We start from the raw sequence: 56,085 nt of genomic DNA on the forward strand, positions 1-56,085 counted from the left end.
CCATACGCTCGCGCGAGGGCCGGGTTCACCACCCGTGCCCCTGTAAGGCCCAGGGGCACGCGCAAGGGGTTCCCAGGTCAAGCCGACCCCACCCACAAACCAGCGAACCCAAGAGCTAAAAAATACGCCCCTCCAAAGCGCCCCAATCCCCACCACGAGGCGAATACCGCACAACCTCCCCACAAGCCACCCCACGCACCCCCAACTGCACCAACGCGTTCCCCGCCGCAGCCCCCTCCACAGGCCCGGCCACCACCGGCAGACCACACGCATCAGCAGTCAACTGGCACAGCAACGCATTCTGCGCCCCACCACCAACCACATGCACAACATCCACATCGACCCCAGAAAGCTCCATCGCTGATCGCAACGCACGACGATGAGCCAAAGCCAAGCTGTCCAAAATGCACCGAACGGTCTCCGCGCGAGACGACGGAATCTTCTGCCCGGTCCGCGCGCAAGCAGCCGCAATTCGCGCAGGCATATCGCCGGGCTCTGAGAACTCCTCGACGTCCACCACGGAACCGAATTCCTTCTCAAAAGAAAGAGAGGACAGCGAAACATCCCAGGACCGCAGGCACTCCTGCAAGATCCACAGGCCGGTCACATTGCGCAGGTACCGAACGGTGCCGTCCACGCCCAGCTCGTTGGAGAAGTTCGCAGCGCGGCTGGCGGCACTCAGTACCGGAGAAGAGAGCGAGAGTCCCACGAGGGACCACGTACCGCACGAGATGTACGCGAAACGAGGCGACGACGCGGGCACACCCACGACGGCGGAGGCAGTGTCATGGGAGCCGACGGCGACGACAGGGATCGGGCCCAACCCGAGGTGCGGGGAGAGCTCGCCGATACGGGTGCCCGGCTCGCGGAGAGCACCGAACAGCGACGGATCGAGGCCCACGCGGCGCATCAGCTCGACGTCCCACTGCCGGCGGCGGACGTCCAGCAAACCGGTGGTGGACGCGTTGGTGACCTCGGCGCCCATCGAACCGGTCAACCAGAACGCGAGCAGATCGGGGATCATCAACAGCTGGGACGCCGACGCCAACAGGGGTTCCACGGCGAGCTGGTAGATGGTGTTGAACGGCAGCACCTGCACTCCGGTGCGCGAGTACAGCTCCTCAGCCGGAACGGGGAACGACGAAGTGACTCCGACAGTCCGGGAATCGCGGTAGTGCACGGGATTCCCGAGGAGCGCGCCGGAGGACGACAGCAGGCCGTAGTCGACGGCCCACGAGTCGATGCCGATGCTGTCGACCGGACCGGCTTCACGCAACCCGGAGAGAATCCCTCGGTACAGAGCCAAAATGTCCCAGTACAGCGAGTCGCCGACGCGCACCGGCCCGTTCCAGAACCGGTGCACCTCGGTCAGTTCCAAGGAACCGTCGACCAGCTCGCCGACCATCACCCGGCCGCTGGAGGCGCCGAGGTCGACCGCGGCGACCCTCACGCGCCGACCCGGACTTCGCGGAACTCCAACCCGATCAGTTCCGCGACGCAGCGCAACGACGCGGCCTCGTGACCGATCCCCAGCGCCCAGTGGTGGTCGACGCCGGAAGCGCTCCACGCGTCGGTCCACTCGCCGGGGTCGCAGCCGAAGTCGACGCGCGAGGTGGTGTTGCCGATCTCCAACAGCGGCCCGGGAACGACGGTGCCCTCAGCCGCCACCATCACGTAGCTGCCGTCGCGCTCCTGACCGAGCCCGAGCAGGGTGACCGGTCCTTGGCGCACGTCGAACTCGACGGACACACCCCAACCGCGCTTGCCGTGGTAGACGCCGAGTCCGCGCAGCAGCGGCCGGCGTGCGCTGATCGCCAGGTGCGCGGGGCCGTCGTGACCCATCTCCACCACGTTGTCGACGAAGTTCAACGCCTGCAACTCGGTGAAGGAGCCGCCAGCGCCCAACCGGTCCATGATCAGCATCGCGAGGGAGTTGCGCAGCTCGTACTCGCCAGCCGCGGGAACGCCACGCGCGGTCAGCAGGGACGCGCCGAGGATCATGCCCGCGCCCAAGCGCTCGTGCTGCTCGCCGTCGAGCCCGCGGTGGTAGTACGCCAGCGAGTCGAGCGCGAAGTCCGAGACCAGTCGGTCCAGGCCGACGGAAACCTGGGCGCCCCACGCGAAATCGTCGTCGACGACCGAGGAGTCAAGCTCGAAGACCGAGCGCGCCAGCTCCATCCGAGCGCCCACCTCCGCGTCGGTCACGGCCGCGACCCGCACGCGCAGGTCGTCCAGCTCCAGCACTTCGACGTGCCCGCCGAGCTGCGCCGACACCGACGTCAGATCCGTTGAGACGTCGAGCATTCCCGGGTAGAGGTGCCCCATCAGCCCGTGCCTGCCGTGCCGCAGCGCGCCGCGCACCCCGGCCGCCCGCACCCACCGCGCGATCCGCATCCACGCGCGCTCGTCCTCGACATAGCCCGACACGCTGCGGAAATCCACGCCCGCGCGCCGGAACGCGTTGGCCATCTCCGGCAGCGGGCACGCGCCGCAGTACGCCAACCACGCGCCGGTGTCGAAGGACGCGTGATCCATCTTCTCCGTGGGCTGGAGGTTGATCAGCAGCACCGGAGCCCCACTGCGTTGCGCGACGGGCACGAGCATCGAGGCCGTCATGTACGTGGTGAGGAAGCCAACGATCAGGTCGCAGCCCGCCACGCGCAGCTTCTCCGCCGCCGAGGCGCCTTCCTGAGCGTCGGAGATGAACCCGACGTCCACCACGTCGATGTCACCGATCGCGCTGAGCCGATCCGACACCCGAGCGGCCGATTTTTGCAGTTGCGGCAACAGGTTCGGGAACTGCGGCCAGTACGCGCCGAGGCCCCCGGCGACCAGTCCGACCCGGGTTCGCCGGGTGCGCACGCGCTCCATCCTCGAAGCTCCTCAGCGTAGGAACGCGGCGGCGACGCCAGCGTCGACGGGAATGTGCAGTCCGGTGGTGTGCGACAGCTCTCCGGCGGTCAGCACGAAAACGGCGGCGGCGACGTGCTCCGGCAGCACCTCGCGCTTGAGCAGGGTCCGCTTGGCGTAGAACGCGCCCAGGTCCTCCTCGGCGACACCGTAAACGGCCGCGCGCTGAGCACCCCAGCCGCCCGCGAAGATCCCCGAACCGCGCACGACGCCGTCCGGGTTGACGCCGTTGACCTTGATGCCGTGCTCGCCCAGCTCGGCCGCGAGGAGCCGGACCTGGTGCGCCTGGTCGGCCTTGGCCGAGCCGTACGCCAGGTTGTTCGGCCCGGCGAAGACTCCGTTCTTCGAGGCGATGTAGACGATGTCGCCGCCCATGCCCTGCGCGATCATCGCCTTGGCCGCCGCGCGCGCGACCAGGAACGAGCCGCGCGCCATGACGCCGTGCTGGACGTCCCAGTCGGCGTCGGTGGTCTCCAGCAGCGGCTTGGAGATCGACAGGCCCGCGTTGTTGACCACCAGGTCGACGCCGCCGAAGGCCAGCACGGCCGCATCCACAGCAGCAGCAACAGCTTCGCTCGACGTGACGTCCACGGTCACCGGAACGGCAACGTCAGTGGAGCCCAGCGACTCCGCGACCGCAGAAGCCGCCGCAGCATCGCGGTCCGCGACGACGACGCACGCGCCTTCAGCGGCCAGCCGCTCCGCGATCGCCCGGCCGATGCCCGAGCCGCCCCCGGTCACGAACGCGACCCGCGCAGCGAGCGGCTTGGGCTTGGGCATGCGGGCGAGCTTGGCCTCTTCGAGCGCCCAGTACTCGATGCGGAACTTCTCCGACTCCGGGATGGGCGCGTAGCTCGACACGGCCTCCGCGCCGCGCATCACGTTGATGGCGTTGACGTAGAACTCGCCCGCCACGCGAGCGGTCTGCTTGTTGGCGCCGAAGGAGAACATGCCGACGCCGGGCACGAGCACGATCGCGGGGTCCGCTCCGCGCATGGCGGGCGAATCCGGCTCAGCGTGCCGCTCGTAGTAGGCGCGGTACTGCTCGCGGTAGTCCGCGTGCAGCTCGCGCAGGCGCGCGACCGCGTCCTCCAGCGGAGCGTCGGCGGGCAGGTCGAGCACGAGCGGAGCGACCTTGGTCCGCAGGAAGTGGTCCGGGCAGGACGTGCCGAGCGCGGCCAACGGCGCCAGCTTCTCGCGCGCGAGGAAGTCCAGCACCTCGTCGGAGTCGGTGAAGTGGCCGACCTGAGCGCGGTCCGTCGACGCGAGCCCACGGATCACCGGGGCGAGCGCCGCTGCCCGTGCGCGCCGATCAAGAACCGGTAGCGGCGCGAATCCTGGCTTCACAGAGCCGAAAGGCTCAGTGACACCCCGGGTGGAGATGTACTCCTGAGCGGTCTGGATGATCTCCAGCGAGCGCGCCTCGCACTCCGCCGAGGTCTCACCCCACGCGGTGATGCCGTGCCCGCCGAGGATCACGCCGATGGCGCGCGGGTTGGCCTCCTTGACCGCCGCGATATCCAGGCCCAACTGGAACCCCGGCCTGCGCCACGGCACCCAGACCACGCGGTCGCCGAAGATCTCCTTGGTGAGCGCTTCACCGTCTGCGGAGCACGCGATCGCGATCCCGGCGTCAGGGTGCAGGTGGTCGACGTGCGCGGAGTCGACGAGCCCGTGCATCGCGGTGTCGATGGACGGTGCCGCGCCGCCCTTGCCGTGCAGGCAGAAGTCGAACGCGGCGACCATCTCGTCCTCGCGCTCGACACCCGGGTAGACGTCGATGAGCGCGCGCAAGCGGTCCAGCCTCAGCGCCGCCAGCCCGGAGGCGGTCAGCGTGCCGAGGTCGCCGCCGGAACCCTTGACCCACAACAGGTCCACAGCCGTGCCGGTGACCGGATCGGTGGCGCTGCCCTTCGCGGAGGTGTTCCCGCCCGCGTAGTTGGTGTAGCGCGGATCGCTGCCGAGGCGGTTGCTGCGCCCGAGAAGCTCCTGAAGGGTGGTCATGCTCCCCAACCTGCCTGTGTGCCGCCGACGCGGTCGGCCTCGATTCGTTCTTGGTAGCCCGAAGCGCGGTACGCCGCAACTGGATCGGGGTCCAGCCCCGCGTCCGCGCGCACCTCCCGCAGCATCGGGCGGACATCAGTGGAGTAGGCGTCCATCAGCACCGCGTTCGCGCCGAGGACGTCCCCGGAGCGCTGCGCGTCGGCAAGTGCTTCGGCGTCGATGATCAGCGCCTTGGCCGTGGCCTCTTGGACGTTGAGCACCGAGCGGATGATCGCGGGGATCTTCGCCTCGATGTTGTGGCACTGGTCGAGCATGAACGCGATCCCCGCCTCGGGCCGCAACGCGTCGGCGGAGACGATCTCGTGCATGATCCGGAACAGCTGGAAGGGGTCGGCCGCGCCCACCATCAGGTCGTCGTCGGCGTAGAACCGCGAGTTGAAGTCGAAGGCGCCGAGCTTGTTGGCGCGCAACAGGAACGCCACGATGAACTCGATGTTGGTGCCCGGCGCGTGGTGGCCGGTGTCGATGCAGACCGTGGCTTTGTCGCCCAGCTCCGTGCAGTGCGCGTACGAGGTGCCCCAATCGGGCACGTCCGTGGTGTAGAACGCGGGCTCGAAGAGCTTGTACTCCAACAGCATCCGCTGATCCGGGCCGAGCCGGTCGTAGACCTCGCGCAGCGCTTCGGCGAGCCGGTCCTGGCGCGCGCGGATCGAGTCCTGGCCGGGGTAGTTGGTGCCGTCGGAGAACCACAGCTTGAGGTCGCGGGAGCCCGTCGCGTCCATGATGTCCACGCACTTCAGCAGGTGGTCGATCGCCTTGCGGCGAATCCGCGGCTCGGGGTTGGTCACCGAACCGAGCTTGAAGTCGGGGTCCTGGAACACGTTGGAGTTGATGGCCCCGAGCGCGACGCCGTGCTCCTCGGCGTGGGCGGCGAGCTTGCCGTAGTCCTCGACCTCGTCCCAGGGGATGTGCAGCGCCACGGTCGGCGCGATCCCGGTCAGCCGGTGCACCACCGCGGCGTCGGCGATCTTCTCCCACGGGTCGCGCGGGACACCGGGCTGCGGGAAGACCTTGAAGCGGGTGCCCGAGTTCGCGTACGCCCAGGACGGCGTCTCGATCCGCTGTCCGGCCAGTGCCGCGCGGACCTCGCTCGTAGCTGGCATGGTTCGCTCCTCCCCCAAGGCGCTTTGAAAGGTTTCATGTCGCGGTTTCACCACCGTAGAGCGGCCCCTCGGCCAGGGTCAAGACGCAGGTAACAAGTCGACCCCCATGCCCTTGTGTGCCCCTGATCGCGTAGTTACAGTGCCGATTAATACGTTTCATTTTGTGAGCGGGGTCGCACGGCAGTGTCGCCGTTGGAAGACGAGGAGTCGCCATGACCGCACCCCAGGACGTCCGCCAGGACGACCACACGATCAGCAGACAGCAGTGGAAGATCTCGGTGCTCGCCGCGATGGCGTCCTACCTGGACGCGGGCTCGATCGTGGCGCTCGGCGCGGGGATGAGCGTGTTCCAGGCGGAGCTGGGGCTGACCAGCACCGGGGTCGGCGTGCTCGCCGCGATCGGGCCGAACGCCATCGGCTGCGCGATCGGCGCGTTCATCGGCGGGCGGCTCGGCGACAAGCTCGGCCGCAAGCGGATCTACAAGTGGGACCTCATGGTCTACGCGCTGGGCATCCTGCTCGTCGCGGGCTCCTTCACCACACCCATGCTGTTCATCGGCACCTTCATCGTCGGCGTCGCGGTCGGCGCGGACGTGCCCACCTCGCTCGCGCTGGTCGGTGAGCTGGCACCGGCCAAGGGCAGGGGCAGACTCATCGGGCTGACCCAGGTCGCCTGGTTCCTCGGCCCGGTCGTGGTCCTCGTCCTCGCGCTCCTGCTGACGCCGATGGGCATCACCGGCACCAGGATCGTGTTCCTGTCGCTGTTCGTGGTCGCCGTGGTGACGTGGGCGCTGCGGCAGGGCATCGCGGAGTCGGCTCGCTGGCAGAGCGCGGCGTCCTCCGGCAAGCCCTCCCCCACCGCCCAGGTCAAGGCGCTGTTCTCCGGCCAGAACCTGCGCGCGCTGGTGTGGACCGGCACGATCTACACGTTCTGGGGCCTGGCAGCGGGTACGGCGGGCATCTTCACCCCCTACATCGTGACGACGCTGAACGCGGGCACGCAGTCCGCGGGCGTGGCGCTGAGCTGTGCGGGCTTCGTCATCGGCATCATCGCCACGGTCACCATCTTCATGCGCCTCAACGACAAGAGCTATCAGCGGCGGCGCACGATGTGGGCGGTCGGCTCGCTGATGCAGGTCACGGCGTATGCGCTGTTCCTGGTGCTGCCGTTCACGGTGCCCACGGTGGTCCTCAACGTCGTGCTGTTCAACATCGGCGGGGCGCTCGCGGGCGAGCCGACGTACAAGGTGTTCAGCCAGGAGCTGTTCCCGACCATGTTGCGCGGCACCGCGCAGGGCTTCACCTTCGGCGTGGCCCGGGTGCTGCTGGGCGTTTGGAGCTTCTTCGTGCCGATGTTGGCCTCCGCTTCGATCGGCCCGGTCGCCGCGCTGCTGGCGGGTTTCCTGTTGGTCAGCGGTGTCGTCGGGTACTTCTTCATGCCGGACACAGTCGGGAAATCGCTTGAACAGATCGAGAAGGAGCGTGGCGTCGCGACATGAACGCCGACGTGATTCTCCCAGCGGAGGCGTCATGGTGAACGAGTTGCTCGCCCGGTTCACCGATCCGGCTCCCGAGTACGGTCCGCTGCCGATCTGGTGGTGGAGCGGCGCCAAGGTGACCAGGGAACGGCTTCGCGAGCAGATGGAGAAGCTCGTGGCGGGCGGGGTCAGGCAGGCCGTGGTGCTGTGCCTCGCCCCGACCGGGCCGATGTTCGGTTCCGTCGCCGACGATCCGGCGTTCCTGACGCCCGAGTGGATCGAGCTCTTCGACGGCGCGTGCGCCGACGCCGAGGAGCTGGGGTTCACGCTGTGGCTCTACGACCAGATCGGCTTCTCCGGGGCGAACTTCCAGGGCAGGCTGATCGCCGCGACCCCGTCCTCCGCCGGACAGGCGCTCTACCGGACCTCCGTGGAGGTTTCCGGCGCACAGGACCTAGCGCCTCCTGAAGGCCACGTCGCCCTTGCGGCGTACGCCGTTCTTCCCTCCGGCGAGCGGCCCGCCGTCCCGCTCGCCGGAGGGTCCGTCCAGTGGCCGGGTGGCCCCGCGCGGGTCGTGATCGTCCACAGTGGAACGAGTGGGTTCGACTACTTCTCCACTGAGGCGTGCGCGGCACTGCTCGACGAGGTGCACGGCACGCTCGAACGCGGTGTGGGCCACTGGTTCGGCCGCAGCATCGGCGGTTTCTTCCAGGACGAGCTGCCCGCGATGCCCACATGGGGAACGGATTTCGCGACGACCTTCGCCTCGGCTTACGGCTACGACCTGCTCCCCGTGCTGTGGGCGCTGTGGGAGGACGACGCCTCGCCGGAGGCCGTGCGCGTCCGTCGCGACTACCACGCGCACCGTGCTTCCCTTGCCCGGCGCGGGTTTTTCGACCAGCACGACGAGTGGTACCGCTCGCGCGGGCTCATCTGCGGCTTCGATCAGGCGACCCCGTCGCGTGAGGGCGATCCGGCGGGCGGCGTGCGGTTGTACGGCGACTACCTCGGCACGCACTCCGGGTACGGCGCGCCCGGCAGCGATCACTGGGGCGATGCCAAGGTGCACAGTTCGCTGGCGCACGCGAACGGCCACGGCCGCACGTGGATCGAGGCGTTCCACTCCTCGGGCTGGGGTGGCACGCTGGAGGAGACCTACGACTGGCTGGCCCCGTTCTTGCGGCGTGGAGCCACTCTCTACGACCCGCACGCCGTTTATTACTCCACTGTGGGCGGTTGGTGGGAGTGGGCGCCGCCGTCGACCTGTTGGCGCCAGCCGTACTGGCCGTCCTACCACGTGTTCTCGACCGCGGTCAGCCGCCTGTGCTCGGTGCTCACGGCAGGGCGGCACGTCTGCGACGTCGTGCTGCTGTCTCCGACTTCGACGGTGCAGGGGCACCTGACGCTGGACGGACCGCTCGCCGCCGCGGCCGAGGCCAACGAGGCCTTCCTGGCGCTCAACGGTGTTGGCACCTGGTTCGCGGAGAAACCCGGAGTGCTGGAGCGAGCCGGGATCGACCACGACGTGTTCGACGAAGCCACCATCGCGCGCGCTTCCGTCCTGCCCGGCGGGCGGCTTCGCGTCGGTGACGAGGAGTTCAGCACCGTCGTCCTGCCCGCCGTGCACGCGTTGCACGCCGACGCGGCGAACCGCCTGCTGGAATTCGTCGCTGAGGGCGGGCGCGTGGTGTGCGTCGGCCGTGTTCCTTCGTTGTTCCTGGACGGCTCGGTGGAGTCGTTCCCGGCCACCGTCGTGTCGTCTGTGGAGGAAGTGCCCGCCGCCGTCCGCCAAGGACAGATCCGAGTCTCAGCTGATACTCCGTACCTGTTGCGGCAGGTCGGCGACGCGTACGTGCTCGCGCTGACCGCGCACGACGACGTCAGCGGGACCGCCGCGCCGATGCTCGACCTCGGCGAGGGCTACTGGTGGTCCAACGGCGTGGAGTTCGACTGGCAGGGCTACAACGAGCAGCTTCGCACGCGCGGCTACGACTTCCGCGCGCCCGGCGATCGGGTGGCGCACGTTCAGCTCTCGGGCATCTCGAACGTCCGCGCGCAGAGTTGGGCTCCTGGACGGGGCACGCGCACCGAGCTGGCGATCGCTTCGGACGGGTCCTTCGAGGTCCCCTTCGACGACGGGTCGGTGGCCCTGGTGGTACTCGCTCCCGACCTGCCACCCGCCCAGCTGCCCCGCGCCGCTGTGTCCTCAATGGACATTCCGGGACCGTGGACCGGCATCGCGGAGTCCACTTTGGACAACTCGCGCGGAGATCTGGCCGCACCATCGCGGACCGGGGTGCTGCCGATCGAGATCTGGCGCCTGTCGCACCACACCGGCTCCGAGTGGTGTGAGGTCACCGCGTCCTATGGCCCCTTCGCCTCGGTCCACGACGGCGACGGCGTGTGGCGCCCGGCCGAGTGGTCGCTGGCGCGCGGCGTCCAGAACGACCCGCTGCACTCGGACACGTTGGGCCCCAAAGGACAGGTGCCCGAGGAGTTCATCGACTGGCGCGAAGTCCCAGAAGGCACCACTGTCGCGATCCGCACGCACATCGACCTTGTCGAGGGAGCCGGCCTCGTGGTCGGCGCGGGGGCTCCGCGTCGCGTGCTGCTCAACGGCGTCGAACTCCCGATCGAGGGTGAGGGACACCAGTCGGTGAGCCCGCTGCCCTCCGGTGGAGAACTCGTCATCGAGCTGACCGCGACGCGGACGGGGCCACTGCGCGCGTCCTTCGCCGTGGTCACCGATGTGGACGCCTACCTCCGTCCAGAGTGGATTCGTCCTGACGGGCCGGTGGTCGTCGGCGCCTCGCACGACATGACCTTCTCGTTCGATCTGAACGAAGTTCCAATCGGTACTTCCGCTCTGATCGGATCTGACGGCGCGTGCAGCGTGCTGGTCAACGGCGTGGAGATCGGCAGGCAGGGCGACTTCAACCCCTACCCGGAGCACCGCGAGATCCGGCTGCACACCTACGAGCTGGCTCCGCACCTGGTCGTCGGCGTGAACACCGTGGTGCTCCGCGTGACCCACCAGAGCCACCACGGCACCGCCGCGACCTTCGACTCCGCTTCGCTCGGAGTTCGCAGCGGGCCGGGCTGGACATCGGCTGTGCTGCAACGGGAACACCGGCGCGACCCGCGCTTCGTCTGCGCGTACCCACGGCCGCATCCTTTGCCCGGAGCCGACTGGCTCGACCCCGCCGTGTCCTCTGCCGGAGTCGTCGTGCCCGTTGTTCCGGACATCGCTCCCACCGTGCCTCGCACTGAGCAGCTGCGTTTCGCGCTTCCTCCCGGCACCGTCTCCGTCCGCGTTCCGTCCACTTTGGACATGATCGCGGTCGTCGGCGATGAGGAGGTCAAGGTCGTCGACGGCGTCCTGCGCCTGCCCTCTCCGGCGCGCGCTGGCGACTTCGCGACGCTTCTCGTGTCCGCTGTGGACGGTCGACGCGGCGGTGCCCTGCTGGACGGGCCGCTCGAAGTGTCCGTTGTCGAGGCGGAGTTTCCCCTGGGCGACTGGGCATCGCTCGGGTTGCACAACCTCGGCGGCCACGTCCGCTACCGGACGACGTTCACCGTTCCCGAGCTGTCCGGACGACAGGTCCTCGATCTCGGCTCGGTGCGCGGCGCCGTGTCGGTCATCGTGAACGGCGAGCACGCCGGAGACCTCGTGTGGGGGCCGTGGCGGCTCGATGTGAGCGATTTCCTTGTCACCGGGGAGAATCACGTCGAAGTCGTTGTGCGCGGAACGCTGGCCGGATACCTGGACGACGCCTCGCCGACGTCCGGGGTCTACGCCGGACAGGTCCGAAGTGGACTCTTCGGCCCCGTCCGGCTGCTGACCACTCAGACGGTCAGCGAACCCCAGTAGGCATCACTTCTCGTGCAAGCCCGCGCAGCCACGTGTGCGCGGGGTCGTTGGCGTAGCGCTGGTGCCACGCGAGGTGGATGGGGATCGCGGGCATGGACAGCGGCAGCGGGCGCACGCGGAGGCCGAAGTCCTCCAGCAGCGGGCGGCTCGTCAGCTCGGGGACGGCCACGACGAGATCGTGCTCGCGGACGAATCGCAGCGCGGCGGCATTGGTCGGGGCCGCCGCGACCACCGTGCGCCGCAGGCCCTGAGCCTCCACGGCGTCGTCGATGGGATCACGCAGCCGCCCTCGGCGGGACACGGTGATGTGCTCCGCCGCCGCGTAGTCCGCGAGCGTCAGTTCTCCTTGGCACAGCGGGTGTTCTGGGCGCACGGCGAGCACGAGCCGGTCGTGGCCCACGACCTCGTGGCGCATCTCCGACGTGGCGGGCGTGCCGGAGTGGGCTTCGAGGTCGACGTCACCGCGCCGAGGGTCGTGGACGTCGCCGCTGGCCTCGGCCAGGAACCGCAGGCGGACGCCGGGCGCCGCGGAACGCACGGCGCGGAGCAGGGCGGGCCCAGCCGCCGCGGCCAGGGCGTCGTGCCATTTCAGGATGAAGGTCCGCTCCAGGGTCGCCGGGTCGACGTCGGTGCGCGGCGCGAGGACCTCTTGGGCTCGCTGCACCAGGTCGTGCACGGTCTCGCGCAGTTCGAGGGCGCGCGGGGTCGCGGTCATGGTCCGGCCGGTGCGCACCAGGATCTGGTCCCCGGTGGCCCGGCGGATGCGGCCGAGCGTGCGGCTCATCGCGGGCGCGGAGACGTGCAGGCGCGCGGCGGCCCCGGTCACGCTGCCCTCTTCCAGCAGGGCGTCGAGCGCGAGCAGCAGGTTCAAGTCCAGTTGCATGTGAGTAAATCCAGTCGTAACTAGATTGCATTTGAAGTTAATGATGCCTGCTCCTAGCGTCGAACGCGACACCGAACAACCCGCGAGGAGCGACCATGAACCTGGTGGAACACACCGTCGAAGTCGTTGTGGCGGCAGGAGAACTCCTGCGCGAGCGCTACGACGTGTCCGCGCGGCCAGGGAGTCTGGACGAGATCGTCCGTGACATCCACGCCAACGACGACGCGGTCCTGGCGCTCATCAAGGAGCCGTTGCTGCGGGCGCGGCCCGGGTCGCGCTGGGCGGAGGACGAGCTGGCCGGAGGCGCCTTGCCGCCGGGCGAGTGGTGGGTGGTGGACACCGCTGAGGGCAACATCAACCACGTCCACGGCATGGCCGAGTGGGCGGTGACCGCCGCTCTGGTGCGCGACAACTCCCCCGTGCTGGCCGTGGTCGTCCTGCCGCTGACCGGCGACGTCCACACCGCTGTGCGGGGCGGCGGGGCTCAGCTGAACGGTCAGCCGCTGCGCGTCTCCGCGAAGTCCGAGCTCGGGGCGGCGCTGGTGGGAACTGGGCAGGCCAAACCCGGCGAGGCCGTTGAGGACCTGCACCGCATGGGCGCCTCGGTGACCGCGATGCTGACCAACGCGCTGGTCGTGCGCGTCTCGGTCCCGGCGACGATGCAGCTGATCCACGTCGCGGCGGGCCGCATGGACGCGTTCTGGCAGTACTCCGACGTGCGCTCGGGCCTGCTGCCCGGGGCGCTGCTCGTCGCGGAGTCCGGCGGCGCGGTCACCGACACGCACGGCGAGCCGTGGAGCCTGTCCAGCAAGGACTTCCTGGCCTCAGCCCCCGGCGTGCACGCGGCGGTCGCCGGTGTCTTGGCGGCTGCGGCATGAAGATCGCCGTACTGGGTGCCACCGGGCGGACGGGGCGGCTCGTGGTCGCACGCGCACTGGAACGCGGGCACGAAGTTGTTGCCCTGGCGAGGAATCCGGCCGATGTCGAGCCCTCAGACCGCCTGCGCGTGGTTCAGGCCGATGTGGCCGAGCCCGGCAGTGCGGCCGCCGCCGTCGAAGGGGTCGATGTCGTGCTGAGCGGTCTGGGCGTCACGCGGAAGCAGGAACCCGCGATCCTCGTCGAAGGAGCCCGCGAGCTCGCTTCGGCCGCACCGCGCGTCATCTGGCTGACCTCGTTGGGGATGGGGAGCACCGAAGGAGCCCTCGGCGCAGTCACTGGCGCTCTGCTCAAGCGCCTCCTGCGGCACGAGTGGGCGGCCAAGGGCGTCGCTGACCGTGTTCTCAGGGACGCCGGTGGCACCACCGTCCACGCCGGCCCGTTGACGGACAAGGCGTATCAGGGCAATGGATTCCTCTTGCACACCAAGGACTTCAAGCCCCGGGCGCTCCCTCCGACGGCCCCGCGCGCCGGGATCGCCGCGCTCATGGTCACCGAGGCCGAGACACCGCGCTTCGCCGACGCGGACACCATCGCCCTGTTCCCGCGCTGAGCGGGAGCGAAGGGCCCTAGGCGGCGGTGGCGCTGCGGTACCCGGCGATGACCGTGCCGGGGATGCGACCGCGGTCGGAGAGCTCGTGGCCGTTGAGCTTGGCCCACTCGCGGACCTCCTTGGCCTCGCGCCTGGTGAGGCCCGGGGAGGCGTCGGTGGCCCGGCGGCGAACCCGGCGCGCGGCGGCGACGTAGTTCTCCAGCGCGGCGTTGAGCCTGGCCGCGTTCTCCTCGTTGAGGTCGATCTCGTAGACCACACCGTCGATGGCGAACTCCGTGCGCGAGACGTCGTCGCCGACCTGACCGGTGAGGTCGTCGATCATGTGGACGACCGTGCGCTGGGCCATGGTGGAACTCCTAGGGAAAGTGCGGGGACAACCGCCACAATTGAACTGTTCTTCGTTTTCGCGCTACCGCACGACAGAAACTATGGAGACCGACCGCGCGCGACAAGGGTTTCATCCACGACGGAAACGTGAATCGCGCCGGGGGCACGCCACCGCGCCCGGCGCGCGCGTGGCCCCAATCCTGCGGGAGCAGGACCGGACGACGGGAAAGCGACTCGCTCGTCCCCTCGGCTCGCCCACCCGCCGTCTCCGGTCACCGGAGGTCGACATATCCGGGCACCATTGCCCACCTCGAGCGCCTGATCACGGCCGACGACTCGATCACGGCCACCGACGAGCCCCGGTGCCGTTACCGTCCGCCCTGCTTCCCGGGCCGGAACACCATTGTTCCAGGGGACGGGCCCCAATTCCCGACGGTGTCGCCCGTGGTGACCGGGCCGGATTCCACAGTTCAGCAGGGTGGGACCGGCGGGTTCGAGCAACCGATTGCTGACTGCGACATCCGCGTCGACCATCGGCACGACGCCACCCGGACGAAACGATTCCCACCGCCCGGCGGGCTCCCTCCCGCAACACCGGGAAGCTGGGTGCATTCCCGGGTCCGATCGCCGTGTTGGGGACTTGCCACCGCAACGCAGCTCCTGACGACAAGTGTCACCAAGACCACTACGAGGACATTTCCGAGCCGGTTCACGACCGGGATCGATTACCGGTTTACAGTGTGCGCCGAGCGAGACAGGTCACTGCACTTCCTGGCCGCCGCCGCCATAGCGCGAGGTCAGCTCCGCGCCGATCCGGCCCAGCTCGGCGCGGACGGACGGCGGGTCCAGCACCTCGATCATCGAGCCCCAGCCCGCGAGGTTGCGGGCGAGGTCCCTCGGCGTGGGCGCGGCGAGCCGAACCCGGGTGCGGCCGTCTGCCAACTCGGCCTCGATCTCGCAGTGGCGGCCGAAGTGGTCCTGGAGCACCCACAGGAACCGCGACTCGACGAGCACCGAGGCCCAGGTGCGCGAGCGCTTCTGTTCCACCTGTCCCACAACGGTTTCCCAGGCCTCCGCGAGCGTGAAGTCGTCGGGGCGCTCCGCAGGCTCGTCGGTGGGATCGGCGGCGATGATGCGATCAACTCGAAACGTTCGCTGACCGCGCTCCGTTCCGGCGATGAGGTACCAGACATCGTCCTTGTCGACCAGGCCCCACGGATCGATCAGGCGCTCGCCGCGGTCGCGGTAGGTCAGGCGGACCTTGAGCCTGCGGACCACGGCGGTCTGCAACAGCTCGACCAGCGGTGAGCGCGGCCGATCCCGCTCGCCCCACCGCGTCGGGTCGATCATGGTCGCGCTCGCGGCGGCCTCGGCCTCGGCGCGGAAGGTCCGCGGCAGTGCGCGAACCAGCTTGCGCAGCGCGGCCTTGGCCTCCCCCGACACGGCGGCGGCCGGGCCCACCAACAGGAACAGGGCCTGCGCCTCGGCGGCCGACAGCCCGGAGAGATCGGTGCGGGCGCCGCCGACGAGCGACCAGCCGCCCCCGCGCCCGGGCTGCGGGTAGACGGGAATGCCCGCGGCAGAGAGGGCTTCCAGGTCTCGGCGGGCGGTGGCGACGGAGACCTCCAGCTCCCGCGCGAGGTCGGCGGCGGTGACGCGGCCCCGCGACTGCATCAGCAGCAGTGCCGCGACCAGGCGATCAGCTCGCATCAGAACTCCCCGATAAAAGTGCTCAGTTGGTGAGCACTTTAAGCCAGAGGATGGGTCTCATGTTGCGAGGACTGACCACCGTGAACCTGTTCGCCGACGACGTCCCGGCCGCCGTTGCCTGGTACTCCGACGTGCTCGGCGTCGCCCCCTACTTCTCCCGCGAGGTCGCCGGCCGCCCCGCCTACGTCGAGTTCCGCATCGGCGACTACCAGCACGAACTGGGCCTGCTCGACCGCCGCTTCGCTCCGCCCGGGTGGGCCGCGGGCGTGGTCGGCTCGATGACCTACTGGTGCGTCGACGACGTCGAGGGCGCGTTCGCGCGGCTGCTGTCGATGGGCGCCACCGAGCACCAGAAGCCGACCGAGCACGGCCCCGGCTTCGTCACCGCCTCGGTCACCGACCCCTTCGGCAACGTGCTCGGCGTGATGGTCAACGTGCACTACCTCTCCGTGCTGGAGCAGCGGTCATGAGCGCCGTCTCCGCGAGCACACCTGCTGAGTGGCGCGCGTGGTTGGAGCGGAACTGCGCCTCCAGCAAGGAGATTTGGCTGATCATCCACCACAAGGGCAGCGCGACGCCGAGCGTGCGCTACCACGAGGCGATCGAGCAGGCGTTGTGCTTCGGCTGGATCGACGGGCTGCACCGCAAGCACGACAAGGACAGTTCCCGGCTCCGATTCACCCCGCGAGGCCCGCGCAGCACGTGGAGCGCGGTGAACCGGGAACGCGCGGCGAGGATGGTCGAGCAGGGCCTGATGACCGAGCGCGGGCAGGCCGTCATCGACCTGGCCCGCGCCAAGGGGACCTGGGAGCTGACCGCCAGCTTCCCGGAGGACCTCCAGCGCGCACTTGCGGCCGACAAGACGGCGGAGGCGAACTTCGCGACGTTCCCGCCGTCGTCCACGCGGCTGATCCTGGAGTGGATCGCGGGCGCGAAGAAGCCCGAGACCAGGCAACGCCGGATCGAACGCACCACAACCCTTGCCGCACAAGGCATCCGCGCCAACCACCCGAACACGAGGACGATTACCTAGAGTGATGAAGCTGAAACGATGGGGCCTGATCTCGCAGGGGCGCCATCAAAGCGCGGAGGTCGCTGCCGCCCTGGCACGAGCCAAGAAGCTCGGGTGCGACGTGACGCCGAGCAGGAACGGTCACCGCTGGGGCTGGGTGATCTGCTGTACGTGCGGGAAGAACATTACGGTGCACTGCACACCCAAGAACCCGGGTGACCAAGCCAAGCGCATCAACGAGTTCGTTCGTAGCCATCAGCATTGAAGGAAGCGCACCTGATGCCCGAGTGGAGCTTCACTCTGCTTGTCAATCAGCCCCTCACTCCCGAGCAGGCCGACGCGTTCGACCACTGTGACGCCTTCGGCGACGGATCGGTGTCCTACATGCTCGGCCCAGCGAAGCCAGAGCAGTACCCGGTCCGAAGCGACCCTGCCGACTTGATACAGCTGTGGTGCGACGTCGAAGCTCCGACGTTGTTGGATGCCGTAGCTCAAACTGCCCGCAACGTCCGGCTCATCCCGGGCCTGCGCGCGGTGGGCGCCGCGCACAAGGACACCGTCACCCTCGGCGACGCGGCGCAGCGCTGCGATCGCGACTACGAATCCCTGGTGCAACTATCTCAAGAGGACGAACGGTTTCCGGAGCCGTTGGAAACTGAAGGAACCGTCTTCTACTCGTGGCTGCACATCGCGGACTACCTGCGCCGCCTCGGCGACGACGTCCCACACACTCCCCGCGAACTCGTCATCGCCGACCGCGCGCTGCGACTCGTCGAAGACCTCCGAGGAACCGACGTACAACCCGGAGCACTGCGCGCCCTCGGCCTACCGTAGAGCCTCGGCCAAGCGCTGGGCGAGTTCCTGGCCGTTGGTGTGTTCGAGGGTGGACACGAGGATCTTCGGCAGGTCCTCGGCGGGGCGGTCGAAGTCGCGGGACAGCGCCCGCCCCAACGCGGGAGCGTCGGCGACGACCTTGAGGTCCACGGCGGTGTCCACGAGTGCGGCCCACACCCTGGGGTCGTCAACGGCGTCGCGGACGGTCCGAATGCTGTGCGGCACAACAGGATCGGGAACCTGCCAGCGGTGGGGTCCAGGGCCGACCCCCTCCGATGTCGCCGAGCCCGGGACGTGGACGGTCGCGGTCGCGCCGTCGGGAACTTCGACCTCCAACGTAAACGTGCCACTTTCTCGTTGCCACGCAACGGAAGCGCGGCCGTAGGGCGTCTCGTGCTGAGCTGAGGCGTGGGTTAGACCGCCGCCGAGCAGCGGGCGCACCAGCAGTGATCGGTACCCGGGCGAGCCGGGGGCGAGACCGGCGACCGTCCGGTGCAACCAGTCGGCGACGGCGCCGAGCGCGTAGTGGTTGAAGGAGGTCATCTCGCCGGGGTTGATCGTGCCGTCCGGGAGCATGCTGTCCCACCGCTCCCAGATCGTGGTCGCCCCCATCGTGACCGGGTACAGCCACGACGGGCAGCCGCGCTCCAGCAGGAGCCGGTACGCCACCTGGGGTTGCCCTGCCAGGCACAGCGCGTCAGCGATGATCGGCGTTCCGACGAAGCCCGTCGCGATGCGGAAACCGTTGGCGCGCACGAGATCTGCCAGCCGAGCGCCCGCTCCGGCGCGCTGCTCCGCGGTGGGCAGGAGATCCCAGACCAGCCCCATCGCGTACGCGGTGGGCGCGTCGCTGACCATCCGACCGGACGGGGTCACGTAGGCGTCGGCGAAGGCTGCTCGGACCGCAGCCGCCAGAGAGCCGTACGAATGCGCTTCGTCCTGGCGGCCAAGGACTTCAGCCGCTCGCGCAACAATCGATGCCGAGTACGCGAAGTGCGCTGTCGCCACGATGTCGTGATCGGTCTTCGCGGCGAACGGGTTCTCCGGCGGAGCGGCCGGGTCGAGCCAGTCACCGAACTGGAAACCGCCGGACCAGATGAAGCCCGGACCGGCGAGCGCGGCCTGGCGGTCGACCCACGCGCGCATGCTGGCGAACTGGTCGGCGAGCACGCGGACGTCGCCGTAGCGCTCGTACAGCGTCCACGGCACGACCGTTGCGGCGTCACCCCACGCAGCGGCGCTCGGCGCGTGCTCGCGCAGCACGTCAGGGATCACGAAGGGAACACAACCGTTGTCGTACTGGTCAGCCGCGAGGTCGCGCAGCCAAGAGGTGAGGAAACCAGCGCTGTCGGCAAGGAAGGACGCGGTCGGGCCGAAGACCTGGATGTCACCAGTCCACCCGAGCCGCTCATCGCGCTGCGGGCAATCCGTTGGCACATCGAGGAAGTTGCCGCGCATCGCCCGGCGAACGTTGTCGTGCAACGCCTCAAGATCGGGCTCCGAGCAGCTGAACCATCCCGTGGCGGGCAGATCCGACGACAGCACAACGGCTTCGAGATCAGCGGCGTCGAGCGAGTCCACGCCGTCGACCTCGGCGTAGCGGAAGCCGTGGAAGGTCAGCGACGGCTCGCACACCGCGTCCGTGTCGCCCGGCAGGAGATAGTGGTCGGTGGCCAGAGCGGAGCGCAGCGGCCTGGTACCGAGTTCGCCGTGTTCGAGCACTTCGGCGTGCCGCACGGTGACCCGCGTAGTCCCCGCGCGGACGTGAAGCCGAACCCAGCCGACAAGGTTCTCGCCGAAGTCCACGAGGAGCTTGCCTGAAGGCGATCTGGTGACCGAGACGGCGGGAACCGTTGCCACGGCGCGCACCGGCGGCCCGAGCGGCACTTCGAGGCGGCTCAGGTCGAAGTCGAGCACGTCCACGGTGTCCACAGTGGACTCTGGCGCGCGCAGATCCGTTGTTTGACCGTCGTAGAGGTCGTCGGCGGTGACGTGGCTCGACCGCGCGGTCCACGTGGCGTCGCTGCCGAAGACGTGCTCCGAGCCGTCTTCGCACGTGACTTCGAGCTGAGCGAGCAGGGCCAGCCGATCGCCGTAGTGGGCGCGCTCGCCCTGCCACCCGAGCCGACCGCGATACCACCCGTTGCCGAGCAGCACCTCGATGTCGTTGTCCCCGCTGGACAACAGCGACGTCACATCGTGCGTGCGGTAGCGGAGGCGGTGCCCGTAGGAGGTCCAGCCCGGGTCGAGCTGGATGTCACCGACGCGCGATCCGTTGATCGAGGCAACGTGCACGCCGAGCGAGGTCATGTGCAGGCGCGCACGAACTGCCTTGCCGGGCAAGGAAATCCGGCCGCTGACCAGTGGAGCGGGGTCGCCGACCCGGCCGATCGCGCTGGGCGAGACGAACCGCGCCGACCAATCCGAAGGGCTCAGCAAGGGAGTCTCGAACTCGACCGGCTCGCCGCCGTCCACGCGCAGGCTGCCCCGGAAGCGCGAGCCCAGTGGCGGGAACGGCCACGGCACCAGCACCCGCTCGGCGCCGTCGAGGCGGTGGCGGCTGACCTGACCGGAGGAGTCGGTCAGCTCCAGCTCAGTCGCGCTCCCCTGCCAGCTCAACCGGGGTTCGGGGGTGCCGACGACCACGGGGCCACGGCGCGGGAGGTGCTCGAAGCGGACGGCACTCGGTTCAGCCATGAACTCGCCTCCGGCGCGTTGGAACGTTTCAAATCGTGGGTGTGACGGTACGATGGCCGAGCGCGACCGTCAAACATCGGCTGGTCCGCACGGTTCAGGGGTTCGAGTCAGGGGGCGGCGTGGCGGGTCCGGGAGCACCGAGCATGAAGGACGTCGCGGCGCGCGCCGGGGTGTCGCTCGGCACCGTGTCCAACGTCCTCAACAAGCCGGACCGGGTCAGTGTGCAGACCCGCGACCGCGTGCGCGCCGCCATCGAGCAGCTCGGCTTCGTCCGCAACGAGACCGCGCGCCAACTGCGCTCCGGGCACAGCAGGACGCTGGCCTACGTGGCACTGGATTCCGGCAACCCGTTCTTCACCGACGTGGCAGAGGGCGTGCAGGACGCCGCCGAGGCCGCCGGGCTCGCGGTGTTCCTGTGCAACAGCCGCGAGGACGGCGGACGGCAGGACTTCTACCTCGACATGCTTGAGCAGCAACGGGTCGAGGGCATCCTGATCACCCCGACCGACAACGCCACCGACCGGCTCGACCGGGTGCGCGGGCGCGGCATCCCGGTCGTGGTGGTCGACCGCGACGCGGGCCCGGACTTCTGCTCGGTGACCGTGGACGACGTCGCTGGCGGGGAGCTGGCCGCGACGCACCTGCTGGAGGCGGGCCACCGCAAGATCGCCTACATCGGCGGCCCGCTCACCATCGGCCAGGCCGCCGACCGCCTGACCGGCGCGCGCAAGGCCGTCGCCGCGGTCCCCGGCGCCGAGCTGGTCGTGCTGGAGACCGCCGCGCTCAACGTCGCCGAGGGCCGCCGTGCCGGCGAGCGCCTGGCCGGGCTCCCCGGCTCGCGCCGCCCCACCGCCGCGTTCTGCGCCAACGACCTGCTCGCGCTCGGGCTGTTGCAGCGCATGGTGCGGCTCGGCCTCGACGTGCCGGGCGACCTGGCGATCGTGGGCTACGACGACATCGAGTTCGCCGGAGCCGCCGCTGTTCCGCTGACCTCCGTCAGCCAGCCCCGCCACCTGCTCGGGCGCACGGCGGCGGAGCTGTTGCTGACCGAGGCCGCGGACTCCGCCGAGGGCCACGAGCACCGCCAGGTCGTCTTCTCTCCCGAACTCGTCGTCCGCGCCTCAACAGCCCTCCGCACCACCCCCTAGAACATGGTGTTGTCGTTGGCGGAGTGCTCGGGGATGTCCTGCACGACGTCCCAGTGCTCAATGATCCGGTCACCCTCGAAGCGCACGATGTCCACGATCGCCGAGCCCCTGCTCTCCGGCGTCAAGCGCATGTGGCCGTGCACGATCACGTAGTCCCCGTCAGCGAGCACGCGCTTGAAGGCCAGGCGCAACAAGGGGAACTGGTCGACGAAATCACGAAGGAAGCGACCGGAGGCGGTGGCCCCGGAGGGTGCGTGCGGGTTGTGCTGGACGTAGTCGGGGTGCAGGTGGACGGCAGCGGCCTCCTCGGGGCGCTTCTCGTTGAACGCCAGGTTGAGGAAGTCCTGGACAGCCTTCTTGTTCGCTTCGCTCATGCGCAGTCCTTCGACAGGGGTCACCACGGGACGACGGCGTCGTCGCCCCAGAACTCGCCGGTGGGACCGTCCGCGCCGAGCAGCGCGAGCCGCAGCGGTGCGACGGCGCCGTCGACGGGGGTCCGCTCGCCACGGGGGAACGGGGACGCGGTGTTGAGGTCGGTCGCGACGAGGCCGGGGTTGGCCGCGTTCACCAGGATTCCGTCCTGCCGCAACGCGTTCGCGTAGAGCAGGGTGATCGAGTTCAGCGCGGCCTTCGACGAGCTGTAGGCGAGCATGCCGCGCGAAGCGATCGGGTTGCCGGGATCGCTGAGCAAGTGAAACGAGCCCAGCGGGCTGGACATGTTGACCACGCGTCCTGTGGGCGCGCGCCGCAGCAGCGGAACGCACGCCCGCGTCACGGTGACGACGCCGAAGACGTTGACCTCGTACGCCTCGCGCAGGAGTTCCGGGCCGAGGTCGGGCACCGAGACGCCCCATTCGACGGCCACGCCCGCGTTGTTGACGAGCACGTCGAGCCGCCCGCACTCCGCCTCGATCACCGCGACCGCACTGTCCACTTCGGACTGATCGGTCACGTCGAGCCGGAGCGCTCTGACGTCGCCGGTCAGCTCGTCGGCGGCGCGTTGCCCCAGTTCGAGGTCGCGCGCCCCCAGGTAGACGGTCATTCCCTCGGCCGCGAGACCGCGCGCGATCTCCTTGCCGATCCCCTTGTTGGCGCCGGTCACCAGCGCGACTTCTCCGCTCATGCGCTCACTCCACCAGCGGCGGGGCGCTCCGGGGAAAGACCACTTCGGTCCTTGCTTATACCCTGGAGGTATGACGGATGTGGAGGTGCGGGAGCTGCGGTACTTCCGCGCGGTCGCCGACGAGCTGAACTTCTCCAGGGCGGCGCTGCGGCTCGGTATCGCCCAACCGCCGTTGTCTCGGGCGATCCGCCAGCTCGAACGCCGCGTGGGCGTGCAGCTGTTCGTCCGCGACACCCGCCAGGTCGCGCTCACTCCGGCGGGGCACGCACTGCTCGCGGAGACCGGGCGGGTGTTCGACGCGGTGTCGGCGGCCGTGCACAGGACGCGCCGCGCGGGTCAGACGACGCCGTCGGTGGTGGTGACCGCGAAGGCCGGAGTAGCGACGGAACTGCTTCGCCGCGTCGTTCGCGCGTACGCGGAAGTGCCTGGCGCGCAAGCGGTCGAGATCGTGGTGAGCGGCTACGGCGAGCAGACGGCGATGCTCCGCGACGGGCGCGCGGACCTGGCCCTCATCGGCTCCCCCGCCGACCACTCGGGCTTCGACACCGAGCACCTGGCGAGCGAGCCGAGGGTGGCCGCGCTGCCGGTCGGGCACGAGCTGGCCGACCGGGAGTCGTTGCGCTGCAAGGACCTCATCGGCCAGCCGATGTCGCAGTGGCCAGAAGCCTCGCACGCCGACCGCGTGTACTGGGCGGGCCGCGACCACGACCTGCCGACGGGCGGCCCGGAGATCCACGACAACTCGCAGCTGCTGGAGAACGTGGCGCTCGGCCAGACCGTCGCGCTCATCCCCCGCTCGCTCGCCGAGCACACACCGCGCCCGGACATCGTCTACCGGCCCGTGCTCGACGCGAGCCCTTACACGACGGTGATCGCGTGGCCCTCGGGCTCGACCGCGCCGTGGATCGCGCGCTTCGTCCAGCTCGCGTGCACTCAGGTCGTGACGACGGTGATCGACGGCCCTTCCTCGCCGTAGCGCGGAACCCAGACCTGGTAGCTCTGCGCGGGAGCTTCGCGCTCGCGCCAGAAACCGCCGATCTTGTGCACGATGTCCCACCGCACGGTGTAGCTCTCGCGCGGGCGGACGCTGACGCCGCCGGGCGTGGAGTCCACCTCGACGGGACCGTTGCGCGCCTCGGTGACGACGTTGTTCCACGAGAACGACCACTGGTGCCCCGACCCGCGCTCCACCACGGTGGTCTGCCCGTCGACCTGCGCGCTCATGAACGCCACCCGCGCGGGCTGCTCGAAGTGCCAGCCGGAGCCGTCGAGGTACTCCGCGGTCAGCACCGTGCTGGCGCGCAGCACGGCGCCGTCGACGCGCACGCACAGCCGCAGGCCGATCCGCGATCTCCCGTCCGGTGAGTGGTGGTGCGTCAGAGCGATGGAATCCGTTGGGGTGCAAGCGGAAACCGGAGCGGTCGGCGCTGGGGTGAGCGCCGTGACCATGAGCATGGCCAGAGCCGTGGCACGCATGAGCACAGGCTCACACGCGAGGGGCGGCGGACGCCCGGCGAACACCCGTCCTGGGTGACCACCGATCGGGACCGCTCCCCCGCCGAGGGGCCATCCTGGTCAGGTGAAGCGTGGACTCGTCGTCAACCTCGTGGCCGCGATCGGTCACCCGCCGCTCGTTCTGTGGCTGGCGCACGGAGCCGGCACAACCGTCTCCGTTGTGCTCGTCTACGCGCTCGTCCTGGCGGGCGTCCTGCTGTCGGCCGAGGCGGGTTGGCTGTTCGCCGGGGTGATCGCGTCGCTGCTCGCGGTCGCGACGACCATCTCCGGCGTCGACGACGACGCCGCGCGCGCACGAGGTGTCCACGCCAGCTGCGTGGTCGTCGGTGTCGAGGAGCGGGACGAGACGCGGTCGCACACGGGGTCGGACGGCTCGGTCTCGATCAGTACCACGACCGTCCACGACCACCGCCTGCGCTGCGACGGGGTGCCGGTCGACCTGCTGAGCTGGCCCTCCCGTCTCGCCGAACCAGGTCAGCGCCTGGAGATCGTCCACGACCCGCTGCGCCCCGGAGAACCGGCTCCAGCGAGCGCGGTGCGCAACCGCGGTGGGTCGCACGGCGTCGCGCTGATCGCCACGGTCCTCGCCGTGGTGTTCCGGGTCGGCGGCGTGCTGCGGCATCGGCGCGCTGAGCTCAGCTGACCCCGGCGAGCGCGAAGAACTCCTGGCGGGAGCGCGGGTCCTCGCGCAGGGCTCCCTGAAGCGCGGAGGTCACGGTCCGCGAGCCGGCGGCGCGGACCCCGCGCATCGACATGCACATGTGCTCGGCCTCGATCACCACGCCGACACCCTTGGGCGCCAGGTGGTCGCGCAGCCAGTCGGCGACCTGCTTGGTCAGGCGCTCCTGCACCTGGAGGTCGCGGGCGAACAGCTCGACCACGCGCGCGAGCTTGGACAGGCCGAGGATGCGCTCGCCGGGCAGGTAGCCGACGTGGGCGACGCCGTGGAAGGGCAGCAGGTGGTGCTCGCACAACGAGTGCACGGGGATCGACCTGGCCAGCACGAGCTCGTCGTAGCCCTCCTCGTTGGGGAAGGTGGTCAGGTCGAACTCGCGCGGGGTGAGCAGTTCGGAGTAGGCGTGCGCGACCCGTCTCGGTGTGTCGGCCAAGTGCTCCGAGTCCGGATCGCGGCCTAACGCGACGAGCAGGTCGGTGACCGCGCGCCGCGCGGCTTCGACGTCGACACCGGTGCGGCCGTGCACCACGCGCAGCTGAGCGGTCATGGGCTCCTCCTTCTATCGCCAACTCACGCTAACATTAGAAGGATGTCCCACCTCTCCGCCATCGCCGCACTTGACGAGCCGACCCGGCGGCGGCTCTACGAGTTCGTCGCACGGCAGAGCGCCCCGGTCGGCCGGGACGAGGCCGCCGACGCGGTGCAGCTGCCGAGGACGACCGCCGCGTTCCACCTCGACAAGCTCGCGGCGGAGGGGTTGCTGGAGGTGGTCTACGAGCGCCGCACCGGCCGCTCCGGACCGGGCGCCGGACGTCCGGCGAAGCTCTACCGCCGCTGCCCCCGGCACATCGCGGTGTCCCTGCCCGAGCGCCAGTACGAGCTGGCCGCGCGGTTGCTCGCCGACGCGGTCGCCGAGGCGCAGGAGACCGGGGAGGCCCCGCGCGCCGTGCTCGACCGGCACGCCCACGCGCTCGGCGCGCGGTGGGGCCGCGAGTCCGCCGGATCGTCCACTGTGGACGAAATGCTGGAGCGGCACGGCTTCGAACCGAGGACCTCGGGCGCGGTGACCTCGCTCGGCAACTGCCCGTTCCACAGCCTCGCCGAGCGGCACGCGGCCATGGTGTGCGGGATGACGCTGCGCCTGCTGGACGGGCTGCTCGAAGGCCTGGCCGCCGAGGACGTCAGCGCGCGCCTGGAGCCGACCCCGGGGCACTGCTGCGTCCGGCTGCACGCATCATGTCGGGGTGACCACGCCCGAACGCCCGATTCCGAACCCGAACGCCGATGAGCGCACGACGCTGGAGAACTGGCTCGACTTCTACCGCGCCACCCTGGTCTTGAAGTGCGAGGGGCTGACCGAGCAGCAGCTGCGCACCGCCTCCGCGCCGCCGTCCTCGCTCACCCTGCTCGGTCTGCTCCAGCACCTGGCCGAGGTCGAGCGCAACTGGTTCCGCCGCGTGCTGGCCGGGGAGGACGCGCCGCCGATCCACCCCAGGACCGGGGAGGCCAACGGTCACGACGGCGGGTTCGAGCTCGCCGAGGACGCCACCTCCGCCACCGCCCGCGCCACCTGGGAGGCGGAGGTGGCCGCCGCGCGGGCGAACTGCGCGGGCCGGGAGCTGGGCGAGACTGGAACCTTCGGCGGCGCGGAGTTCAGCCTGCGCTGGATCTACACGCACATGATCGCCGAGTACGCCAGGCACTGCGGCCACGCCGACCTCCTGCGCGAGCGGGTGGACGGCGCGACCGGGGTCTGATCCGCTCCTGGTCGATGACCGCTACTGGTTGATGAACGAGCCGAACGCCGCGTGCACCTTGTCGTCGGTGGTGATCACGTGCACCTGCGAGGGCGGCCCGATGTCGGCGAGCAGGCGCGGCCGGGAGTAGTTGAGCACCTTCGGACAGGTCGAGCCGTCGATCTCGATCTTGGTGTCGGTGACCAGCTTCCCGGTGCGCAGCTCGTAGGCCTTCACCGGGATGGCGATCTTGTGGAAGGTCACCTGGACCGGGAAGGTCGGGCTGATCTTGCTCTCGTACGGGCAGGTCCGCATGGCCGCGCCGAACTCCGTCGTGCCCGCGCAGACCACCAGCACGGCGTCGGTGGGGTCGTTCGCCTTCCACTCGCCGGGGAGCTTGTTCGCGTACTCGCTGTTGCCGTAGATCAGCGAGCGGTTGGTGCCCTTGCCGTAGGGCGCGGCGCCGCTGTACTGCGCGGGCCGCGAGCAGTACGCGGGCTGCGAACCGGCCGAGCCGCGCAGCAGGTCCCGCACGTTCGCCAGCTCCAGCGCGAGGGTCGCCTGCTTGACGCCCTCCTGCGCCTTGGCGATCAGTTCGTGCCCCGGGTACTGGTCGATCAGCTGCTGGTAGCGCTGCCGGGCCTGCTGCCAGTTCTTGACCCTCATCAGGTCGTCGCCGCACCCGAGCAGCGCCGCGGGCGCCGTTCTGCCGACCACGTCCGACGCTCGGTCCAGCGCGATCCCCGTCGGCTTGCGCTCGCGGAGCCAGTCGGTCACCACGGCTGTGTGGCACGGGTTCTTCGCGGGCAGCCCGGCGAGGAAGCCGTCCAGCACGACCTCGGCCATCTTCTCGTGGCCGCGGAACTGGAGCAGCACCTGCGCGAGGCCGTCGAAGCCCTCCTTCAGCGCGTCCGTGCGCCCGGTCAGCGCCGTCGCGAGCTTGCCCTTGGCCGCGCCCACGAGCTTGCACGCTTCGCGGGTCACCTCGCCTCGGTAGGTCGTCGTCAGGTCCACGACGCGGTGGCCGAACCACAGCTGCTCAACGGAATCCACCGCTCGCGCGCAGTCGCCCTGTGCGCGGGCGTCGGCCAGCGCGACGTCGATCCGGTGCAGGTCGAAGCGCAGCAGGCCGACGACGACCACCACGGGCAGTGTGAAGGCGAGCAGCACCGCCCAGCGCCAGCGCTTCGCCCGGCGCCCGCCCGCGAGGAACCAGCCGTGCCAGATCATGGCGGCCCACCACAGCAGCACGACCACGTCGAACCACCACTCGCGCACCACCGTGGCGAGCAGGGCGACGAGCACGACGGTGACCAGGCTCGTGATCAGGGCGAGGCGGCGCTTGCCGAGCGCGAGGTAGCCCGCGCCGAACAGGGACGCGTTGCCCAGCGCGGCGCCGAGCGGTCCGACTCCGGGCTCGGGCTCGGGCGTCCGGTCCTCGGGCTCGACCTGGGTCGGCTCGTCCATCGGGGTCCCTTCAAGGGCGGTCAGGGCAGGGTTCACCCATTCTGGCCACCCGGGACGGGAGGGGTCCCGAAGCGATCTCAATCCGTGACCGGGTTCTCCATGCTTCTCGACCGTCCACAGTGGACTCACTGAGGCACTGATCGGCGGATTGACGTGCCGCCGAACGGGCGCCTAGGTTCCCAGAGATCGTTTTCTCGGTCGGGAGGCGGCACGATGTCCTACGGCAACCACGGGAGCAGTCTGCGCGATCTCGCCCGCCTGCGGTCCTCGCGCAGGCGCAGGGCGTCGAGCTGGGACCGCAGCGGCGGCAACGACGACCGGCTCACGATCCAGCCGGGGCAGACCGCGGTGCTCGCCGACATCGAGGGCAGCGGCTCCATCACCCACATCTGGTGCACGGTGGCGCTGCCGGGCGATGCCGAGCAGGAGCCCGACTTCCTGCGCAGGCTGCTGCTCAAGATCACCTGGGAGGACAGCGCCGACCCCAGCGTGCTGGTGCCGCTCGGCGACTTCTTCGGCATGGGGCACGGCAGGACCGGCAACTTCGTGTCGGCGCCGCTGCAGATGAGCCCGGAGGACGGCAAGGGCTTCAACTGCTGGTTCCACATGCCCTTCCGGCGCCGCGCCAAGCTCGAACTGATCAGCGAGATGTCCAGCGCGCCGGTGTACTTCTACTTCTACGTCGACTACGAGCTCTTCGACTCCATCGAGGACGACCTCGGCTACTTCCACGCGCAGTGGAACCGGGTCAACCCCACCGACGGCGTCGAGCAGGGCGAGCAGTCCAACGAGGAGTTCCTCTTCGGCGGCACCAACACCGACGGCGCCGGCAACTACGTCGTGCTCGACGCGACCGGGCACGGGCACTACGTCGGCTGCGTGCTCAATGTGCACAACCTCCGCGAGACCGAGCAGTGGAACTGGTACGGCGAGGGCGATGACATGATCTTCATCGACGGTGAGCCGTTCCCGCCGTCGTTGCACGGCACCGGGACCGAGGACTACTTCAACACCGCGTGGTGCCCGACGCAGTCCTACTCCGCGCCCTACCACGGGCTGACGCTGCCCGGCGGGCCGAACTGGAGCGGGCAGATCTCGATGTACCGCTTCCACGTCGAGGACCCGGTGACCTTCACCCAGTCCATCCGCGTGACCATCGAGCACGGCCACGCCAACAAGCGCTCCGACGACCTGTCCTCGGTCGCCTACTGGTACCAGACGTTGCCGCACAAGCCCTTCGGCATCCTCCCCGTGGCCGAACGCCTCCCCCGCCCCACCTGATCCGCCCGCTCAACGCGCCCCGCAGTGGTCTAAACCCTTCCCGTTTCGTACCGGTAGCGGGATTTGGGAGCGCTCTCTTTCCCGAGTGGAGTACGAAACGGGTTGTCGGCTACTGGGGGCGGGTAGCGTTGTCGACGACGCGGTCGCGGGCGATGGCGCTCTTGGAGCCCATGCCGATGGTGGCGTAGACCTCCGGCCACGCGCCGCGCAGCCACAGGCCCCACGCGAAGCCGACCACGGCGATCACCAGGTAGGTGGTGGGGATGCCCCACGCCAGCGGTGAGTCCGCGTCGACGCCGAGCAGCTTGTCGAAGTTGGCCAGCACCAACACCATCGCCACGCACATGCCGATCGCGGCGAGCACGGGGGCGATGACCCGGCGCCACGCGGACTCGGCGGTGGGGCGCTTGACGAAGAAGCCGATGACGGCGAAGGAGGTCGCGGTGATCAGCAGCATCACGCCGAGCGAGCCTGACGTGCACCACCAGTAGAACAGGTTGATCACCGGGTCGAGGTCGAAGAGCGCGTAGACCACGATCACCGCGAACGCCAGCGCGCTCTGGATCAGCGAGCTGTTCTTCGGCGCCCCGGTGCGCAGCGAGGTCCGGCCGAGCACGGCGGGCAGCACGCGTTCCCGGCCGAGCGCGAAGGTGTAGCGGGCGGCGAGGTTGTGGAAGGCGATCAGCGTGGCCAGCGCGCCGGTGACGTAGAGCGCGCGCCCGATCATCGCGAAGCTTGTGCCGAGGCTGCTGGCGGCCAGGCTGTAGATCAGGTTGGTGCTCTCGGTCTGCGAGGCCCTGCCGATGTGCTCGGGGCCGGTGGCCACGCTCATCGCCCACGAGGCCAGCGTGTAGAGCCCGACGAGCACGCCGAGCGAGGTGAAGGTGGCCATGCGCACCGTCTTGCCGGGCCGCCTGGCCTCCTCGCTGAACACCACCGAGCTCTCGAAGCCGACGAAGGCGGTGATCGCCACCGCGAGCACCGCGCCGACCCCTGGCGAGAACAGCGTTTCCGGGTTCAGCGCGTCGACGGTGACCACGCCGCCCGCGGGGTGGGTCAGGTTGCCGATGCTGTAGACGACGATCACCAGGATCTCGGCGACCAGCAGCACCGCGAGGATCTTGCTGTTGAAGTCGACGTGCTGCAGGCCGAGGAAGGCGACGAGGGCGCACCCCACCAACGCGATGAGCCACCACGGCAGGTCGACGCCCCAGTCGCGGAACAGCGCGGCGCCGGCGTCCCCGATGGCGCCGTAGACCCCGATCTGGATCACCGTGTACGCGATCAGCGCCACCAGCGCCGCGGAGACCCCGAGCGGCCGGGTCAGTCCCCTGCTGACGTAGGCGGAGAAGGCGCCCGCGTTCACCACGTACGGCGCCATCGTCACGTAGCCGACGGAGAACAGCGCGAGCAGCCCGCCCGCGACGACGAAGGCGACCGGGATGCCGATCAGACCGGTGACCGAGTAGCCCGAGGTGATCACCATGGTGACCGCGGTCAGCGGGGCCGCCGCCGACATGGCGAAGAAGATCACCGACGGCACGCCGAGCCGGTTGGCCGCGAGCGCGACCGCGACCCGTCCACGGCTGCCGTGCGCCCTGTTCTGGGACACCTTCTGGGACATCGGGGAACTCCTGGCTTGGAAACGAACACGCGGCCAGAGCGAGTTGATCACGCGAGTGGGCGGAGCATAGCGGAGTGCTCCACTTCCCCCGAACTCCCCCGAAGGAATGGAAGAACTAGCGTCTCAAGAATCTGATGCGCCGACCGACCGGAACAGAATGCATTTCGCAATTCCTCGCTCGAACGTCTTGTAGCGGAGCCGGTCGCACCGCCACGCTGGTGGTTCCCGCGCGCGCGAGCGCGCCCGTGACGCCGCCTCGACGTGGAGGTTTCGTTGTCCCTGCAACGATCGGTGTTCTCGCAAAGCATTCTGCTGTTCCTCGTCCTGCTTCTCTCCCTCACCAACCTCACCCTCCCGGCGGTTGCGGCGACCGGAACGCCGCTGCGCGAGGGAACGGGCCTGTATCCGCGTGTCCTGCGCTTGTCCAACGGCGTGGTCGTCGCCAGCGTCGTGACTTTCGAGGGCAACCGCGGAATAGCGGCGATCTACCGCAGTACCGACGACGGTGGAAGTTTCACCCAGATCGGCAACATTGCCGACCCGGCCGCATCGGAGGGTCGCGGCCTGTGTTGCGGGAGTTTGTTCGAGTTATCGGGTCGAGTGGGTGATCTCCCGGCCGGGACGCTGCTCTGGGCGGCCTCTGTCGGCCAGAACGCGCCGGATCGGCGGATGTCCCTGCGCGTGTGGCGCAGCCCGGACCAGGGGCGCACCTGGTCCTACCTCTCCACCTGCCGCGTCGCCCCGAACACCGGCGGCCTGTGGGAACCCGAGCTGTCCGTGGACGCGTCGGGACGGCTGGTCTGCCACTACGCCGACGAGACCCGGGGCGGCCAGCACAGCCAACTGCTCGCACGGGTCTCCTCCACCGACGGCGTGACGTGGAGCGCGCCGGTCGACACCATCGCCCTCGCCGTGCAGGGCGAGCGCCCGGGGATGCCCGTGGTGCGGAGGATGCCCGACCGCAGCTACTCCATGCTCTACGAGGTGTGCGGTGTGCCCGGCCAGTTCGACTGCGCCGCGCGCTTCAGGACCTCGGCGGACGGGTGGAACTGGGGCGACGCCCGCGACATCGGGCCGGTGGTGCGAACCCAGGACGGCGGCTACCTCGCGCACGCGCCGACCTTCTCGTGGTCCGACAACGGGACCGCGCGAGGTCGCCTGATCGCGGTCGGGCAGCAGCTGCGCCGGGCGGACGGCAGCACCTCGCCGGAGAGCGGGCGGGCGCTGCTGGTCAACACCGAGGGCGGGCACGGCAACTGGTTCACCATCCCGGCCCCGGTCCAGGTGGCCGACCCGCCGAACAACTACTGCCCGAACTACAGCTCGACGCTGCTGCCCTCCCGCGACGGGCAACGCGTGCTGGAGATCGCGACCGACTACGACGGCGGGGTCTGCAAGCCTTACCACGCAACGGGTTCGGCCGTGGGCACCGGCGGCGCGGACGGCCTGGCCCCCGGCAGGACGTACCGCTTCATCAACGTCCACAGTGGACACTGCTTGGACGTCGCCGCCGACTCGCGACTGCCCGGCGGCAACATCCAGCAGTGGACGTGCAACAACCTCGGCCCGCAGAACTTCCGGGTGGACTCGGTGGCGCCCGGCGTGTTCACGCTGACCGGGGCCAACAGCGGGCACTGCGTCGAGGTCACCGGGCAGAGCACGGTCGCGGGCGCCGACGTGATCCAGTGGACGTGCAACGGAGTTCCCGGACAGCGTTGGCGCGCCTCGAACGTCGGCAACGGCTACTACACCCTCACCAACGTCAACAGCGGCCAGTGCCTCGACGTGGTCGCGGGGTCGCAGGCCCCGGGCGCGGATGTCGCGCAGTGGCACTGCAACCGGCTCGCCCCGCAGATCTGGAAGGCCGAACAACGCTGAGCACGGCCGAAATGAGCTGAACGGCCTAGAAGTCCTTGTGCGGCAACGGGTTACCCTCCCGTCCTCAACTCCTGTCCCCCTGCACCAGGAGGTTTCTTCGTGCTGCGCAAGATCATCCAACTGTGCCTGTCCCTGGTCGTCGCGTGTGCCGGGGTGGCCGTCGCCGCCGCCCCGGCGCACGCGGACGGCTGCTACACATGGGGCAGAACGCTGTCCCAGGGCATGAACGGCGAGGACGTCCGGCAGCTCCAGATCCGCGTGTCCGGCTATCCCGGCCACGGCGCGGTCCTGGGGCTCGACGGCGACTTCGGCCCCGCGACCAAGGCGGCCGTCACCCGCTTCCAACAGGCGTACGGGCTCCCCGCGGACGGTGTCGCGGGCGGCCAGACCTTCACCAAGATCTACCAGCTCCAGGACGACGACTGCACGCCGGTGAACTTCGCCTACTCCGAGCTGAACCGCTGCAACTCCACATGGGCAGGTGGCGCCGTCCCCGCCGCCACCGCGAAGGCGAACGCGCTGGTCTCCATGTGGAAGCTCCAGGCGATGCGGCACGCCCTCGGTGACAGCTCCATCCGCGTCACCAGCGGCTTCCGCAGCGTGTCGTGCAACAACGCCGCCGGTGGGGCGTCGAACAGCCGCCACCTCTACGGCGACGGCGTCGACCTCGGTTCCGGACCGCACTCGCTGTGCAAGCTCGCCCAGCAGGCGCGCAACCACGGGTTCAACGGCATCCTCGGCCCGGGCTACCCGGGGCACGGCGACCACACGCACGTCGACCACCGGTCCAGCCGCTTCTGGTCAGCTTCCAGCTGCGGGATCTGAGCCCGCGCGCACCGGCTCCCCTCACCCGGTCCCGGGTGAGGGGAGCCGGTGCAGATCCGCCACGATGTGCTCGACGAACGAGTCGACCCGGTCCAGGTTCCGCGTGTGCAGCGCCGACACGAGGTAGCCAGCGCCGATCGTCGCGTCCCATGCCCGCGCGCGGCGGTACATCCGCTCGTCCACCGCGCCGCGCACGTTCTCCCAGCCGTGCCACGCCATCAGCGCCGCGTCGATCGCGGGATCGGTGACGAGCGCGAGGTCCCAGTCCAGGACGCCGACCAGGTCGCCGTTGTCGTCCCAGTGCACGTTCCCCATGCCGATGTCACCGTGCACGAGCGCGTCCGGAACCGGCTCCATGGCCAGCGCTTCCTCCAGTCGGCCCAGGCGCTCGGCGCGCTTGTCCGCCGGGAGGCGCGGGATGACCTCCTCGGCCAGGACCCGCGCCCAGCCGCGACCGTCCGGGTAGGTCGGTGACACGTGCAGCAGCGCCTCGAGCTCGGGGCTGACCGGGCACTCGCGGACCGCGCGGAGCAGGTGGCCGATCTGCCCGGGATCGCCGTGGCCCTCCGGCCAGGGCTTGCCGCCGATCCACGACAGGGCGACGGCCGCTCGCTCGCCGAAGGTGGTCACCGGGGTCAGCGGCTCGGGAACGGCGAAGGGCGGATCGGCGGCGGCGATCAGGCGCAGCACCTCGGTCCGGCGGGGCATCGCCTCGGCGTGCATCGCGCGCCTGCTGACCCGGACGGCAGCCACCCCGGGCACCAGGACGACCTCGTGCATCGAGCCCCCGGCCATCCGCGCGGAGTCCAGCGGCACCCCGGGCAGGAGCGCGTCGGCGATCTCCAGCAGCTCGCCGGAGACCGCCGACCCGTCACTCTCTTCTGACACGGGCCGTACCTTCACACACCCGCCTCAGGATTTCAGCCGGTGTGTCAGCACCGACCGATCGCGCCGACGACCACCGGCTCCTGGCGCCCCTGGAAGGCGTTGGAGACGTCGTGGACGCCGGGACCGACGCACCAGGTCGTCGTGCGGAAGACCGCGCGGATCTCGATGCGCTCGGTGCCGGTACCGCACCGGTGCCAGTGCAGGTGCTTGGGCAGGCCGTACTGCGGGGCGTCCAGTGCCCTGATCATCCCGCAGGGAACACCGCGAGCCTGCTCGGTGTCCGCCGACGCCTCGGCGGACACCGACAACGACAGGCTGGCGAAGGACAGCGCGGCCACGACGGCAAGACGAAGAGCGGTCATTCTCTCCCCATATCACGGATCGATTTCTTGACTTGTTTCGATAAGAATCGTGACAGGATCGGAGAACTGACGCACGAACCTTCTTCGGGGGACACGGGATCGCGAGAACGATTCACCCGGATATCGAATCAGTAATACGGGCGTTTCGGCTCAGCAGTCGCCGATCTTCGAGACGGTCACCGGCTCCTCGCACCCCTGGAAGGTCAGGCCGAGGTCGTGCGGCGGGTTGCTCCACCCCAGGCACGCGGTGGTCGAGCGGAACACGGCGCGGATCTCGACCCGGTCCGGCACGTGGTCCTGGCGGCAGGTGTTCCAGTGCAGCGCCCTGGGCAGCCCCATGGCGGCGTCGGCGGCCCGGATCATGCCGCGCGGGTAGTCGCGCTCCACAGCGGCGACCGCGACCGGCAGGCCGGCAAGCGACGCGGCGACAACGGCGGCAAGACGAAGCGCAGTCATTCCCCCTCCCTATATCCCGGAAATTTCGGTAAGCATGCTGACAGGATCAGCCCAAGGCAGCACGAGCCACTTTCAAGGGACGCCGAGAATTGCGAACGATCTTCAGGCAGAATTGAAGTGAGCAATTCGGACACTCCCCCGGCGGGGCGCCCCGCCGCCCCGAGCGCGGCGGCCGACACTGGCTCGGCGCCCCACCCCGCTCCGGCCGCCCATCACCGTTTCAAGATCCTGGTTGGCCTTCTGCATCGATTCGCATACCTTGTGTGACTCCTCCCCCAGATTCACCGGCTCACTGGAGAGCGATGAAGACGGTCAGCCAGCTCCTGGTCACCTTGCTGCTCGCGACCGGTCTGTCCGCGCTCTCGCCCGTGAAGAACCCCTGCTCCGCGATCGCCGCCCCGGCCGTGCCCGGAGCGCGAGTGCTCTCGGTGACCGGCGTCGAGCGCCCCGCCGGCGAGGCCGGAGTCCCCGGCCGCCCGCCGATCCCCGGGGTTCCGGCGCGGTGCGAGGTGACGGTGGAGCTCAGCCACGCCGACGCCGGTGACCGGGTGCGGGTCGAGGTGTGGCTGCCGCTGAGCGGGTGGACCGGGCGGTTCCTGGGCACCGGCGGCGGCGGGTTCGCGACCGGGTTCTCCGCCGAGGGCCTGGCACCCGCGGTCAAGGGCGGCTTCGCGGCGGCGGCCACCGACGGTGGGCTCGGGATCAACCCGGTCAGCCCGCGGAGCTGGGCGCTGGACGCGGCGGGCCGGGTCAACTGGGGGCTGCTGACCAACTTCGCCGCGCGCTCGGTGCACGACATGACCCTCGCCGGCAAGGCCGTGACCAGGAGCTTCTACGGCCGCAGCGCCTCGTTCTCGTACTGGAACGGCTGTTCGACCGGCGGGCGGCAGGGGCTGGCCGAGGCGCAGCTGCACCCGCGCGACTACGACGGGATCGTCGCCGGGGCGCCCGCGATGGACATGCCGCGCTTCTCGATGGCGCAGTTCTGGCCGCAGGTGGTGATGAACCAGGAGCGCACCCGCCCCTCCGCCTGCGAGTTCGACGCGTTCACCAGGGCCGCCGTCGACGAGTGCGATCTGCTCGACGGTGTCGCGGACCGCGTCATCGGCGACCCGGCGGCGTGCCGCTTCGACCCCGCGCGGCTGGTCGGCGCTCCGCTGCCGTGCGGGAGCACGGTCAGCGCGGCGGCGGCCGAGGTGGTCCGGCGGATCTGGGAGGGCCCGCGCGGGTACTCCGGCAGGCTCGGCCAGGGCCTGGTCAAGGGCGGCAGCTTCGCCGCGGTCGCCGGTCCCGCGCCGTTGCCCATCGCGGACAACTGGATCAAGTACTTCGTCGGGCGTGATCCCGGCATGGACACCTCGAAGATCGACTACATCGGCTTCGAGCGGCTGGTGTTCGCCTCCACCGGCGCGTACGACCACCTGCTGGCAACCGACCGCGCCGACCTGTCGGCCTTCCGGGCGGGCGGCGGCAAGCTGCTGGTCTGGCACGGTCTCGCTGACGCGGAGATCGCTCCGGGCACCACGATCGACTACTGGAACCGGGTACAGCGGGCCACCGGTGGCACCGACGACTTCTTCCGGCTCTTCCTCGCGCCCGGCTCCGGCCACTGCGGCAGCGGGGTCGGCGTCTCGCCCGTTGACCCGCTGCGCGCGGTGATCGACTGGGTGGAGCACGGGCGCGCCCCGGACACGCTGCCCGCCGCGACCACCGACGCCAAGACCACGCGCGACCTGTGCCGCCACCCGCGCAAGCCGGTCTACGACGGCCACGGCGACCCGAACTCGGCGGCCAGTTTCACCTGCACGCCCGCGTGAAACCGGGCTGAAACCGCGGCGAAGCCCGTGCCGCGCACGCTCTGCGGCATGAACATCGCAATAGCCGCGGAGGGACTGCGGAAGTCCTACGGGGACAAGGTCGTGCTCGACGGCGTCGACCTGACCGTGCGGGCCGGAACGATCTTCTCGCTGCTCGGGCCGAACGGCGCGGGCAAGACGACAACGGTGCAGATCCTGTCCACGCTGATCCGCGCCGACGGGGGCACGGCGCGGGTCGCTGGCCACGACCTCCGCCGTGCGCCCGAGGCGGTTCGCACCGAGATCGGTGTCACCGGGCAGTTCGCCGCCATCGACCGGCTCCTCACCGGTGAGGAGAACCTGCTGCTCATGGCCGATCTGCACCACCTGGACCGAGCGAGCGGACGGCGGCGCGCGGCCGAGCTGCTGGAGCGCTTCGACCTGGTGGAGGCGGGCACGCGGCTGCCGGAGACCTACTCCGGCGGGATGCGGCGGCGGCTGGACCTGGCGATGACGCTGGTCGGCAGCCCGAAGCTGATCTTCCTCGACGAGCCGACCACCGGGCTGGACCCGCGCAGCAGGCAGACCATGTGGCAGATCATCCGCGAGCTGGCCGACACCGGCGTGACGATCTTCCTCACCACCCAGTACCTGGAGGAGGCCGATCAGCTCGCGAACCGGATCGCCGTGCTGCACAACGGGAAGCTGGCCGCCGACGGCACGCCGGACGAGCTGAAGCGGCTGGTCCCCGGCGGGCACGTGCGGCTGCGCTTCACCGAGGACGACCAGCTGCTCGCCGCGACAGGGGTGCTGGGCGACGTGGTGCGTGGGGAGGACGGGCTGAGCCTGCGCGTGCCCAGCGACTGCCGCGTCCGGTCGCTGCGCGCGCTGCTGGACCGGCTCGACGACGCGGGCGTCGAGGTCGAGGAGCTGTCCGTGCACACCCCCGACCTCAACGACGTGTTCTTCGCGCTGACCGACTCACGCCAGGGGGTTCCCAGTGCGTGACTCCCTGACCATGGTGCGCCGCAACCTCTTGCACGCGCGGCGCTACCCGTCCATGACGCTGAGCACGGTGGCGATGCCGGTGCTGATGCTGCTGCTCTTCGTCGGCGTGTTCGGCACGGCGCTGGGCACGGGCATCGGCAGCGGGAACTACGTCGACTACCTCGCGCCGGGGATCATCCTGATGGCGGCGACCTCCGGCAGCGTCGCGACGGCGGTGTCGGTCTCGGTGGACATGACCGCGGGCATCGTGAACCGCTTCCGCACCATGGCGATCTCGCGCACCTCGGTGATCACCGGGCACGTGGTCGGCGGGGTGCTGCAGACCACGGTGAGCATCGCCTTCGTCGTCGGAGTGGCGCTGCTGCTGGGCTTCCGGCCATCGGCGGGCCCGCTGGAGTGGCTCGGCGTGCTCGGGCTGCTGCTGGCGATGACCTTCGCGATGACCTGGCTGGCCGCCGCGTTCGGCCTGGTCGCCAAGGGGCCGGAGGCCGCGAGCAACGCGCCCATGCCGCTGATGTTCCTGCCCATGCTCGGCAGCGGTTTCGTGCCGCCGGAGCGCATGCCCGCCGCACTGCGCGTCTTCGCCGAGCACCAGCCGTTCACCCCGATCATCGAGACGCTGCGCGGCCTGCTGATGGGCACGCCGACCACCTGGGGCACCGGGGCGCTCGCGCTCGGCTGGTGCGCGCTGATCTCGCTGACCGGATTCCTCTGGGCGCGCCGGGCGTTCTCCCGCGCCGTCGCCCGCTGACCCACCGCAGAAGGGACCACCTGCCATGACCCTGCCCGCCGACACCTGGGGCCTGCACGAAGCGCACTTCTGGTTGCGCGGCCACACCCGCGAGCACCCGGTGGAGTTCGACGCCGAGCGCGGGATGTGGATCATCACCGGCCACGCGGAGGTGCTCGCCGCGCTCAGCGACCCCGCCCGGTTCCGGTCCAACCTCAGCGCCGCCTTCCCCGACACCGTGGACATGTCCTTCAACGAGGGCAACCTGATCCAGATGGACGGGCAGGCGCACCGCAAGCTCCGCGCTCTGGTCAGCAACGCCTTCACGCCGAAGGTCGTCGCCGACCTCGCGCCCAGGATCGCCGAGCTGACCGGTGAGCTGCTGGACGCCGTCGACGGCCAGGAGGAGGTCGAGCTGGTCGCCGCGCTCGCCTACCCGCTGCCGGTGATCGTCATCGCCGAGCTGCTCGGCGTGCCCGCCGGTGACCGCGAGCTGTTCCGCCAGTGGGTGGACGTGCTCTTCGAGAACCCGCAGGCGTTCTCGCTCAACGACGACCAGGACAAGCTCGCGGAGGACTTCGCCGAGCAGGCGAACGTGCTCAAGCCGATGACCGACTACCTCACCGCGCACGCCGCCGAGCGCAGGCGCGCGCCGAGGGAGGACCTGTTCACCCGGCTCGTGCAGGCCGAGGTGGACGGGCAGCGGCTGAGCGACACCGAGGTGGTCAACTTCGCCGGCCTGCTGCTGCTCGCCGGGCACATCACCACGACCATGTTGCTGGGCAACACGATCCTGTGTCTGGACAGCTTCCCGTCGCAGGCCGAGCGCGTGCGGGCAGACCGTTCGCTGGTGCCGAGCGCGATCGAGGAGTCGCTGCGGATGCTCAGCCCCTTCGCCACCACCGCGCGGGTCACCGCCGAGGACGTGGAGCTGGCCGGTCGGACCATCCCTCGCGGCCAGCTGGTGCTGCCGATGCTCGGTGCCGCCAACCGCGACCCCCGGCGGTTCGAGCGGCCGCAGGAGTTCGACCCCGCGCGCGACCCCAACCCGCACATCGCCTTCGGCCGCGGCGCGCACTTCTGCCTCGGCGCCCCACTGGCCCGGCTCGAAGGCCGCATCGCGGTGAACCTGCTGCTGGACCGCTTCCCCGCGATGCGGACGATCCCCGGCCGCCCGCCGACGTTCATGGCCTCCCCGGACATGACCGGCGTCAACGCCCTCCCCCTCCGCGTCACCGCCTAGCGCCCGCCACACCCGTTTCGTACTCATAGCGGTCCTGGGGGCGCGCTCTCCCGCTATGAGTACGAAACGGGGCTCTCCAGTCCGGCGGTTTTCCGTGCACACTCATCGCCCGGGGCCGGGTGCGGTTGGCCAGCGGGCGCGCACGACCGCGAGCGCGTCCGTGCGCAGCTCCACCAGGCTCCGGCCCGCGTACTCCGCGACCGCCTCGGCGTAGGCGGGACGGTTCGCGTTCTCGGCCGCCTCGCGGATCGCCGCCGCGGACATGGTGGGCTGGAAACCGCGTTGGAAGCGGAAGCGCTCGGCCAGCGCGATCAGCCGCACCCCCGCGTCGTTTCCCCTGGCGAAGTCCGCCATGCCCAGCGCGGCGAGGAGCGTGCCGTAGAGGACGTGGTCCATCAGCACGGACGGGGCCCTCAGCGGCCGCTTGGTGAGCAGCGCGGTGAGCACGCCCGGCATCCCGCCGACGATGTCCGCGACCAGCTCGATCTGGCCGTGCTGGGCGTGCGCGACGACAGCCACCCCGTGCACCTCCACGACCCACGGGTTGATGCCCAGCTCGGCGGTGCCGACACCGGGGTCGTCGCCGCCGAGCACGCGTTCGGCGACCAGCCGCCACTGCCGCAGACCCGCGTCGATCTCCCCGCGCGCCAGCTGGATCTCCGCCCGCGCCGCCATCTCGAAGGTGATCAGCCCGACCGCCTCGGCCAGCCGCTCCGGGACGATCTCCTCGATCCCGCGCTCAGCGGCGTCGATGTCGCCAGCCTGGAGGTCGGCAAGCACCACGCCGAGGCGCATCTGCGTCAGGTTGAACGCCCCGAACTCGGCCAGCTCCCGCACCGCCGCGCGCGAGTGGTCGCGGGCGGCGTCGGAGCGCCCGAGGTACAGGTACAGCTCGCTCAGCCGCCCGTGCGCGGTGCTCAGCAACAACGGGCTTCCCTTGTCTTGCAAGCACTCCAGCATTCGTTCGCTCACCGCGAGCGCGCGGTCCAAGTCGCCGCGGTTCTCCCACAGGTAGCCCACGACCGCGCTGGCGAAACCCGCGACCAGCGGCCATGGGCTCTCGCACAGCGTCTCCAGTTCCTTGAGGTCCTGCGTGCTCAGCACGATCGACAGCGCACCGCTCACGGTGCGCGGGGACGGCGGCGGCAAGCGGCGCAGCACGAGCAGCGAGCGAACGGCGTGCGGGCCGAGCACCATGAACGTCGTGACCGCGCTCAGCACCGCGATCGCCCTGGTCACCTCGGCCAGCTCAGGACCGGGGTCGAAGCGCACGAGCACGTCGTCGACCTCGCGGGTGATCATCGCCATCCGCGCGTAGTTCGACTCCAGCAGCCACAGCCCGCCGAGCGTGGCCGCCGTCGCCGCGACCACCGCGCCGTCCCGGCGATCCAGGCCCATCCGCAGCGCGAACCCCAGGTTGTCCTCCTCAGCCCGGACCACCTCCGCTCCGCGCACCGTGGGCCTGCCGAACACCAGGTCGTGGTTGCGGACGCCGAACTCCCTTGCCCAGCACAGGAAATCGTTGTGCACGCGGTCCGATTCACCCTCGGCCTCGCGCTGCGCGGCGCTGAACTCGCGGACCGCCTCCAGCATCCGGAAGCGGGTCCCGCTCGGCGTGTCGGCCACCTTGACCAACGACTGGTCCACCAAGCGCTCCAGCAGGTCGAGCGTCTCGTGCCCGCCCAGCAACCGCTCGGCCGCCTCGGCGGTGAACCCGCTGGGGAACACCGCCAGCGTCCGCAGCGCCGCCTGGCCGGCGGGGTCGAGCAGCGTCCAGCTCCAGTCGACGACCGCGTGCAGCGTCCGGTGCCGCCGCGGCGCGTCCCTCGATCCGCCGCGCAGCAACGCGAAACGGTCGTTCAGGCGATCCGCGACCTCCACGACCGACATCACGCGCACCCGCGCGGCGGCCAGCTCCACCGCGAGCGGGAGCCCGTCCAGTTGACCGCACAGCTCCTCGACCACGCGCTCCGGCAGGTCCACGCCCGGCCTGGCCGCACGCGCGCGCTGCCGGAAGAGCTCGACCGTGGTCGGCAGGCTCAGCTCCGGCAACGGGTACACCGCCTCCGAGGAGAGCCCCAGCGGTGCGCGGCTCGTCGTGAGCACGCGCAGGTCCGGTGTGAGGGCCACCAGCGCGCGCACCAACTCCGCGACGCGCGCCAGCACGTGCTCGCAGTTGTCCAGCACCAGCAACGCCGACGCGGCACCGCCCAGGCGCGCGATCCCCGGGACGAGGTCCGACCGCTGTACTTCGCGCAGTCCGAGCGCCGCCGCGACCGCTCGGGTCACATCGCCGTCCGCGGGCAGGCCAGCGAGTTCGACGAAGTACACGACGCGCTGGTCCACCCGCCTGCTCACCGCGTGCGCGAGCCGGGTCTTGCCCAAGCCGCCCGCGCCGATCACCGAGGTGACCCGCGAGGTCCGCAGGAGGTTCAGCACCGCGTCGATGTCGTCGTCCCGGCCGAGCAGCGGGTTGGGCTCGTGCGCGATGCCGTGCCGCACCACGGGCGCCTCGCCCCGCAGCAGCTCCTGGTGGATCTTCTGCAGCTCCGCGCCGGGGTCCGCGCCCAGTTCGTCGCGCAGCGCCCTGCGGTGGGCCTCGTAGCGCGCGAGCGCGGCGGGCACGGGCTCGCAGCGCAGGAGCTCCGCCAGCAGCTCCTCGTCCCTCGGCGACACGTCGACGAGGGAGGTCAGCGCTTCGAGCGCCTCGTCCTTTCGGCCGAGTCTCGCCAGCGCCAACGCCCGCACCCGCTCCAGCGCGCTACGGGTGCCCGCACGCTGAGCGCGCAGTGCCGACACCGGATCGTCCGGCTCCGCTCCGCCCAGCCCAGCGCTGCCCAGCGCGGCGCCCGCCCACAGGGCCAATCCCGCCTCGGCGCACGCCAGGGCCGCGGCGTGGTCCCCCTCACGGGCGTGCCGCGCGCTCTCCGCAGCGCTGAGCACCACCGCCGCGGCGTCGACCTGATCCTCGCCCAGCGACAGCCGGTAGCCCGTCGCGGTGCTGACGATCAGGTCGGCTCCGAGTTGCGACCGAGCCCGGGAAACCAGGATCTGCAAGGCTTTCGCCGGGTTCTCCGGCAGCGCGCCCGGCCACAGCCCCTCGATCAGCCGTCCCGTGCCGCACCCCGCCCGCAGGTCTCCCGCGAGCAGGGCCAGCAGGCCCCGCAACCGCGGCCCGGTGATCTCGCGGTCGCGGTAGGCCACGCGCGGCAACAAGGTCAACTCGGTGGTCACCGGCCCAGGTTAGAGCCCCACCGCCGCCGGGCACCGCGCTTTCGGTCAGCGCCGCGCGACGACCGGCGGTGCGGGTCCGGCCACCCTGCGTGACTCAGCCTTCCGGCTGGGCCGCATGGCCTGGCGGCCGAGCCGCGGCACCCCTCTGACCAGCCAGTGTGGTGGCATCACGACGAAAGCGAGGCAGCCATGATCACCATCGTCACCACCTGGGTCGGAGTCGCCGCCGGGTTGGCCGTGCTCGTGCTGATGGCCCTGTCCGACCACATGAACGACAAGGCTCAGCCCGAGGGCCGGATCGCCCCGAAGCAGGCCAGGCGCACGCTGCACCGGGGCACGACCGCGGCGACCGCCACGGCCACGGTCGTGCGCAGGCACCGCGTGCTGCCCAGCCGCTTCGCACGGCTCCACCGCGCCGCCTGACCTCCCGCTACGGCAGGTCGACCGAGCGGAGCTGGTTCTCCAGCACCAGCGGCAGCACCAGCCTGGACCGCGTGCGTGCCGTCTGCGTTGAGCTGCCACAGTCCGGGCCTGTCCCAGCTCGCCACCGGTTTCGGCACCGCCGTGTCCATGCACCAGCACTTCCGCGGTCCTGGTCGAGGCGCAGTCGGACCACGCGAGCAGGTGCACCGCAGGCCTGTGACCGCTGCGTCCTCGGCGTCTCCGAGCCACTACCGACGCGCCTGGAGGTCCACGGACCTGACCGGGCTCAGTTCGGCGATGGGCGCACGCGCGGGAACACGGCGTCGAGGTCGACGTTGAGCACCACCTCGCAGTCGCAGTGGCCGCCGTACCCACGCAGCCCGCGGTGGAGGTCGTCGAGCGGGACACCGTTGCGCGCCGCCCACGCGTCGGTGGCCCGCAGCCCGTGGTCGCAGCCCTCGGCATCGACGGCTGTCTCCACGTGGCCCAGCAGTGATTCCAGTCGTGGTCGGTCCAGGGGCAGGGCCACCGCGTCCGCCCAGCGGTCCTCGACCTCCTGCCAGTCGTCCCACTCGACGTCGTCGTCCTCCTCACGAGCCGCACGAGCCCGGATCTCGTCAAGGTCCAGGCTGATCCGCACGTCCATCAGACATCCTCCCTTCACCGCACAGCTCCAGAACGTCCACAATGGACAAATGCACACGAAGTGTTGGCAGACAACGAGATCGGTACCCATCGACCACGTCGCCGCCCGAAACCATTATTCACCACGATCCAGCGCTGTCAAATTTTTCCTTGCGCCACAACGATAATGACACTTAACACGAAAACGGCGGCCTGAAAACCGCGTTATGTTGACGTAACGCGGAAAGCAGCGGCCGGGGAGCGGCGGGTCAGCCGCCGATAGCGCACGGTGGACGCGGGCCAGGGGTTCGTCACGCGCCCGGCAGCGGTCCGGTACCAGCTCTGGCACCCGTCCCACACGGTCCTGCCGATCGCCTTCTCCAGGCTCCGCCGGTACTCCCGCATGGCATCCGGTCTGACCTCCAGCCGCCCGGGTCCGGACAGCATCCGCAGGCAGTTCAGCACGTGGCCGACCTGGCACTCGATCATGAAGATGTTGGAGTTGTGGCCGAGGATCGTGTTGGGGCCGTGCACGAGGAAGAGGTTGGGGAACTCCGGCAACGCCATCCCGAGGTAGGCCTCGGCGCCGTCCGCCCACCGCTCGTCCAGGCTCACCCCGCCGCGCCCGCGCACCCGCATCGGAACCAGGAACTCGGTCGTGCGGAACCCGGTCGCGTAGACGACGGCGTCGACCGCGCGGTGCTTCCCGTCGACCGTCTCGATCCCGGTGGCGGTCATCCCGGCGATGCCGTCGGTCACCAGGTTCACGTTGTCGCGGTTGAGAGTCGGGTAGAAGGCGTTGTCGATGAGAACGCGCTTGCACCCGATCGGGTAGTCCGGGGTGAGCTTCGCGCGCAGCGCCGGATCGGCGACCCCTCGGCGCAGGTGCCGCCGAGCGACCCACTCCGCGGGACGCGCCGACCAGCCCCGCGTGATCACCGGCGACAACGCGATGTCCGCCGCGAAGTAGGTCAGCGCGCGGTAGAGCGACTGCGTGAACGGGAACCGGCTGAAGGCCCATCGGGTGAAGCGCCCGAACTCAGCTCCTGGCTTGGGCACCACCCAGTTGGGCGTCCGCTGGTAGACGTCGACGTGCCTGGCCGCCCGCGCGACGTGCGGCAGGAGCTGCGCGGCGCTGGAGCCGGTACCGATCACCGCGACGTCCTTGCCGGTGAGGTCAACGCCGTGGTCCCACCGGGCGGTGTGGAAAGCCGCGCCGCGGAAGTCCTCGCGCCCGGCGATCTCGGGCAGTTTCGGCCGGTGCAGCTGTCCCACGGCGGAGACGACGATGTCGACCACGTGCTCCTCGCCCGTCGCGGTGCGGATCACCCACCGGCCGGTCGCCTCGGAGTAGTCCGCCGACACGATCTCCGCGCCGGTCCGCAGATGGCGCCGGAGGTCGTACTTGTCCGTCACCTGCTGGAGGTAGGCCAGGATCTCGCGCTGCTCGGGATAGCGCAGTGACACGTCGCGGTACTTCTCGAAGGAGAAGGAGTACAGGTGCGAGGGGACGTCGCAGCCGCAGCCGGGATAGGTGTTGTCCCGCCAGATGCCGCCGACGTCGTCGGCCTTCTCGAAGACGGTGAACGAGTCGATCCCGGCCCGCCGCAGCTCGGCCGCCATGCACAGTCCGCCGAAACCCGCGCCGATGATGGCGATCGTCGGGAAAGTCATGGCGCGGGACCGTAGGCAGCAGCGCTGAAATCCCGGTGAAACGTTCAGCCCTCGGGATCGGTGACCCTCGCGAGGAAGTGCAGGGCGCCGCTGCTGTCGTGGCGCAGCGCGAACAGGAACGGACGGTCGATCCTGACCTCCACCGGCGGCGTTGCCGGGGCCGACATCCACGAGATCGCAGCGGTCGCGGCGGCACCTTCGACACCGTGCTCGTCGATGGAGAGCACGGCCTTGTGCTGGACGCTGCCCAGCGGAACCCCGTCCGCCAGCTCGGCGCCGGACGTGAACGCCTCGACGACACCGAGCCGTCCCAGCGCCTCGCGCAGTTCCACGCCGGTGGACAGGCGGAACCGGGGCAGTCGCAGGTCGACGTGCGCGCTCGGCGCCGGGGCGAGCAGCTCGGTCAGGGACTCGGGCGTCAGTTCGTGCTCTTGGTCCGCCAGGTCGCCGCGCGGCATCAGGACCACGCCGGTCACACCGCCCGCCGCCGGGAGGTTCACGACGTGCCAGCCGCCCGTGGTGGTGTACTTCGCGTCTTCGGTGACCACGCGCATCGTGGGCACACGGCGTTCGCCGTCAGGCGCGTGGAACACCGCTGAGTGCGTCAGCTGCTCGCTGAACGCCGTGAACCACGCGCTCCGCAGGTAGACCGCGACCACGAGCGCTGAGACCGAACCGGGCGGCAGCTGGTCGATCAGGGACGGGATCAAACCGCGAGTGGTGGCCGCGACATCGGCGTTGATCAGGCTCTTGGCCTCCTCCGGCGCGGCCAGGAACGGCGCCGAGCGGGTCTCCGGCCGTTTCGCCACACTCGGATCGGCCCAGTGCGTGGTTGACACCGCCAGCTCGGGCTGCTCGACGTGGTCCGGTACGGGAGCCAGCTGCTCCGCGTCCCGCTCGGCGAAATCGCCCAGCACGGCGAGCAATTCCTCGCGTGTGGTCCCCCGTGCTCCTTCCGCGACCTCGCGCAACGCCTTGGCGACGCAGTAAGGCGCCCACGCGATGTTCGCGCGCGGGTCGAGGACGTGGTGCAACGCGAGCGTGAAGGGGAGCATGCCCGGATGCTAGTTCGAGTGCTGGCGCGCGGCTCCCCTGCGCGGGGGACGTCACGGCCCGCGCAGCCGTTTACGCTGCGCCGGGCACGATGAGCGGAAGGCAGCGGTGAACACTCCCGGAACGTTGACCAGGCAGTCACGGCTCGTCGCGGCGCTGTGCATGTGCGTCGACTCGGTGCTCTACGTGACGAATCTGCGCAAACCCGCGTTCGGCTGGGTGGACGTCGTCGCGATCGCGCTGATCCTGCTGGTCAACGCGGGACTCGCCACCTCCGCGAAGCGCTCGGGGCTCGTGGCGGTGGCTGTGGCGGCCGTGCAGATCGTCATCCCGCTGGTGTTCGATCCCGGCTCGCACCACATCTGCACCACCGGCGGCATGATGGCCGCTTATCGGGTCGGCGCGTGGCTGCCCGCGTGGCCGGGACTGCTGTCGATCGGCGCGCTCGCGGTCGCTGACTTCGCTGACGGCAAGTTCCCCGGTACAGGACCGCTTCCGCTCATCATCACCATCACCAGCAGCGCGGTGTTGCCGTGGATCGTCGGCCGCCACACCACCACGCGCAGCGCGTACATCGCCGAGCTGGAGCGCCGCGCGGACCGTCAGGAGCAGGCGGTGCAGCGCGCGCTCGCGGAGGAACGCAGCTCCATCGCGCGCGATCTGCACGACATGATCTCCCACCACGTCAGCGCGATCGGCGTGCACGCGGGCGCCGCGCGGCTCGGTATCGGGTCGACCGGCAACGCGGCCGCGCAACGCTCGTTGAGCGCGGTGGAGACGGCGAGCCGTTCTGCCATGACGGACCTGCGCAGGCTGCTGGATCTGTTGCACGGCAAAGACGACCACCAGCACCGCCAGCCCGGGATGAGCAACGCGGACGAACTGCTCGCCGGGGTGCGCGCGGCGGGACTGCCGGTCACCATGACCACGAGCGGGGCACCGTTGGAGTTGCCGGGTTCCGTCGACGTCGCGCTCTACCGCATTTTCCAGGAAGCACTGACAAACGCATTGCGGCACGGTGACGGGGTGGCCGATGTCGTGTTGGAGCACCATGACGAGGAGGTCGTCCTGACCGTGACGAATTCCTTGAGGGGCAGCAACAACGGCACTGACCGCGGTTCCGGGCTGACCGGCATCCGGGACCGCGTGGCGCTCTTCGGTGGACAGGCGCGGTTCGGGCCGGACGGCGAGAACTGGGTGCTTCGGGTGAGCCTGCCGACCAAGGAGACCGCGTGAGCCTCAGGGTGCTTCTGGCCGACGACCACGCGTTGTTCCGCTCCGGGTTGCGCGCGGTGCTGGACACACAGGAGGACTTGGAATGCGTTGGAGAGGCCGAGGACGGGCTCGCGGCCGTGGCGGAGACCGCGCGACTGCGACCGGATCTCGCGGTGCTCGATGTGCGCATGCCACGGTTGGACGGGCTCGCGGCGGCCGAAGCGATCCTCCGCACTCCTGGTAATGCCACCAAGGTCCTCGTTCTGACCACCTACGACAGCGACGAGTACGTCTACCGCGCGTTGCGCGCGGGCGCGAGCGGCTTCCTGTTGAAGAGCCTGCCGCCGGAGGAGATGATCTCGGCGATGCGGGTGGCGGTGCGCGGGGACGCGCTCATCGACCCGTCCGTGACCAAGCGGCTGATCTCGCGCTTCGCCACGAGCATCGAGCCGCCGTCGAAGCCGCCCGAGGTGCGGCGGTTGACCAGCCGGGAGTTCGAGGTGCTGCTGCTGATCGCCGCGGCGCACAGCAACGCCGAGATCGCCGAGCGGTTGCGCGTCGGCGAGGAGACGGTGAAAACGCACGTCTCGCGAGTTCTGTCGAAGCTCGGACTACGCGATCGGGTACATGCTGCCGTGTACGCCTACCTGCACGGACTCGTCCCGATGTCCCCCGTGAGAGGGATGGCCGCTCCCCCTCAGCCGTGACGATCTTGTCGGGGCCAGGTCCTACCGTCGGCCCCGATGAGAACAACAGCCACAGCGCTGGTCGCGTTCCTGCTGCTGCTCTGCGGGGCGCCGCACGCGTTCGCCGACGGGGCGATGGCCGGGGCCGATGTGCACGTGGCGCAGACCCTGGGCTCCCGCGAGCTGACCGTGGTGCTGCGCCGCGTCGACGCGGTGCCAGGACCGTTGCGCGTCAACGTGATCACCCACGCGGGCAGTCCTCCGGGGCGGCTCGCGCTCCGGCTCGTGCCGACCGGTGCGGGCTCGGCGGGCGGCGACCGCGCCGAGAGCACCACGACCGTCGAGCTGCGTGATCGCCCCGGCTCGCACGACGCGACGCTCTCGGTCAGCGCGCCCGGACCGCAGGAGCTCGTGCTCGACGAGGTCGCGCGCATTCCCTTCGTCGTGCCGGTGACCGTGCTGTCCCCTGCGGAGCGCGTGACCTACGGCGGCTTCGTGGCCGCGGGTGTGCTGTTGTTCGTTTCCCTTGTGGTGTCGGTGAAAGCTCGACGTTCGTGGCCCGCGCTGGTGCCCGGCGGCGGAGTGGTCGCGGCGCTGGCCGTCGCGGTGACCGGCGCGCTGCTGTCGGCGTCCACGCCAGCACCACCGATACCGGGCACGGACATCGACGCGACGGTGGACAACGTCCTCGATCCGTACTCGGTGCGCGCACAGTCCCTTGTGGACACATCGCGGCCTCCGGTGAACGTGTTGGCGTCGCAGGGATTCGTGCCCGGCGGCGTCGAGTTGACGCTGCGCTTCACCGATGGCGCGAGCGGGCGCCCGGTTGACGATCTGCTCGTCCACGACAGCGCGCTGGCGCACCTGTTGGTCGTGCCACCGTCCGGGGCGCTGCGGCACCTGCACCCGGTCCGCGTCGCTCCCGGCGAGTACCGCGTGCACCTCGCCGATCCGGAACCTGGCTACCACGCGGTGTCCGTGGAGATCGCGAGACGCGGCGGTGGTGTGCAGTTGGTGCGCTCCGCCACGGGGTTCACGCTGCCCGGCGCGCCGCGTCCCGCCGTGCCGACCGTCGAGACCGTTCACGCCGAAGGCGGCTCTCCGGAGACGATCACCGCGCGGTTCAGCGAGAAAAGGGACCTGCAACCGTGGCTCGGCATGGTGGGCCACCTGATCGTGGTCGGTCCGCTGTCCGACGAGCCGGAGGTCGGGCGTGCGGCGGCCGGAGCGGCGACGTGGGCGCACGTGCACCACATGGCGCCGCTGACCCGGGGCGGCGCGGGCGGGCTCCCCGACGAAACCGTTGCTGCGTATGGGCCGGAGGTGTCGTTCACGCACACCTTCACGCTGCCCGGCCGCTACCGCGCGTGGATTCAGGCGGAGCGCGAATACGCCCTCACGACCAGGCCGGTGGAGATCGTCGTGTCACCGGGTGGAGGGAGCCCATGACCACGCGATGCCTCGGAACGGAGCGTAGACGGTGGGTGGCGGTGGTGCTCGCGGTGGCGCTCGTCGTGGCGGGCGCGGTGCTGCTGTTCGGCGGCGGGGACGGCGGGCGGGTGGAGCTGACTTCTAGTTCCACCAGGCATTCCGTGCGCCTGGTGGTCAAGCGGGCGCGTGTGGGCACGACGGCGATGGACGTGGAGACCACCGGAGCGTCCACTGTGGACAGTGTGCGGCTGGAGCCCGCGATGCACATGGGCCACGCGATGCGGCCCGCCGCGACCACGGTGGTGGGACCGGGGCGCTTCCGCGCTGAGAACGTGCTGCTGGAGATGACCGGGCAGTGGGAGGTGACCGTCGTGCTGCGCGACGGCACCGGGACCGAGCGCGTCGTCTTCCCGTTGCTGGTGAGCTGAGGAGAGGGACAACGATGGCTGTGACAGCTCCGGCGGAGCGCGCCGGGACCGCGAAGGGGCTCGCGCCCGCACTGGTGGTGTTGCTCGGCGCCCTGTCGTCGCTGGTGGGGCTCAGCTGGGACGTGCAGTGGCACATCGACGTCGGGCCGGACACCTTCTTCACGCTGCCGCACCTGTTCATCTACGCGGGCAGCGCGCTGACCGGGCTGACGGCGCTGACGGTGGTGCTGCGGACGACGGCGGCCGAGCGCGCGGGCCGCGAGGTCGACCCGGCGGTCGGCGGGCGGGCGGTCGGCGTGTTCGGCAGGACCTTCGCCGCGCCCGTCGCCTACCTGGTGATCGGGACCTCGGCGGCGGTGTTCCTGGTGTACGGGCTCTGGGACCAGTGGTGGCACGGGGTCTACGGCTTCGACGCGACGATCGACTCGCCGCCGCACATCGGCCTGCTGCTGTCGGTGTCCGCCACGATCATCGGCTCGCTGATGACCTTCGCGGTGGTGGCCGGGCGCGAGCGCTGGGGCCGGGCCGGAGTGCTCCTCGCGGTGGCGATGCTCGTGGCGTTCTGCACCATCACCTCGCTGGCCTTCAGCGGCGCCGACCTCGGCGTCAACGCGGTGGACATCAGCATCGCGTTCACCACGGTGATGCTGTTGCTGATGGCGACCTCGTTCTTCCGCAGGACCGGCGCGGCGTTGCTGACCGCCGTCACGGTCGCGGGCGTCCAGGCGGTGCTGTGGGTGTTCACGCCGTGGGCGACGACCACGTACGCGGACTCGGTGGGCCTGCCGGTGCGGGACTACGTCGAGGGCGTTCCGGCGATGCCGAACCTGATCCCGATGAGCCTGCTCGGCGTCGCACTGCTGGTGGAGCTGGCCAGGCGCGGCCCGTGGTCGGCGCGCGCGTTCGCTCCTGCGCTCGGCGCGGTGGGCGCGGTCGTGATCACCGCGCTCGCCCCGGTGCAGCGCCTGATCACCAGGGGGTTCCCGATCACCGACGTCGGCGCCCTGGCCCTCACCTGCGCCGTCGCCGCGCTGTTCGGGCTGCTGGCCGGATTCCTCGGTCGGCGCTTCGGCGTCATGTTGCGCGCCCTGACCCCCACCCAGGAGGAAGCTCGATGATCAAGTGCCTGTCGGCGCTGGTGCTCGCGCTCGGCGCACTGGCGCTGAGCGCGCCGACCGCGATGGCCTACGAGCCGGTCAACATCGTCCACACCGAGCGCGTGCAGGTCGGGCCGTACGGGCTCACCGTCGGGTTCAGCACGTGGCCCGTGCGCGCGATGCAGTCGCTGGACTTCACGTTCGTGCCCGAGGGCGGCATCGCGGGCAAGAGCGGCACACTGCGCCAGGTCCACCAGGACTCCCAGCAGGCCGAGAACCCCAGGCGCGGGCGCAACGCCCCGCTCGCCCGGCACCCGCGCAAGCGCGAGGTGTGGGGCCTGGACATCCACTCGTTGAACCGGCCGGGTACGTGGTCGCTGGCGTTCACCGTCGACGGCCCGGCCGGGCGCGGCGAGGGCGTCCTGAGCGACATCCAGGTGCTCGACCAGCCGGGACCGCCGCTCGCGCTGAGCTGGGCGGTGAGCGCGCTGCCGCTGCTCGGGCTCGTCGGCTTCCTGGCAGTCGCCTGGCGGCGTACACCGAACGAACGCTACGAACCCGTAGCGATTTAGGGCAGGATGGGCGCGATCTATCACCCGACCCAGGGAGTGTGTGGTGGCGTCCTCTCCGTCCCGCCTGTTCGCCGAGATCAGCACCGCCGAGCGGCCCGGGAGCACGCGCGTGCTGATGCGCAGAGCCGTGGTGCTCGGCGCCAGCATGGCCGGGCTGCTCGCCGCGCGGGTGCTCAGCGACCACGCCGAGGAGGTGCTGATCATCGAGCGGGACGCCAGCGAGGCCGACAACGAGCCGCGCCCCGGTGTCCCGCAGGGCACGCAGGTGCACGGCCTGCTCCCGGCGGGGAACCTGCAGCTCGACCGCTGGTTCCCGGGCTTCACCGCCGAGGCGATCGAGGCGGGCGGGACGCTGCCGACGCCGGACAGCGCGCGGATCTACCTCAACGACGTGCTCCGGCCGCCCTCACCGCCGGTGGCGGGCATCGGCGCGCTGGTCAGCACGCGCCCGTTCCTGGAGACCCTGGTCCGGCGCAGGACGCTGGCCGTGGAGAACATCACGCTGGTCACCGGCCAGGTCAAGGGCGTCGACCTCTCCTCGACCAAGGTCACCGGCGTGCGCTACACCCCGACCGGCGCGGACGAGCCGGTGACCGAGGCCGCGGACATGGTCGTGGACGGCATGGGGCGCTCCAGCAAGCTCAGCGACTGGCTGGAGGCCGCGGGCTGGCCCGCCCCGGAGCTGAAGCGCATGCCGATCAAGCTCAACTACGCGACCACGCTGTTCCGCCGCGACCCGGAGATCAGCGACAGCATGGTGGTCGTCGCCCAGACCACGGCGGGCAAGGGCCGCGTCGCGCGGATGGGCGGCATCAACGCGGTGGAGGACGACCGCTGGATCATGCTCATCGCCGGGTACGGCGAGGACCGGCCGACCAGGGACTTCGACGAGTTCAAGGCGCGCTGCCGCCGCGACTTCCCCGCGGTCTTCGGCGATATCGCCGAGCGCGCCGAGCGGCTGGGCGAGGTGGTCACCTACCACCAGGCCGACAGCAGGCGGCGGGAGTTCCACAAGCTGACCCGGCTGCCCGGCGGCCTCATCGCGGCAGGCGATGCGGTGGCCTCGTTCAACCCCGTCTACGGCCAGGGCATGACCTCGGCGATGCTGCACGCCTCGTGCCTGTCGGCCCACCTGCGCTCCGGCGCCTCCCCCGCCGAGCCCGCGCACGCCTACTTCGAGCGGGCCAAGGTCGTGGTCGACGCGGCGTGGCAGATCTCCACCCAGGCGGACCTGGAGCTGCCGCACGTGGACGGCCCGTACCCGAAGGGCTACCGGATCACCAGCTGGCTCGGCGACCTGGTGTTCGCCGCGTCCATGAAGGACGAGGAGATCAACGCCCGGCTGAGCGCGGTGACCATGATGCTGGCGCACCCGATGTCGTTGGCCCGGCCGAGCACGCTGCTGCGCGCGGTCAGGGCGAAGCTCTCCCGCTGACGCGTGGCCCGGCTCAGTCGGCGAGGCGGTGGATCACCACGATCCCGCCCATCACGGGCTGGTCGAGGCGCTCGTCATCGGTCTCGATGTACTCGTCGAGCACCGCGCAGATGCGCCGGTCGAGCTCCTCGACCTGTTCCTGGGACAGGTGCAGCATGAAGCGCGCGTAGGTGCGCACCGACTCGGGCCCGGCCTCGGCCAGCTCCTCCTGGAAGGCCGCGATCGGCGCCTGCGCGGTGCCGCCGACATCGTCCGGTGGGGCGGAGAGCCACCAGGTGTTCGTGGCGCAGCGGTAGGGCTTCTCCAACGCGCCGCTCTCCCCGGTGCGCACCGGGGCCTGCTCCAGGAAACCGGCCTTCACCAGGTGCCGGACGTGGTGCAGGACCGTGCCGGGGTCGCGGCCGAGTCGTTCGGCGAGCTGCTTGTTCGTCATCTCGCGCTGTCGGCACAGCCGGAGGACGCGCAGCCGCAACGGATGGCTCATGGCCTTGGCCTCGTCGGCGGTGATCTCACGACGCTCGCGCATCTCCCCAGGCTAGGTCCTGATGGGGTTTTCTACTATCGATGGACTTTTCCCCATCGGCGTGTGAGCCTCCATCGCATGGAGAACGCCTTGGGGGCGCAGTACTGGAAGCTGTGGGCGTCGTCGGGCCTGTCGAACCTGGCCGACGGCGTCGTGAAGGTTGCGTTACCGCTGGTCGCGGTGCAGTTCACCCGCTCCCCCGTGCTGGTCGCGGGCCTGGCGTTCGCGGTGACCGTGCCCTGGTTGCTCTTCGCACTGCCAGCGGGCGCGCTCGCCGACCGCCTCGACCGGCGCAGGGCGATGATCGGCGCGAACGTGGTGCGCACGGTCGCGCTGGGCGTGCTCGCGCTGGCCGTGCTGACCGGTTTCGGTTCGATCTGGGCGCTGTACGCGGTGGCGCTGTGCATCGGCACGGCGGAGACGATCTACGACACGTCAGCGCAGTCGATCATCCCGCAGATGGTTGCGCGCGAGGGCCTTTCCCGGGCCAACAGCAAGCTCTACGCGGTGGAGCTGACCGCGAACGAGTTCGTCGGCCCACCGCTGGCCGGGTTCCTGGTCGCGGCGGGAGCGGCGTTCGCCTTCGGCGCCCCGGTCGCGCTCTGGGCGCTCGCGGTCGCGGCACTGCTGCTGGTGCGCGGCACCTACCGGGTCCAGCGCGAGCACCGCACGACACTGCGTGCCGATATCGCGGAGGGGCTGAAGTTCCTTGTGCACCACAGGGTTCTGCGCACGATGGCGGCCATGGTCGGCATGTCGAACTTCGCGACGAACGCCGCGTTCTCGGTGTTCGTGCTGCACGCGGTCGGGCCGGCCTCGGCGCTGGGCCTGTCCGAGCAGTCCTTCGGCCTGCTGATGACCGGCGTCGCGGCGGGCAGCCTGGTGGGGTCGTTCGTGGCGGAGCGGATCGAGAAGCTGTTGGGCCGCTCGCGCGCGCTGGCGCTGAGCGTGCTCACGACGGCGGGGGTCGTGGGCGTGCCCGGACTGACCACGAACCCGTTCGTCATCGCGGCGGTGTTCTTCGTCGGCGGGATCGGGCTCATGACGTGGAACGTGATCACGGTGTCCCTGCGGCAGCGCATCACCCCGGACCGCCTGCTCGGCAGGGTCAACAGCGGCTACCGCCTGCTGGCGTGGGGGTCGATGCCGCTGGGCGCGGTGGCCGGAGGGCTGATCGCACAGCTGCTCGGCGTGAACGCGGTGTTCCTGGCGGTGGCGCCGCTGGTGCTCCTCCAGCTGCTCGGGATGCGCGTGCTCACCGACGCGAATCTGGCAGCTGCTGAGAGGTGACGACCAGCTCGGCGAGCTTCTCCAGCAGCTCCACGACTTCCGAGGGGTCGTCGAGGCCGAGCGACTCGGCGACCGCGTCGTCCACAGTGGACTTGAGGAACTTCGCCGCGCGCGCGGGGACATCGGGTGCCTGACGGACCAGGGTTCTCCTGCGATCCCCGGGATCGGTCGTGGTGAGCAGCACGCCCGCTTCCCTGAGCCGGGCGACCGAGGCCGAGACGTGGCTCTGCGGGAAGCCGGTGCGCGCGGTGATCTCGCTGACCGAG

General features: G+C 70.3%; 51 protein-coding genes (1 of these 51 only partly in view). 28 read left to right on the plus strand and 23 right to left on the minus strand.

From position 1 onward, the window contains the following. Window positions 1–115: 115 nt before the first annotated feature. The 4 genes from CCN37_RS05915 to rhaI are packed head-to-tail and all read right to left on the minus strand — an operon-like array spanning window position 116 to window position 6,077. Window positions 116–1,450, minus strand: coding sequence for a rhamnulokinase family protein (locus tag CCN37_RS05915; protein ID WP_246842836.1), 1,335 nt, complete (start codon window positions 1,448–1,450; stop codon window positions 116–118). Further along, on the minus strand, window positions 1,447–2,871 hold the full coding sequence (locus CCN37_RS05920) for an L-fucose/L-arabinose isomerase family protein (protein WP_086819644.1): 1,425 nt from the start codon (window positions 2,869–2,871) through the stop codon (window positions 1,447–1,449). The genes CCN37_RS05915 and CCN37_RS05920 overlap by 4 nt, the downstream gene beginning before the upstream one ends. A gap of 12 nt (window positions 2,872–2,883) precedes the next feature. Then, window positions 2,884–4,914, minus strand: a complete 2,031-nt coding sequence (locus CCN37_RS05925) for a bifunctional aldolase/short-chain dehydrogenase (protein WP_086819645.1) — start codon at window positions 4,912–4,914, stop codon at window positions 2,884–2,886. Then, complete coding sequence (rhaI, locus tag CCN37_RS05930; RefSeq protein WP_086819646.1) at window positions 4,911–6,077, minus strand: L-rhamnose isomerase; 1,167 nt, start codon at window positions 6,075–6,077, stop codon at window positions 4,911–4,913. The genes CCN37_RS05925 and rhaI overlap by 4 nt, the downstream gene beginning before the upstream one ends. Before the next feature lie 212 nt (window positions 6,078–6,289). Here rhaI and CCN37_RS05935 point away from each other — a divergent pair, with 212 nt between their 5' ends. Both CCN37_RS05935 and CCN37_RS41350 read left to right on the plus strand, forming a co-directional pair. Further along, window positions 6,290–7,576 carry an MFS transporter gene (locus tag CCN37_RS05935; protein WP_086819647.1) on the plus strand — a complete coding sequence of 429 codons (1,287 nt, stop codon included), beginning with the start codon at window positions 6,290–6,292 and terminating at the stop codon, window positions 7,574–7,576. 31 nt (window positions 7,577–7,607) lie between these two features. Then, entirely contained in the window at window positions 7,608–11,426 is a 3,819-nt protein-coding gene (locus tag CCN37_RS41350) for a hypothetical protein (protein WP_086819648.1), read from the plus strand. Here the strand turns inward: CCN37_RS41350 and CCN37_RS05945 are convergent. Continuing rightward, on the minus strand, window positions 11,410–12,309 hold the full coding sequence (locus CCN37_RS05945; protein ID WP_086819649.1) for a LysR family transcriptional regulator: 900 nt from the start codon (window positions 12,307–12,309) through the stop codon (window positions 11,410–11,412). The two genes, CCN37_RS41350 and CCN37_RS05945, sit on opposite strands and share 17 nt — an antisense overlap. A gap of 95 nt (window positions 12,310–12,404) precedes the next feature. Here CCN37_RS05945 and CCN37_RS05950 point away from each other — a divergent pair, with 95 nt between their 5' ends. After that, window positions 12,405–13,187 (plus strand): inositol monophosphatase family protein, encoded by a 783-nt coding sequence (locus tag CCN37_RS05950; protein ID WP_210407887.1) that lies wholly within the window; start codon window positions 12,405–12,407, stop codon window positions 13,185–13,187. Further along, entirely contained in the window at window positions 13,184–13,798 is a 615-nt protein-coding gene (locus CCN37_RS05955) for an NAD(P)-dependent oxidoreductase (protein WP_086819651.1), read from the plus strand. Before CCN37_RS05950 ends, CCN37_RS05955 begins: the two co-directional genes overlap by 4 nt. A 16-nt stretch (window positions 13,799–13,814) precedes the next feature. Here the strand turns inward: CCN37_RS05955 and CCN37_RS05960 are convergent, their stop codons facing one another. Together CCN37_RS05960 and CCN37_RS05965 are read right to left on the minus strand one after the other, a co-directional pair. After that, the gene (locus tag CCN37_RS05960; protein ID WP_086819652.1) at window positions 13,815–14,144 is read right to left on the minus strand and encodes an Lsr2 family protein; all 330 of its coding nucleotides are present in this window, start codon (window positions 14,142–14,144) and stop codon (window positions 13,815–13,817) included. Window positions 14,145–14,884: 740 nt separating this feature from the next. Continuing rightward, window positions 14,885–15,835 carry a YafY family protein gene (locus CCN37_RS05965; protein WP_086819653.1) on the minus strand — a complete coding sequence of 317 codons (951 nt, stop codon included), beginning with the start codon at window positions 15,833–15,835 and terminating at the stop codon, window positions 14,885–14,887. Window positions 15,836–15,894: 59 nt separating this feature from the next. Between CCN37_RS05965 and CCN37_RS05970 the strand changes: the two genes are divergently transcribed. The 3 genes from CCN37_RS05970 (at window position 15,895) to CCN37_RS05985 (ending at window position 17,681) form a co-directional block, all read left to right on the plus strand. Next, entirely contained in the window at window positions 15,895–16,305 is a 411-nt protein-coding gene (locus CCN37_RS05970; RefSeq protein ID WP_086819654.1) for a VOC family protein, read from the plus strand. Continuing rightward, the gene (locus CCN37_RS05975) at window positions 16,302–16,868 is read left to right on the plus strand and encodes a YdeI family protein (protein ID WP_086819655.1); all 567 of its coding nucleotides are present in this window, start codon (window positions 16,302–16,304) and stop codon (window positions 16,866–16,868) included. The genes CCN37_RS05970 and CCN37_RS05975 overlap by 4 nt, the downstream gene beginning before the upstream one ends. Before the next feature lie 240 nt (window positions 16,869–17,108). Further along, on the plus strand, window positions 17,109–17,681 hold the full coding sequence (locus CCN37_RS05985) for a hypothetical protein (RefSeq protein WP_086819656.1): 573 nt from the start codon (window positions 17,109–17,111) through the stop codon (window positions 17,679–17,681). Here CCN37_RS05985 and CCN37_RS05990 read toward each other — a convergent pair. Further along, complete coding sequence (locus CCN37_RS05990) at window positions 17,673–20,378, minus strand: family 78 glycoside hydrolase catalytic domain (RefSeq protein ID WP_086819657.1); 2,706 nt, start codon at window positions 20,376–20,378, stop codon at window positions 17,673–17,675. The two genes, CCN37_RS05985 and CCN37_RS05990, sit on opposite strands and share 9 nt — an antisense overlap. Window positions 20,379–20,521: 143 nt before the next feature. On the opposite strand from CCN37_RS05990, the gene CCN37_RS05995 reads away from it, so the two are divergent. Further along, window positions 20,522–21,526 carry a LacI family DNA-binding transcriptional regulator gene (locus CCN37_RS05995; RefSeq protein ID WP_086819658.1) on the plus strand — a complete coding sequence of 335 codons (1,005 nt, stop codon included), beginning with the start codon at window positions 20,522–20,524 and terminating at the stop codon, window positions 21,524–21,526. On the opposite strand, the gene CCN37_RS06000 is transcribed toward CCN37_RS05995, so the two are convergent. Both CCN37_RS06000 and CCN37_RS06005 read right to left on the minus strand, forming a co-directional pair. Then, the gene (locus CCN37_RS06000) at window positions 21,523–21,900 is read right to left on the minus strand and encodes a nuclear transport factor 2 family protein (RefSeq protein ID WP_246842837.1); all 378 of its coding nucleotides are present in this window, start codon (window positions 21,898–21,900) and stop codon (window positions 21,523–21,525) included. The genes CCN37_RS05995 and CCN37_RS06000 overlap by 4 nt on opposite strands. Window positions 21,901–21,920: 20 nt before the next feature. Then, a complete protein-coding gene (locus CCN37_RS06005; protein ID WP_086819659.1) occupies window positions 21,921–22,649 on the minus strand; it encodes an SDR family oxidoreductase in 729 nt (242 codons plus the stop codon). A 70-nt stretch (window positions 22,650–22,719) separates the two neighbouring features. Between CCN37_RS06005 and CCN37_RS06010 the strand changes: the two genes are divergently transcribed. Further along, entirely contained in the window at window positions 22,720–23,625 is a 906-nt protein-coding gene (locus CCN37_RS06010) for a LysR family transcriptional regulator (protein ID WP_086819660.1), read from the plus strand. Here CCN37_RS06010 and CCN37_RS06015 read toward each other — a convergent pair. After that, on the minus strand, window positions 23,583–24,125 hold the full coding sequence (locus CCN37_RS06015; RefSeq protein ID WP_143261448.1) for a hypothetical protein: 543 nt from the start codon (window positions 24,123–24,125) through the stop codon (window positions 23,583–23,585). The genes CCN37_RS06010 and CCN37_RS06015 overlap by 43 nt on opposite strands. A 103-nt stretch (window positions 24,126–24,228) precedes the next feature. Between CCN37_RS06015 and CCN37_RS06020 the strand changes: the two genes are divergently transcribed. After that, window positions 24,229–24,807 (plus strand): DUF3592 domain-containing protein, encoded by a 579-nt coding sequence (locus CCN37_RS06020; protein ID WP_086819662.1) that lies wholly within the window; start codon window positions 24,229–24,231, stop codon window positions 24,805–24,807. On the opposite strand, the gene folE is transcribed toward CCN37_RS06020, so the two are convergent. Continuing rightward, on the minus strand, window positions 24,800–25,387 hold the full coding sequence (gene folE / locus CCN37_RS06025) for a GTP cyclohydrolase I FolE (protein ID WP_086819663.1): 588 nt from the start codon (window positions 25,385–25,387) through the stop codon (window positions 24,800–24,802). The two genes, CCN37_RS06020 and folE, sit on opposite strands and share 8 nt — an antisense overlap. A 42-nt stretch (window positions 25,388–25,429) precedes the next feature. Between folE and CCN37_RS06030 the strand changes: the two genes are divergently transcribed. Both CCN37_RS06030 and CCN37_RS06035 read left to right on the plus strand, forming a co-directional pair. Beyond that, window positions 25,430–26,128 carry a metalloregulator ArsR/SmtB family transcription factor gene (locus CCN37_RS06030; RefSeq protein ID WP_086819664.1) on the plus strand — a complete coding sequence of 233 codons (699 nt, stop codon included), beginning with the start codon at window positions 25,430–25,432 and terminating at the stop codon, window positions 26,126–26,128. Further along, entirely contained in the window at window positions 26,085–26,597 is a 513-nt protein-coding gene (locus CCN37_RS06035) for a DinB family protein (protein WP_210407888.1), read from the plus strand. The genes CCN37_RS06030 and CCN37_RS06035 overlap by 44 nt, the downstream gene beginning before the upstream one ends. A gap of 21 nt (window positions 26,598–26,618) precedes the next feature. Here the strand turns inward: CCN37_RS06035 and CCN37_RS06040 are convergent, their stop codons facing one another. Beyond that, complete coding sequence (locus CCN37_RS06040) at window positions 26,619–28,043, minus strand: tol-pal system YbgF family protein (RefSeq protein ID WP_086819665.1); 1,425 nt, start codon at window positions 28,041–28,043, stop codon at window positions 26,619–26,621. A gap of 213 nt (window positions 28,044–28,256) precedes the next feature. On the opposite strand from CCN37_RS06040, the gene CCN37_RS06045 reads away from it, so the two are divergent. Further along, window positions 28,257–29,324: a glycoside hydrolase family 172 protein gene (locus CCN37_RS06045; RefSeq protein WP_086819666.1), complete on the plus strand. Its 1,068-nt coding sequence runs from the start codon at window positions 28,257–28,259 to the stop codon at window positions 29,322–29,324. 109 nt (window positions 29,325–29,433) lie between these two features. On the opposite strand, the gene CCN37_RS06050 is transcribed toward CCN37_RS06045, so the two are convergent. Further along, entirely contained in the window at window positions 29,434–30,948 is a 1,515-nt protein-coding gene (locus tag CCN37_RS06050; protein WP_086819667.1) for an APC family permease, read from the minus strand. Window positions 30,949–31,221: 273 nt separating this feature from the next. Between CCN37_RS06050 and CCN37_RS06055 the strand changes: the two genes are divergently transcribed. Both CCN37_RS06055 and CCN37_RS06060 read left to right on the plus strand, forming a co-directional pair. Beyond that, on the plus strand, window positions 31,222–32,826 hold the full coding sequence (locus CCN37_RS06055) for an RICIN domain-containing protein (protein WP_210407889.1): 1,605 nt from the start codon (window positions 31,222–31,224) through the stop codon (window positions 32,824–32,826). Window positions 32,827–32,928: 102 nt separating this feature from the next. Next, on the plus strand, window positions 32,929–33,651 hold the full coding sequence (locus CCN37_RS06060; RefSeq protein WP_371503673.1) for a D-Ala-D-Ala carboxypeptidase family metallohydrolase: 723 nt from the start codon (window positions 32,929–32,931) through the stop codon (window positions 33,649–33,651). A gap of 21 nt (window positions 33,652–33,672) precedes the next feature. Here CCN37_RS06060 and CCN37_RS06065 read toward each other — a convergent pair whose 3' ends face one another. The 3 genes from CCN37_RS06065 to CCN37_RS06075 form a co-directional block, all read right to left on the minus strand. Further along, entirely contained in the window at window positions 33,673–34,539 is an 867-nt protein-coding gene (locus CCN37_RS06065) for an aminoglycoside phosphotransferase family protein (RefSeq protein WP_246842838.1), read from the minus strand. A gap of 44 nt (window positions 34,540–34,583) precedes the next feature. Next, window positions 34,584–34,901, minus strand: coding sequence for a hypothetical protein (locus CCN37_RS06070; RefSeq protein ID WP_143261449.1), 318 nt, complete (start codon window positions 34,899–34,901; stop codon window positions 34,584–34,586). A 150-nt stretch (window positions 34,902–35,051) separates the two neighbouring features. After that, on the minus strand, window positions 35,052–35,357 hold the full coding sequence (locus CCN37_RS06075) for a hypothetical protein (protein WP_086819670.1): 306 nt from the start codon (window positions 35,355–35,357) through the stop codon (window positions 35,052–35,054). 302 nt (window positions 35,358–35,659) lie between these two features. On the opposite strand from CCN37_RS06075, the gene CCN37_RS06080 reads away from it, so the two are divergent. From CCN37_RS06080 to CCN37_RS06095, 4 genes are read left to right on the plus strand one after another with little or no spacing between them, the layout of a single operon-like run. Continuing rightward, on the plus strand, window positions 35,660–37,174 hold the full coding sequence (locus CCN37_RS06080; protein WP_086819671.1) for a tannase/feruloyl esterase family alpha/beta hydrolase: 1,515 nt from the start codon (window positions 35,660–35,662) through the stop codon (window positions 37,172–37,174). A gap of 48 nt (window positions 37,175–37,222) precedes the next feature. Next, entirely contained in the window at window positions 37,223–38,161 is a 939-nt protein-coding gene (locus tag CCN37_RS06085) for an ATP-binding cassette domain-containing protein (protein WP_086819706.1), read from the plus strand. Between the two features lie 10 nt (window positions 38,162–38,171). Beyond that, on the plus strand, window positions 38,172–38,912 hold the full coding sequence (locus CCN37_RS06090) for an ABC transporter permease (RefSeq protein ID WP_086819707.1): 741 nt from the start codon (window positions 38,172–38,174) through the stop codon (window positions 38,910–38,912). Between the two features lie 25 nt (window positions 38,913–38,937). Then, the gene (locus CCN37_RS06095; RefSeq protein WP_086819672.1) at window positions 38,938–40,134 is read left to right on the plus strand and encodes a cytochrome P450; all 1,197 of its coding nucleotides are present in this window, start codon (window positions 38,938–38,940) and stop codon (window positions 40,132–40,134) included. Window positions 40,135–40,236: 102 nt separating this feature from the next. Here the strand turns inward: CCN37_RS06095 and CCN37_RS06100 are convergent, their stop codons facing one another. Then, entirely contained in the window at window positions 40,237–43,368 is a 3,132-nt protein-coding gene (locus CCN37_RS06100; protein ID WP_086819673.1) for a BTAD domain-containing putative transcriptional regulator, read from the minus strand. Window positions 43,369–43,557: 189 nt separating this feature from the next. Between CCN37_RS06100 and CCN37_RS06105 the strand changes: the two genes are divergently transcribed. Next, window positions 43,558–43,791 carry a hypothetical protein gene (locus tag CCN37_RS06105; RefSeq protein WP_086819674.1) on the plus strand — a complete coding sequence of 78 codons (234 nt, stop codon included), beginning with the start codon at window positions 43,558–43,560 and terminating at the stop codon, window positions 43,789–43,791. A 286-nt stretch (window positions 43,792–44,077) separates the two neighbouring features. Here the strand turns inward: CCN37_RS06105 and CCN37_RS06110 are convergent, their stop codons facing one another. From CCN37_RS06110 to CCN37_RS06120, 3 genes are all read right to left on the minus strand, one after another. Further along, entirely contained in the window at window positions 44,078–44,437 is a 360-nt protein-coding gene (locus CCN37_RS06110; protein WP_168200536.1) for a DUF2695 domain-containing protein, read from the minus strand. Window positions 44,438–44,640: 203 nt separating this feature from the next. Further along, a complete protein-coding gene (locus tag CCN37_RS06115; protein ID WP_086819676.1) occupies window positions 44,641–46,089 on the minus strand; it encodes an NAD(P)/FAD-dependent oxidoreductase in 1,449 nt (482 codons plus the stop codon). A gap of 44 nt (window positions 46,090–46,133) precedes the next feature. Then, a complete protein-coding gene (locus CCN37_RS06120; protein WP_086819677.1) occupies window positions 46,134–47,144 on the minus strand; it encodes a serpin family protein in 1,011 nt (336 codons plus the stop codon). Between the two features lie 106 nt (window positions 47,145–47,250). Between CCN37_RS06120 and CCN37_RS06125 the strand changes: the two genes are divergently transcribed. The 7 genes from CCN37_RS06125 to CCN37_RS06155 are packed head-to-tail and all read left to right on the plus strand — an operon-like array spanning window position 47,251 to window position 54,006. Continuing rightward, on the plus strand, window positions 47,251–48,378 hold the full coding sequence (locus CCN37_RS06125; RefSeq protein ID WP_246842840.1) for a sensor histidine kinase: 1,128 nt from the start codon (window positions 47,251–47,253) through the stop codon (window positions 48,376–48,378). After that, window positions 48,375–49,064, plus strand: a complete 690-nt coding sequence (locus tag CCN37_RS06130; RefSeq protein ID WP_086819678.1) for a response regulator transcription factor — start codon at window positions 48,375–48,377, stop codon at window positions 49,062–49,064. The genes CCN37_RS06125 and CCN37_RS06130 overlap by 4 nt, the downstream gene beginning before the upstream one ends. Window positions 49,065–49,100: 36 nt before the next feature. After that, window positions 49,101–50,492 carry a hypothetical protein gene (locus CCN37_RS06135; RefSeq protein ID WP_086819679.1) on the plus strand — a complete coding sequence of 464 codons (1,392 nt, stop codon included), beginning with the start codon at window positions 49,101–49,103 and terminating at the stop codon, window positions 50,490–50,492. Continuing rightward, window positions 50,489–50,902, plus strand: coding sequence for a FixH family protein (locus CCN37_RS06140; protein ID WP_143261450.1), 414 nt, complete (start codon window positions 50,489–50,491; stop codon window positions 50,900–50,902). The genes CCN37_RS06135 and CCN37_RS06140 overlap by 4 nt, the downstream gene beginning before the upstream one ends. Before the next feature lie 14 nt (window positions 50,903–50,916). Then, window positions 50,917–52,020, plus strand: a complete 1,104-nt coding sequence (locus tag CCN37_RS06145) for a hypothetical protein (protein ID WP_086819681.1) — start codon at window positions 50,917–50,919, stop codon at window positions 52,018–52,020. Continuing rightward, on the plus strand, window positions 52,017–52,571 hold the full coding sequence (locus CCN37_RS06150; RefSeq protein ID WP_086819682.1) for a hypothetical protein: 555 nt from the start codon (window positions 52,017–52,019) through the stop codon (window positions 52,569–52,571). The genes CCN37_RS06145 and CCN37_RS06150 overlap by 4 nt, the downstream gene beginning before the upstream one ends. A gap of 43 nt (window positions 52,572–52,614) precedes the next feature. Further along, window positions 52,615–54,006, plus strand: coding sequence for an NAD(P)/FAD-dependent oxidoreductase (locus tag CCN37_RS06155; protein WP_210407890.1), 1,392 nt, complete (start codon window positions 52,615–52,617; stop codon window positions 54,004–54,006). A gap of 13 nt (window positions 54,007–54,019) precedes the next feature. Here CCN37_RS06155 and CCN37_RS06160 read toward each other — a convergent pair whose 3' ends face one another. Beyond that, on the minus strand, window positions 54,020–54,532 hold the full coding sequence (locus tag CCN37_RS06160; RefSeq protein ID WP_086819683.1) for a winged helix-turn-helix domain-containing protein: 513 nt from the start codon (window positions 54,530–54,532) through the stop codon (window positions 54,020–54,022). A gap of 75 nt (window positions 54,533–54,607) precedes the next feature. Here CCN37_RS06160 and CCN37_RS06165 point away from each other — a divergent pair, with 75 nt between their 5' ends. Next, on the plus strand, window positions 54,608–55,819 hold the full coding sequence (locus tag CCN37_RS06165; RefSeq protein WP_086819684.1) for an MFS transporter: 1,212 nt from the start codon (window positions 54,608–54,610) through the stop codon (window positions 55,817–55,819). Here the strand turns inward: CCN37_RS06165 and CCN37_RS06170 are convergent. Beyond that, window positions 55,785–56,085, minus strand: the 3' portion of a protein-coding gene (locus CCN37_RS06170; protein WP_210407891.1) for a winged helix DNA-binding protein. Its footprint extends 137 nt past the window's final position; 301 of the gene's 438 nt are visible here — the last part of the coding sequence; its start codon lies off the right edge, out of view; it ends in the stop codon at window positions 55,785–55,787. The genes CCN37_RS06165 and CCN37_RS06170 overlap by 35 nt on opposite strands.

It is taken from the genome of Allokutzneria sp. NRRL B-24872, assembly GCF_002155965.1.
In the GTDB taxonomy this organism is placed as follows: Bacteria; Actinomycetota; Actinomycetes; order Mycobacteriales; family Pseudonocardiaceae; genus Allokutzneria.

Excerpts from the sequence above, each read along its gene's own strand:
- CCN37_RS06000 (WP_246842837.1), bottom strand. The coding sequence starts at position 21,900 with ATGAGCGAAGCGAACAAGAAGGCTGTCCAGGACTTCCTCAACCTGGCG.
- rhaI (WP_086819646.1), bottom strand. The coding sequence starts at position 6,077 with ATGCCAGCTACGAGCGAGGTCCGCGCGGCACTGGCCGGACAGCGGATC.
- CCN37_RS05950 (WP_210407887.1), top strand. The coding sequence starts at position 12,405 with ATGAACCTGGTGGAACACACCGTCGAAGTCGTTGTGGCGGCAGGAGAA.
- CCN37_RS06080 (WP_086819671.1), top strand. The coding sequence starts at position 35,660 with ATGAAGACGGTCAGCCAGCTCCTGGTCACCTTGCTGCTCGCGACCGGT.
- CCN37_RS05975 (WP_086819655.1), top strand. The coding sequence starts at position 16,302 with ATGAGCGCCGTCTCCGCGAGCACACCTGCTGAGTGGCGCGCGTGGTTG.
- CCN37_RS06135 (WP_086819679.1), top strand. The coding sequence starts at position 49,101 with ATGAGAACAACAGCCACAGCGCTGGTCGCGTTCCTGCTGCTGCTCTGC.
- CCN37_RS06030 (WP_086819664.1), top strand. The coding sequence starts at position 25,430 with ATGTCCCACCTCTCCGCCATCGCCGCACTTGACGAGCCGACCCGGCGG.
- CCN37_RS05925 (WP_086819645.1), bottom strand. The coding sequence starts at position 4,914 with ATGACCACCCTTCAGGAGCTTCTCGGGCGCAGCAACCGCCTCGGCAGC.
- CCN37_RS06160 (WP_086819683.1), bottom strand. The coding sequence starts at position 54,532 with ATGCGCGAGCGTCGTGAGATCACCGCCGACGAGGCCAAGGCCATGAGC.
- CCN37_RS06140 (WP_143261450.1), top strand. The coding sequence starts at position 50,489 with ATGACCACGCGATGCCTCGGAACGGAGCGTAGACGGTGGGTGGCGGTG.
- CCN37_RS06010 (WP_086819660.1), top strand. The coding sequence starts at position 22,720 with ATGACGGATGTGGAGGTGCGGGAGCTGCGGTACTTCCGCGCGGTCGCC.
- CCN37_RS05955 (WP_086819651.1), top strand. The coding sequence starts at position 13,184 with ATGAAGATCGCCGTACTGGGTGCCACCGGGCGGACGGGGCGGCTCGTG.
- CCN37_RS06145 (WP_086819681.1), top strand. The coding sequence starts at position 50,917 with ATGGCTGTGACAGCTCCGGCGGAGCGCGCCGGGACCGCGAAGGGGCTC.
- CCN37_RS06070 (WP_143261449.1), bottom strand. The coding sequence starts at position 34,901 with ATGACCGCTCTTCGTCTTGCCGTCGTGGCCGCGCTGTCCTTCGCCAGC.
- CCN37_RS06165 (WP_086819684.1), top strand. The coding sequence starts at position 54,608 with ATGGAGAACGCCTTGGGGGCGCAGTACTGGAAGCTGTGGGCGTCGTCG.
- CCN37_RS06105 (WP_086819674.1), top strand. The coding sequence starts at position 43,558 with ATGATCACCATCGTCACCACCTGGGTCGGAGTCGCCGCCGGGTTGGCC.
- CCN37_RS05935 (WP_086819647.1), top strand. The coding sequence starts at position 6,290 with ATGACCGCACCCCAGGACGTCCGCCAGGACGACCACACGATCAGCAGA.
- CCN37_RS06110 (WP_168200536.1), bottom strand. The coding sequence starts at position 44,437 with ATGGACGTGCGGATCAGCCTGGACCTTGACGAGATCCGGGCTCGTGCG.
- CCN37_RS06115 (WP_086819676.1), bottom strand. The coding sequence starts at position 46,089 with ATGACTTTCCCGACGATCGCCATCATCGGCGCGGGTTTCGGCGGACTG.
- CCN37_RS06075 (WP_086819670.1), bottom strand. The coding sequence starts at position 35,357 with ATGACTGCGCTTCGTCTTGCCGCCGTTGTCGCCGCGTCGCTTGCCGGC.
- CCN37_RS05945 (WP_086819649.1), bottom strand. The coding sequence starts at position 12,309 with ATGCAACTGGACTTGAACCTGCTGCTCGCGCTCGACGCCCTGCTGGAA.
- CCN37_RS41350 (WP_086819648.1), top strand. The coding sequence starts at position 7,608 with ATGGTGAACGAGTTGCTCGCCCGGTTCACCGATCCGGCTCCCGAGTAC.
- CCN37_RS06005 (WP_086819659.1), bottom strand. The coding sequence starts at position 22,649 with ATGAGCGGAGAAGTCGCGCTGGTGACCGGCGCCAACAAGGGGATCGGC.
- CCN37_RS06085 (WP_086819706.1), top strand. The coding sequence starts at position 37,223 with ATGAACATCGCAATAGCCGCGGAGGGACTGCGGAAGTCCTACGGGGAC.
- CCN37_RS06040 (WP_086819665.1), bottom strand. The coding sequence starts at position 28,043 with ATGGACGAGCCGACCCAGGTCGAGCCCGAGGACCGGACGCCCGAGCCC.
- CCN37_RS05965 (WP_086819653.1), bottom strand. The coding sequence starts at position 15,835 with ATGCGAGCTGATCGCCTGGTCGCGGCACTGCTGCTGATGCAGTCGCGG.
- CCN37_RS06090 (WP_086819707.1), top strand. The coding sequence starts at position 38,172 with ATGGTGCGCCGCAACCTCTTGCACGCGCGGCGCTACCCGTCCATGACG.
- CCN37_RS06150 (WP_086819682.1), top strand. The coding sequence starts at position 52,017 with ATGATCAAGTGCCTGTCGGCGCTGGTGCTCGCGCTCGGCGCACTGGCG.
- CCN37_RS06015 (WP_143261448.1), bottom strand. The coding sequence starts at position 24,125 with ATGCGTGCCACGGCTCTGGCCATGCTCATGGTCACGGCGCTCACCCCA.
- CCN37_RS05970 (WP_086819654.1), top strand. The coding sequence starts at position 15,895 with ATGTTGCGAGGACTGACCACCGTGAACCTGTTCGCCGACGACGTCCCG.
- CCN37_RS06095 (WP_086819672.1), top strand. The coding sequence starts at position 38,938 with ATGACCCTGCCCGCCGACACCTGGGGCCTGCACGAAGCGCACTTCTGG.
- CCN37_RS06120 (WP_086819677.1), bottom strand. The coding sequence starts at position 47,144 with ATGCTCCCCTTCACGCTCGCGTTGCACCACGTCCTCGACCCGCGCGCG.
- CCN37_RS06045 (WP_086819666.1), top strand. The coding sequence starts at position 28,257 with ATGTCCTACGGCAACCACGGGAGCAGTCTGCGCGATCTCGCCCGCCTG.
- folE (WP_086819663.1), bottom strand. The coding sequence starts at position 25,387 with ATGACCGCTCAGCTGCGCGTGGTGCACGGCCGCACCGGTGTCGACGTC.
- CCN37_RS05990 (WP_086819657.1), bottom strand. The coding sequence starts at position 20,378 with ATGGCTGAACCGAGTGCCGTCCGCTTCGAGCACCTCCCGCGCCGTGGC.
- CCN37_RS05920 (WP_086819644.1), bottom strand. The coding sequence starts at position 2,871 with ATGGAGCGCGTGCGCACCCGGCGAACCCGGGTCGGACTGGTCGCCGGG.
- CCN37_RS05995 (WP_086819658.1), top strand. The coding sequence starts at position 20,522 with ATGAAGGACGTCGCGGCGCGCGCCGGGGTGTCGCTCGGCACCGTGTCC.
- CCN37_RS06050 (WP_086819667.1), bottom strand. The coding sequence starts at position 30,948 with ATGTCCCAGAAGGTGTCCCAGAACAGGGCGCACGGCAGCCGTGGACGG.
- CCN37_RS05960 (WP_086819652.1), bottom strand. The coding sequence starts at position 14,144 with ATGGCCCAGCGCACGGTCGTCCACATGATCGACGACCTCACCGGTCAG.